Annotated in this window: 52 protein-coding genes and 1 tRNA gene (1 of these 53 running past the window's edge); 16 read left to right on the top strand and 37 right to left on the bottom strand. The window is 60.2% G+C overall.

What is annotated here, in order from left to right:
• From HMPREF2635_RS00595 to HMPREF2635_RS00565, 7 genes are all read right to left on the bottom strand, one after another.
• A protein-coding gene (locus HMPREF2635_RS00595) for a carbohydrate ABC transporter permease (RefSeq protein WP_070511918.1) crosses the window boundary here: on the bottom strand, window positions 1-700 show its 5' portion. Its footprint begins 146 nt before the window's first position; the window shows 700 of its 846 coding nt (coding positions 1-700); the start codon lies at window positions 698-700; the stop codon falls past the left edge of the window.
• Window positions 701-888: 188 nt separating this feature from the next.
• Entirely contained in the window at window positions 889-2220 is a 1332-nt protein-coding gene (locus tag HMPREF2635_RS00590; RefSeq protein WP_070511914.1) for an ABC transporter substrate-binding protein, read from the bottom strand.
• Between the two features lie 365 nt (window positions 2221-2585).
• Window positions 2586-3830, bottom strand: a complete 1245-nt coding sequence (locus HMPREF2635_RS00585; protein ID WP_070511911.1) for a DUF4032 domain-containing protein — start codon at window positions 3828-3830, stop codon at window positions 2586-2588.
• A gap of 82 nt (window positions 3831-3912) precedes the next feature.
• Complete coding sequence (locus HMPREF2635_RS00580; RefSeq protein WP_070511908.1) at window positions 3913-5043, bottom strand: ABC transporter ATP-binding protein; 1131 nt, start codon at window positions 5041-5043, stop codon at window positions 3913-3915.
• 205 nt (window positions 5044-5248) lie between these two features.
• The gene (locus HMPREF2635_RS00575) at window positions 5249-6124 is read right to left on the bottom strand and encodes a polyprenol monophosphomannose synthase (RefSeq protein WP_070511905.1); all 876 of its coding nucleotides are present in this window, start codon (window positions 6122-6124) and stop codon (window positions 5249-5251) included.
• A gap of 15 nt (window positions 6125-6139) precedes the next feature.
• Window positions 6140-7639 (bottom strand): apolipoprotein N-acyltransferase, encoded by a 1500-nt coding sequence (gene lnt / locus HMPREF2635_RS00570; RefSeq protein WP_070821082.1) that lies wholly within the window; start codon window positions 7637-7639, stop codon window positions 6140-6142.
• A complete protein-coding gene (locus tag HMPREF2635_RS00565) occupies window positions 7639-8220 on the bottom strand; it encodes an FxsA family protein (protein ID WP_070511899.1) in 582 nt (193 codons plus the stop codon). The genes lnt and HMPREF2635_RS00565 overlap by 1 nt, the downstream gene beginning before the upstream one ends.
• 70 nt (window positions 8221-8290) lie before the next feature.
• Here HMPREF2635_RS00565 and HMPREF2635_RS00560 point away from each other — a divergent pair, with 70 nt between their 5' ends.
• Entirely contained in the window at window positions 8291-9130 is an 840-nt protein-coding gene (locus HMPREF2635_RS00560; protein WP_070547439.1) for a cobalamin biosynthesis protein, read from the top strand.
• Here the strand turns inward: HMPREF2635_RS00560 and HMPREF2635_RS00555 are convergent.
• Window positions 9127-9882 (bottom strand): SDR family oxidoreductase, encoded by a 756-nt coding sequence (locus HMPREF2635_RS00555; protein WP_070511892.1) that lies wholly within the window; start codon window positions 9880-9882, stop codon window positions 9127-9129. The genes HMPREF2635_RS00560 and HMPREF2635_RS00555 overlap by 4 nt on opposite strands.
• Window positions 9882-10997, bottom strand: coding sequence for a M24 family metallopeptidase (locus HMPREF2635_RS00550; protein ID WP_070511889.1), 1116 nt, complete (start codon window positions 10995-10997; stop codon window positions 9882-9884). Before HMPREF2635_RS00550 ends, HMPREF2635_RS00555 begins: the two co-directional genes overlap by 1 nt.
• 45 nt (window positions 10998-11042) lie before the next feature.
• Here HMPREF2635_RS00550 and HMPREF2635_RS00545 point away from each other — a divergent pair, with 45 nt between their 5' ends.
• The gene (locus tag HMPREF2635_RS00545; RefSeq protein ID WP_232761031.1) at window positions 11043-11672 is read left to right on the top strand and encodes a trypsin-like peptidase domain-containing protein; all 630 of its coding nucleotides are present in this window, start codon (window positions 11043-11045) and stop codon (window positions 11670-11672) included.
• Window positions 11673-11681: 9 nt separating this feature from the next.
• Here HMPREF2635_RS00545 and HMPREF2635_RS00540 read toward each other — a convergent pair whose 3' ends face one another.
• The 11 genes from HMPREF2635_RS00540 to HMPREF2635_RS00490 all read right to left on the bottom strand — a co-directional run bounded on the left by HMPREF2635_RS00540 (window position 11682) and on the right by HMPREF2635_RS00490 (window position 25081).
• The gene (locus HMPREF2635_RS00540; protein ID WP_070821081.1) at window positions 11682-14495 is read right to left on the bottom strand and encodes a DEAD/DEAH box helicase; all 2814 of its coding nucleotides are present in this window, start codon (window positions 14493-14495) and stop codon (window positions 11682-11684) included.
• Window positions 14496-14593: 98 nt separating this feature from the next.
• Window positions 14594-15583, bottom strand: coding sequence for a twin-arginine translocase subunit TatC (gene tatC, locus HMPREF2635_RS00535; protein ID WP_070821080.1), 990 nt, complete (start codon window positions 15581-15583; stop codon window positions 14594-14596).
• A gap of 190 nt (window positions 15584-15773) precedes the next feature.
• Complete coding sequence (tatA, locus tag HMPREF2635_RS00530; RefSeq protein WP_046649155.1) at window positions 15774-16037, bottom strand: Sec-independent protein translocase subunit TatA; 264 nt, start codon at window positions 16035-16037, stop codon at window positions 15774-15776.
• 83 nt (window positions 16038-16120) lie between these two features.
• Window positions 16121-17086, bottom strand: coding sequence for a helix-turn-helix transcriptional regulator (locus HMPREF2635_RS00525; protein WP_070517792.1), 966 nt, complete (start codon window positions 17084-17086; stop codon window positions 16121-16123).
• Window positions 17079-18095, bottom strand: coding sequence for a helix-turn-helix transcriptional regulator (locus HMPREF2635_RS00520; protein WP_049157706.1), 1017 nt, complete (start codon window positions 18093-18095; stop codon window positions 17079-17081). Before HMPREF2635_RS00520 ends, HMPREF2635_RS00525 begins: the two co-directional genes overlap by 8 nt.
• A 31-nt stretch (window positions 18096-18126) precedes the next feature.
• Complete coding sequence (gene pafA, locus HMPREF2635_RS00515; RefSeq protein WP_046649152.1) at window positions 18127-19509, bottom strand: Pup--protein ligase; 1383 nt, start codon at window positions 19507-19509, stop codon at window positions 18127-18129.
• Window positions 19510-19556: 47 nt separating this feature from the next.
• Window positions 19557-19748: a ubiquitin-like protein Pup gene (locus tag HMPREF2635_RS00510; protein WP_010186632.1), complete on the bottom strand. Its 192-nt coding sequence runs from the start codon at window positions 19746-19748 to the stop codon at window positions 19557-19559.
• Window positions 19749-19784: 36 nt separating this feature from the next.
• Window positions 19785-21329 (bottom strand): depupylase/deamidase Dop, encoded by a 1545-nt coding sequence (dop, locus tag HMPREF2635_RS00505; RefSeq protein WP_070821079.1) that lies wholly within the window; start codon window positions 21327-21329, stop codon window positions 19785-19787.
• A 2-nt stretch (window positions 21330-21331) separates the two neighbouring features.
• Window positions 21332-22900 carry a proteasome ATPase gene (arc, locus tag HMPREF2635_RS00500; RefSeq protein ID WP_046649150.1) on the bottom strand — a complete coding sequence of 523 codons (1569 nt, stop codon included), beginning with the start codon at window positions 22898-22900 and terminating at the stop codon, window positions 21332-21334.
• 44 nt (window positions 22901-22944) lie between these two features.
• Window positions 22945-23781: a tRNA (adenine-N1)-methyltransferase gene (locus tag HMPREF2635_RS00495; protein WP_070511863.1), complete on the bottom strand. Its 837-nt coding sequence runs from the start codon at window positions 23779-23781 to the stop codon at window positions 22945-22947.
• 37 nt (window positions 23782-23818) lie between these two features.
• Window positions 23819-25081 (bottom strand): M18 family aminopeptidase, encoded by a 1263-nt coding sequence (locus tag HMPREF2635_RS00490; protein WP_070821078.1) that lies wholly within the window; start codon window positions 25079-25081, stop codon window positions 23819-23821.
• 75 nt (window positions 25082-25156) lie between these two features.
• Between HMPREF2635_RS00490 and HMPREF2635_RS00485 the strand changes: the two genes are divergently transcribed.
• Window positions 25157-25960: a RecB family exonuclease gene (locus tag HMPREF2635_RS00485; RefSeq protein WP_070547430.1), complete on the top strand. Its 804-nt coding sequence runs from the start codon at window positions 25157-25159 to the stop codon at window positions 25958-25960.
• Between the two features lie 27 nt (window positions 25961-25987).
• On the opposite strand, the gene HMPREF2635_RS00480 is transcribed toward HMPREF2635_RS00485, so the two are convergent.
• From HMPREF2635_RS00480 to HMPREF2635_RS00440, 9 genes are all read right to left on the bottom strand, one after another.
• A complete protein-coding gene (locus HMPREF2635_RS00480; protein WP_070821077.1) occupies window positions 25988-27655 on the bottom strand; it encodes a formate--tetrahydrofolate ligase in 1668 nt (555 codons plus the stop codon).
• Between the two features lie 62 nt (window positions 27656-27717).
• The gene (locus HMPREF2635_RS00475) at window positions 27718-29025 is read right to left on the bottom strand and encodes an anaerobic C4-dicarboxylate transporter (protein ID WP_070821076.1); all 1308 of its coding nucleotides are present in this window, start codon (window positions 29023-29025) and stop codon (window positions 27718-27720) included.
• Window positions 29026-29330: 305 nt separating this feature from the next.
• The gene (aspA, locus tag HMPREF2635_RS00470) at window positions 29331-30863 is read right to left on the bottom strand and encodes an aspartate ammonia-lyase (protein ID WP_070511847.1); all 1533 of its coding nucleotides are present in this window, start codon (window positions 30861-30863) and stop codon (window positions 29331-29333) included.
• Between the two features lie 91 nt (window positions 30864-30954).
• Window positions 30955-31800, bottom strand: a complete 846-nt coding sequence (gene hisG / locus HMPREF2635_RS00465; RefSeq protein WP_070511844.1) for an ATP phosphoribosyltransferase — start codon at window positions 31798-31800, stop codon at window positions 30955-30957.
• Window positions 31801-31873: 73 nt separating this feature from the next.
• On the bottom strand, window positions 31874-32137 hold the full coding sequence (locus HMPREF2635_RS00460) for a phosphoribosyl-ATP diphosphatase (protein ID WP_046649144.1): 264 nt from the start codon (window positions 32135-32137) through the stop codon (window positions 31874-31876).
• Between the two features lie 104 nt (window positions 32138-32241).
• Entirely contained in the window at window positions 32242-32967 is a 726-nt protein-coding gene (locus HMPREF2635_RS00455; RefSeq protein ID WP_049157690.1) for an HAD family hydrolase, read from the bottom strand.
• Complete coding sequence (locus HMPREF2635_RS00450) at window positions 32968-33351, bottom strand: hypothetical protein (protein ID WP_049157689.1); 384 nt, start codon at window positions 33349-33351, stop codon at window positions 32968-32970.
• Window positions 33352-33375: 24 nt separating this feature from the next.
• Window positions 33376-34620 (bottom strand): cysteine--1-D-myo-inosityl 2-amino-2-deoxy-alpha-D-glucopyranoside ligase, encoded by a 1245-nt coding sequence (mshC, locus tag HMPREF2635_RS00445; protein ID WP_049157688.1) that lies wholly within the window; start codon window positions 34618-34620, stop codon window positions 33376-33378.
• Window positions 34621-34667: 47 nt separating this feature from the next.
• Complete coding sequence (locus HMPREF2635_RS00440; RefSeq protein WP_210401578.1) at window positions 34668-35519, bottom strand: undecaprenyl-diphosphate phosphatase; 852 nt, start codon at window positions 35517-35519, stop codon at window positions 34668-34670.
• 75 nt (window positions 35520-35594) lie between these two features.
• On the opposite strand from HMPREF2635_RS00440, the gene HMPREF2635_RS00435 reads away from it, so the two are divergent.
• Together HMPREF2635_RS00435 and HMPREF2635_RS00430 are read left to right on the top strand one after the other, a co-directional pair.
• On the top strand, window positions 35595-36626 hold the full coding sequence (locus HMPREF2635_RS00435; protein ID WP_070821074.1) for an NHL repeat-containing protein: 1032 nt from the start codon (window positions 35595-35597) through the stop codon (window positions 36624-36626).
• Window positions 36627-36676: 50 nt separating this feature from the next.
• Window positions 36677-37789, top strand: coding sequence for a quinone-dependent dihydroorotate dehydrogenase (locus HMPREF2635_RS00430; RefSeq protein WP_070821073.1), 1113 nt, complete (start codon window positions 36677-36679; stop codon window positions 37787-37789).
• Window positions 37790-37804: 15 nt separating this feature from the next.
• Here the strand turns inward: HMPREF2635_RS00430 and HMPREF2635_RS00425 are convergent, their stop codons facing one another.
• Complete coding sequence (locus HMPREF2635_RS00425) at window positions 37805-38200, bottom strand: hypothetical protein (protein ID WP_046649137.1); 396 nt, start codon at window positions 38198-38200, stop codon at window positions 37805-37807.
• A 23-nt stretch (window positions 38201-38223) separates the two neighbouring features.
• Window positions 38224-38787: a YbhB/YbcL family Raf kinase inhibitor-like protein gene (locus tag HMPREF2635_RS00420; RefSeq protein WP_070821072.1), complete on the bottom strand. Its 564-nt coding sequence runs from the start codon at window positions 38785-38787 to the stop codon at window positions 38224-38226.
• 242 nt (window positions 38788-39029) lie between these two features.
• Here HMPREF2635_RS00420 and HMPREF2635_RS00415 point away from each other — a divergent pair.
• Window positions 39030-39115: transfer RNA gene (locus tag HMPREF2635_RS00415), tRNA-Leu, on the top strand.
• A gap of 118 nt (window positions 39116-39233) precedes the next feature.
• Here HMPREF2635_RS00415 and HMPREF2635_RS00410 read toward each other — a convergent pair.
• Complete coding sequence (locus HMPREF2635_RS00410; RefSeq protein ID WP_246824810.1) at window positions 39234-39926, bottom strand: DedA family protein; 693 nt, start codon at window positions 39924-39926, stop codon at window positions 39234-39236.
• Window positions 39927-40171: 245 nt separating this feature from the next.
• Between HMPREF2635_RS00410 and HMPREF2635_RS00405 the strand changes: the two genes are divergently transcribed.
• Window positions 40172-40912 carry a TVP38/TMEM64 family protein gene (locus tag HMPREF2635_RS00405; protein ID WP_046649135.1) on the top strand — a complete coding sequence of 247 codons (741 nt, stop codon included), beginning with the start codon at window positions 40172-40174 and terminating at the stop codon, window positions 40910-40912.
• 37 nt (window positions 40913-40949) lie between these two features.
• Complete coding sequence (locus HMPREF2635_RS00400; protein ID WP_046649134.1) at window positions 40950-41522, top strand: hypothetical protein; 573 nt, start codon at window positions 40950-40952, stop codon at window positions 41520-41522.
• On the opposite strand, the gene HMPREF2635_RS00395 is transcribed toward HMPREF2635_RS00400, so the two are convergent.
• Window positions 41519-42367 (bottom strand): DUF3097 domain-containing protein, encoded by an 849-nt coding sequence (locus tag HMPREF2635_RS00395; RefSeq protein WP_046649133.1) that lies wholly within the window; start codon window positions 42365-42367, stop codon window positions 41519-41521. The genes HMPREF2635_RS00400 and HMPREF2635_RS00395 overlap by 4 nt on opposite strands.
• A 33-nt stretch (window positions 42368-42400) precedes the next feature.
• Between HMPREF2635_RS00395 and HMPREF2635_RS00390 the strand changes: the two genes are divergently transcribed.
• Entirely contained in the window at window positions 42401-43168 is a 768-nt protein-coding gene (locus HMPREF2635_RS00390) for a hypothetical protein (protein ID WP_049157678.1), read from the top strand.
• On the opposite strand, the gene HMPREF2635_RS00385 is transcribed toward HMPREF2635_RS00390, so the two are convergent.
• The 3 genes from HMPREF2635_RS00385 to HMPREF2635_RS00375 form a co-directional block, all read right to left on the bottom strand.
• Window positions 43165-44283, bottom strand: coding sequence for a ferrochelatase (locus HMPREF2635_RS00385; RefSeq protein WP_046649131.1), 1119 nt, complete (start codon window positions 44281-44283; stop codon window positions 43165-43167). The genes HMPREF2635_RS00390 and HMPREF2635_RS00385 overlap by 4 nt on opposite strands.
• A 26-nt stretch (window positions 44284-44309) precedes the next feature.
• Entirely contained in the window at window positions 44310-46214 is a 1905-nt protein-coding gene (locus HMPREF2635_RS00380; protein WP_070821071.1) for a DIP1281 family NlpC/P60 protein, read from the bottom strand.
• Window positions 46215-47623: 1409 nt separating this feature from the next.
• Window positions 47624-48100: an Rv1476 family membrane protein gene (locus HMPREF2635_RS00375; RefSeq protein ID WP_070517797.1), complete on the bottom strand. Its 477-nt coding sequence runs from the start codon at window positions 48098-48100 to the stop codon at window positions 47624-47626.
• 303 nt (window positions 48101-48403) lie between these two features.
• On the opposite strand from HMPREF2635_RS00375, the gene can reads away from it, so the two are divergent.
• From can to HMPREF2635_RS00350, 5 genes are all read left to right on the top strand, one after another.
• Window positions 48404-51220, top strand: a complete 2817-nt coding sequence (gene can / locus HMPREF2635_RS00370; protein ID WP_204370977.1) for an aconitate hydratase — start codon at window positions 48404-48406, stop codon at window positions 51218-51220.
• 176 nt (window positions 51221-51396) lie between these two features.
• Window positions 51397-51969: a TetR/AcrR family transcriptional regulator gene (locus HMPREF2635_RS00365; RefSeq protein ID WP_049157671.1), complete on the top strand. Its 573-nt coding sequence runs from the start codon at window positions 51397-51399 to the stop codon at window positions 51967-51969.
• A 48-nt stretch (window positions 51970-52017) separates the two neighbouring features.
• Window positions 52018-52809: a hypothetical protein gene (locus tag HMPREF2635_RS00360; RefSeq protein WP_070821070.1), complete on the top strand. Its 792-nt coding sequence runs from the start codon at window positions 52018-52020 to the stop codon at window positions 52807-52809.
• A gap of 103 nt (window positions 52810-52912) precedes the next feature.
• Window positions 52913-53695 carry a hypothetical protein gene (locus HMPREF2635_RS00355; RefSeq protein ID WP_070821069.1) on the top strand — a complete coding sequence of 261 codons (783 nt, stop codon included), beginning with the start codon at window positions 52913-52915 and terminating at the stop codon, window positions 53693-53695.
• A gap of 52 nt (window positions 53696-53747) precedes the next feature.
• On the top strand, window positions 53748-54494 hold the full coding sequence (locus HMPREF2635_RS00350) for a hypothetical protein (protein ID WP_070821068.1): 747 nt from the start codon (window positions 53748-53750) through the stop codon (window positions 54492-54494).
• On the opposite strand, the gene HMPREF2635_RS00345 is transcribed toward HMPREF2635_RS00350, so the two are convergent.
• Window positions 54491-55180, bottom strand: coding sequence for an SDR family oxidoreductase (locus tag HMPREF2635_RS00345; RefSeq protein WP_070821067.1), 690 nt, complete (start codon window positions 55178-55180; stop codon window positions 54491-54493). The genes HMPREF2635_RS00350 and HMPREF2635_RS00345 overlap by 4 nt on opposite strands.
• A 79-nt stretch (window positions 55181-55259) precedes the next feature.
• Here HMPREF2635_RS00345 and HMPREF2635_RS00340 point away from each other — a divergent pair, with 79 nt between their 5' ends.
• Together HMPREF2635_RS00340 and HMPREF2635_RS00335 are read left to right on the top strand one after the other, a co-directional pair.
• Complete coding sequence (locus HMPREF2635_RS00340) at window positions 55260-55529, top strand: ACT domain-containing protein (protein WP_010186707.1); 270 nt, start codon at window positions 55260-55262, stop codon at window positions 55527-55529.
• Between the two features lie 15 nt (window positions 55530-55544).
• Window positions 55545-56501 (top strand): DUF711 family protein (locus tag HMPREF2635_RS00335; RefSeq protein ID WP_070821066.1); only part of this gene is annotated, 957 nt, incomplete at its 3' end.

Below are 56501 nucleotides of genomic sequence, written 5' to 3'. Positions count from 1 at the left end.
CCATCTCAGTTTGCCCGCCAGGAGCGCCGTTGGTCAGCGCCAAGTTCTGGTCGAAGAGCTTGAAGGAGTTCGACAAAGTCAAGAAGAGGCAGATGGTAATCGACGGCATGACCATCGGAATAGTGACGTGGCGCAGCATCTCCCACTTATTGACACCGTCGAGCTCGGCAGCCTCGATGAGCTCGGGCGGGACGTTCTGGAGGCCGGCGATATAAATGATCATCATGTAGCCGATCAGCTGCCAGTTAAGCAGCATGATGAGGCCGGCGTAGCCAAACTTCCAGTCCGCACTAATCGTTGTGGAATAGTGCGAGAGCACGGCGTTGATCATGGTCTGCCAGGTATAACCCAGCACGATGCCGCCGATGAGGTTCGGCATGAAGAAGACTGTGCGGAAAAAATTGGTACCGCGAAGTTTGCGGGTCAGCATCCACGCCAGGAGGAAGGCGAAGACATTGACGGTGATCACGGAGACGATGACCACGAGGACAGTGAAACCGAAGGCTGAAACGAAACCTTCGCGTTGGGAGAAAGCTTTGGCGTAGTTGTCGATGCCAACCCACTTGGCGTTGGTGATGGTGGTGAACTTCGTAAAGGAAAGGAAGAAACCCACGATGAACGGCACCAAGAAGGCAATCATGAATGCCAGAAGGGTGGGCAAGACAAAGACCGGGAAGTACTTCTTCAGCGTTGCTTGCATGGTGGTGAAACCTTAATTTCTGGTGGTGCCACACGTGTCCTAGCGGGAAGGCGGTGAGGAGAGGAGGCTGAGGATGCGGAGAACCAGTCGCGCACGTGCTACCGGCGTGGGCCACAATCCCCACCTACTCCCCTCCCCGCCCTCCATTGCCGGAAGACGTTTGGCGAGGGGATTGGGACTTTAAAGATTTAGCCCCAGTTGGATTCCTTCTCAGCAGCCCAGTTGTCCTTGAACTGCTTGACGACGTCCTCCCACTTCAGCGTTCCGGAGGCGTATTGCGACAAGGCCTGGCCGAAGTCATCCTTGAATTGCTGCGACGGGAAGTACTGGAAATTCCACGGGTAGGTGGTCAGATCCTCGTTAGCGATAGCTTCCGCGACCTGCTCAGCAAGGGGATCATTCGGGGTGTCTTCAGCGGTGTAGCTTTCGAACGGTGCGATGAAGCCCAGGTCCTTCACCACGTGCTCCTTGCCAGCATCAGAGGTAAACAGCCAATCCACGAAGTCCTTAGTGGCTTGCTGGTCGACCTCAGAGGCCTCAGAGTTCACGCCCAGGTAGTTCTCGGTGCCGACGTTGATGCCGTACTTTTCTTCGTCTGGCAGACCCATGTACATGGGCAAGAACTTGATCTTGTCTTCCTTGACCACGTTGCCAGAGGTCTCGGAAATCTGGGACCATGCCCAGTTACCGTTCTGAACCATGGCGGCCTTACCCTGCGCAAACTCAGCCATGGAATCAGACACCGTCTTAGAAGGTGCAAGAGACTTTTCTACGGTGGAGTTATCAAGGTAGAGGTCGAAGAGATTCTTGTACTCCTTGTTGTAGGAGAACTCGATATCGTTGGTGTCCTCGACGTTCTTGTCCTGGTACTCCTGCCAGATCGGAGCGTTAGCCAAGTGGGTCTGCCAACGCCAGTCTTCACCGGAGGTCAGTGAGGTGGAGGCGAAGGCGCCCTCGATACCGAGCTCGTCCTTCTTTGCCTGCATATCCTCGGCGACTTCCTTGAGCTTTTGGTAGCTCTTGATTTCATCCGTGGACTTGATCTTCGCGCCGGAGGTGGCGATGTACTTGTCGAAGATCTCGTCGTTGTAGATGATGCCGAAGCCTTCGACGGCGAACGGGACGCCGCGTACCTCTCCGTCCTCGGTGGTTAGCGGTGGGATGTCGTCGGTGAGCTGCTTAGCTACCTCAGTGTCCGACATATCCGCCATGTAGTCTTGCCAGGTGATGAAGCCAGCAGGTCCGTTGACCTGGAAGAGAGTCGGGGCTTCATCCTTACCGATTTCCGCCTTGAGGGTCTGCTCATAAGAGCCGGAGGCGGCGGTAACGACCTTGACCTTGACACCGGTTTCTTCAGTGTAGGCCTTTGCGATCTCCTGGTATGCCGCGTCCTGTTCAGGTTTGAAGTTCAGGAAGTAAACATCGCCTTCCTCGTCGGTGGAGCCTGAGCACGCGACGAGACTTGCGGCGGCGAGCATGGATGCCATGCTGATGGATGCGATGCGAGTAAGACGCTTCATGAGGTCCTCATCTTTCTTGATGAAAAGCGGGATGGTGGGCCAGGGATAGATACCCGGCTCGTATTCGGTTGTGTCTGGGAGACCTCCCGTAACGAAGGCTTCTTCCCAGCGCCACCAAGTGCTTCATAGCGGATCGCAGTCCGACTATGAACTGGTTAGCCTGCCCTCCATCTTAGTGAGGTATTCCACATATTCAAAAGAATTCGGACATAAAACACCCGATTGTGACCATATCCATATTCGGGCATGGAAACCCTCCCCATTTATGGGGCAATCGGGCTTAAAACTTACAAAAACATATAAAAAGCAGTTGAAAAAGTCTGGTTGGATTTGAGATTGCGGGCGTTGTTGGGACACGCGAGAGGTTATGACAAGTCTTCGTCTGCCGGGGGCGTGTTGAGGAGCCGGGCCTCAGCACGGCGGGCTGGTAGTACAGACGCCAGATAGGATGCCGTGGCCTCCGCGAGCGTGACGGCCTCTCCCCTTTCCTGGGCGAGGAACCAACGGTGATCGACTATCTCGTGGAAGATTTGTGCCGGCTCAAGCTTGTCTAGCATCTCTTCGGGCACGGCAGCGATAGTCGGCTCATACTCATGCGTCATCCACAAGTGCGCGGCCTGGGTAAGGCCGACGTGAGGCCCACATTCCACGGCCTGGTAGGCCTGGATGGAGCCTAGAAGGCGTTGGGCTTGATGCTCTTCGACGCTGAGTCCAGTTAAGCTCAACAGCTCTGCACGATAGTGACCCGGATCCACCACTACGGGCCGGATTCGTACTACCTGCCGAGAATCGTCCTTGGTTACCTTGAGCTCCCCTACATCAAAGCCCAGTTGGTTGAGGCGGTCGATTCTCTCGGAGACGCGCCAGTACTCACTGGCATCCACGGCCTCCTCAGCGGTGAGTTCTGTCCACAGCTCAAGATAGGAACTCTCGACAAGGCTGCCTAGTGCAATGACATCGATAGACCCATCCAAGCATTCACCCGCCTGTAGGTCCATGAGCTCGCCGATGATGTTGACGCGGGCAATGTCGACGTCGTACAGCCTGCGTGATTCGGAGAGGTTGGGTTGGAACTCGCCCGTCTCGGCATCGACAAGATAGGCGGAATAGGTCTCAGCATCGCGCCGAAAGAGAGTGTTGGACAGTGACACATCGCCCCAGTAGAAGTTGAGCAGATGCATCCGCACCAACAGCACGGACAGGGCGCGGATGAGCTTCTCCGCTTCCACGACCGTGAGGTGCCGAGAGAAGATCTCGCGATAGGGCAGGGAGAACTCCAAGTGCTCGGTTACCAAAGCTGCGGTGAGTTCCCCGTAGTCTTCCTCTGCCGGATGGCGGCCGGTGATCACGGCTACGGGGCGCACACTAGGGGCGCCAAGGCGCTGCAGTTCACGCAGCATCTTGTACTCGTGGTGGGCGGTACGCGCACCAATTTCCTTGACCGCGACGATGCCACGGTTGATCCCCACGAACCGCACGATATGCCGGGAAATACCCCTGGGCAATGCGGCGATGAGAGCATCGGGCCACTGCTCTAAGGGTGTGTCCCAGGGCAGCGTCAGCAGTGCCGACGCGTACGTCGACGAGGTGATGCTCATGGACTCTTTCATGGTGAATCACTCCACCTTTTCTGCTGACTATGGCTGAAACTGTCCTATTCATTACGTGCCGCGGGGCAGCGGGCACGCGGGCTTAAGGAAGGCGCTTGCCGGTCGACGCCGAGAAGTTGTGCTGGCCACCCTCCACGATGCGCGCGTGGAAAATGCTGCCCGGAGCCGGCGCGGTGTTCGGCGCAGCGCGGACGACGATTTGGCCGGACTCGGGGACGTCCTCGCTTGAGGATCCAAGGTCGCCCTCGCCCACCAACTTGCCGTAGAGGAAGGAATCAGAACCAAGTTCCTCCACGAAGTCGAGCTTGATCGGGATGGAAAGATCTGTGGACTCGCCCTCCGGAATGATCTCCAGTGCCTCCGGGCGGAAACCGATGGTGATGCGGCCATTATCCTCGGGCGTCATCGCGGCAAGGGTTTCCGGGGAAAGCTTGATGCGAGCGTGGCCAGAGGTGGCGTCGCCATCCTTGACTGAGAAGGTGCCCAAGTTCATGGCTGGGGAGCCGATGAAGCCCGCGACGAAGACGTTGGCGGGGCGGTCATAAAGCTCGCGGGGCGCGCCAACCTGCTGCAGGTAGCCATCCTTCAGCACCGCGATACGGTCACCCATGGTCAAGGCCTCCGTCTGGTCGTGGGTGACGTAGACGGTGGTAACTCCAAGCTTGCGCTGCAGGGCTGCAATCTGGGTACGCGTCTGAACACGCAGCTTGGCATCGAGGTTAGAAAGCGGCTCATCCATGAGGAAGACCTGCGGGTTACGAACAATGGCGCGGCCCATGGCCACACGCTGGCGCTGACCACCGGACAGGGCCTTCGGCTTGCGCTCCAAGAATTCGGTCAGGCCCAAGGTAGCGGCTGCTTCGTCGACGCGCTTATTGATCTCGTCTTGGGACTTGCCGGCGATCTTCAGTGCGAAGCCCATGTTCTCGCGCACGGTCATGTGTGGGTAGAGAGCATAGTTTTGGAAAACCATGGCGATGTCACGGTCACGCGGTGCAACGTGGGTGACGTCCTTGTCTCCGATGTAAATGGCACCGTCAGTAACGTTTTCCAAACCGGCCAGCATGCGCAGTGTGGTGGATTTACCACAGCCGGAAGGACCGACGAGGACGAGGAACTCGCCATCAGCGATTTCCAGGTTGAATTTCTTGACGGTGGGTTCCTTTGCTCCCGGGTAGGTCAGGGATGCATCTTTGAACGTTACGGTTGCCATAGCAAAATCTCCTCCATCGACAGGTACGTGCCGAACGATCCGTAGTGTGAGAAACAGTGAAGTAAATCACTGTGCACCAGATACAGTGCTACTTATGACATTAGCACTAGCACTGGTAACTACGGCAAAAGCCCGGAAACCATAACGGGCTTCCGGGCTGGTTCTTATTCCTTACGCGCGTGTATGAGGCGCCATGAGCATCAAATTAACGCTTGAGGGTGCCTTTCACCAGGTTGGAGACTTCGGAAACAAAGTCGGCCACGACATTCTTTGCCGTGTTGACCTTCGGGCCAAGCTCCAGGTCCTTGACCGTGCGGGAGCCGATCTTCGAAACCTCCGAGGTGAAATCGCTGATCTGCTCGGAGCGGTGAGCCACGCCCCACTTGGTTACTTCGAGCAGGGAATCCTTGACAAAAGAGCCGTCAAGCTTCGACTCACCTAGCTCTCGCTCGGTAAAGGTGATCGGTACCTCGCGGACATCGAAGCCATCCTTGATGGCGCGGAAGGCAACGTCAACCTGGAAGATGTATCCGGCGTTGGAGAGCTCTTCAAAGTCGAGGTGTTCAAGCAGCTCGCGCCGGAAAGCACGGTAGCCAGCAGTCATGTCATTGATTCCGGCACCCAGGGCAACCGAAATGTACTTGTTGCCCAAGCGGGAAAGCAGCTCGCGGTTGGCAGGCCAGTTCACTGTCTCTCCGCCCGGTACGTAGCGAGAGCCAATGACCAGATCTGCGCCCTTCTCGATTTCCTCAAGCAAGAGGTGGAGCTGCTCCGGCGCGTGGGAGCCGTCGGCGTCCATTTCGCACAGAACCTGGTAATCCTTCTCCAGGCCCCACTTGAAACCGGCGATGTACGCGCCGAGAAGTCCGCCCTTGCCCTCACGGTGGAGAACGTGCAGGTGAGAATCCTCAGCGGCCAGCTTATCCGCCGCGTCACCGGTGCCGTCCGGGGAGTTATCGTCCACAATCAGGATGTGAACCTCCGGCGTTGCCTTGCGCACGCGCCCGGTAATGAGCGGTAGGTTCTCGATCTCGTTGTAAGTAGGGATGATGACCAGGGTAGATTCGCGGGTCGAGCTCACTAGTTCCTTGCTCCTTTAGATTTCTTTCTCAGGCGCGCTGCGTCGTCCGGACAAGCGGGTGGAATAGATCGCATACAGCGCACAGACCGTTCCAATAATAGCCATGAGCCATTGCAGGAGCGAACCATAACGCACCGCAAATGTGCGCCGTTCTCGCAGCGGAAGCTCTTCTTCAAGATATGCCGGTTCAAAGATACCGCTGGCCTGGCTCACTGAGCCATCCGGGTAGACGATCGCCGAGACCCCGGACGTAGCCGCCACAACGACGGCCCGATCCGCTTCGATCGCGCGCAAGCGGCTCATGGCCAACTGCTGGTAGGTCATGTCGGAGTCACTAAAGGTGGCATTGTTCGTCGGTGTCGTGAGGATCTGCGCTCCGTTGTTGATGGCGGTTCGGAACGCCTGGTCAAAGCTGACCTCATAACACGTGGCAACGCCCATTGCGGTCCCAGCCATGGTGACCACGCCCGGACCGTCACCGGGCTTCATGTCGCCTGCCAGGTCCACCAGGTCGGTGATCTTCCTAAAGAAATCGCGCATCGGCATCGTCTCACCAAAAGGCTGCAGGTACTTCTTGTGGTGGTACTCCCCTGCCGAGCCATCCGGGTTAAACACCTGCATGGTGTTCCGTGCGCCAACCTCATCCTGGGTCAGCGTTCCGACGAGGATTGGGGCATCGATGTCGCGGGCGGCGCCGTCGATAAGCTCCCGGGCGTCCTCATTGGCAAAAGGATTGATATCGGAGGAGTTCTCCGGCCAAATGACGATATCCGGTCTGGACCCATCCTGCGCGGCCTGCTCGGTCACGCGGACGTGGTTATCCAGCACCGCGCGGCGTTGGGCGGCAAAGTCAAGGCCCAGCCGTGGCACGTTTCCTTGCACCGCGGCGACCGTCACCGTGCCTGTTGTGCGGCCCGGGCGGTCCACGCTCTGTGCCGCTAGCAAGCCAGCTAGCAGTGGCACCGCCAAAAACGCACATGCCAGGCGCGGTGAGCGGGCAAGCCCCACCAATCCTGCGCCTACGCAGACCACCGCGCAGGTAATGAGTGCCGGCCCGCCCCACGAGGCAAGGTTGGCGAGTGGGCCCTCTATTTGCCCCCAGGCGAGGCGCACCCACGCAAAACCGCCAAAGGGCACTGAGGAGCGCAGCATTTCTACCGCCACGTAGAAGAACGGGAAGAGAGCGAAACCGTAGTTTAAGCGCAGCAGCGCCGCCCCGCCGATACCAAGGAGGATGCTGTACAGAGACAGGAATAAAGCGAGCGCAATATAGGGCATGTTGCCCACTAACTCACCAATCCATGGCAGCGTGAACAAGTACAACACCGCGCTATGTACACAAGCGACGAGGGCCGCCCACCCCAGATCGAGGGGTTTTCTCCACGGTGAGAGCGCTGCCACGAGCATCGCCATGCCGATTATGCCGGCGGCCCACCAGCCGCGTGGCTCAACGGCAAGGTAGGTCACCGCGCCCGACGCAGCAGCGAGAGCGAGCCGGGCCACAAGTACCAGCACTACTTCTTTCCGTCCTCAAAGTCTTCGGGCTTGACGTGTTGGGTCCACGTGCGGATTTCATCTTCATCCAAGACCTCATGCGACTGGCCAGTTTGATCCATGCCCCCCATTCCATCACCGCTGGCGCCTGCGTCAAAGGTGCCGAAGGAACCATAGGAATCGCGGTGCTGGGCCATGGGTGAGGCTTCGTACACGCGCACGCCCATGTTTTCGATCTTCCGGAACATCGATGCCGCAAGTAGCGTGCGGATGATGGACCGCGTGGGCGCAAAGATAAGCAGTGCTCCGAAGACCGTGGAGACAAATCCGGGCAGTGACAGCAGGATTCCGCCCACCATGGTCAGGCCAACGTTGCCTGCCGTCTTGCCCGGGGTGGGATCCTCCATGACGTACACACCGTCATCGGTTTGACGGATGCGGCTGACCATCATGCGGCGGACTTCCCAGCTGGCGATAGTCATGCCGAAGAGCATGGTCAGCGCCAAGGCAAGCAGCGCCCACAGCACACCAATCCACTCGGCAACGGCCCAAAAGGCCATAGTTTCTAGGAGGATGTACGCGATGAAGAGAACAAACGGCATGTCGCCCACCATACTTGCTGGGCTTGGCGCTTCGCAGGAGACCCTCCCGGAGCGACTAGACTGTCCCACCATGTCCCTCCCTGAGTCGAAGCATCCCGAATCCGCTACCTTGCGCTTCCATCCCGCCGGCGGCGTCGTCACCCCCGAGCAGTGGCTCGCTCTGGGCCAGGCCGCCAGAGAACATGGCGATGGCAATGTGTACCTAGAGCAGCACAGCGTCATCGGCCTGCGAGGCGTCGCCAATGCGCAGGTGCTTGGCGACGTCCCCCTGCCCACCACCGCCGCTCACGTGCTGGCCTCTCCCCTCTCGCTGCGCGCCCGTCAGGTAGCGCAGCGGATCGCGGAAGCCTTAGCCGACGTCGATCAGGATGCCCCTGCGATAGCCCGTGCCGCGCTTTTTGGTGTGGATAGCGGTGCTGGTGATCTCCTCACACACGGGGTGGCGGCTGGCCTTCAGCTCTCTGGTGAGGAGGCGGAAGACGATGAAGATACCGCCACCGCGCGCCTGATCCGCGACGGTGAGCCCACCGGGCCGCTGCTGGGGCTTGCGGATGCCATTTCCCAACTCGTGGACTTTGCGGAAAAGGTCTCTGCAGATCACCTGCAGGACTTAGAACGTGTCTCGGATGCGGCAGGGTCAGCTCCCACTTCGCCTGCGCTGCCCATCGGCTGGCTGACTGAGCACACGAAGCCCGGCCGCGTCGATCTGGGCGCGGGCCTGCAGCATGGCGTGCTGCCCGGAGAATACGCTGGGCTTATCGCCCAGCTGGGCGCGTCCATCTCGGTAACCCCCTGGCGCGGATTGGTCATCCACGATCTAGCCGAGGGAGATGCTGACGTTGTGTTGCGCGTCCTTGCACCGCGCGGATTCATCTTCGATGCGAATTCTCCTGCCCTCGGGCACCGCTAGCGCGGCATGTGCCGCCAGATGGGACGCGGTACCAGCTTCATCACCCACGCTAAGAGCTGAAGAGGCCGTGGAATCCATAGCGTGCGGGAAGCCGGCCGCGAACCTGCCGAGGACTCAATGGCCTTGACCACCGCTTGGGCCACAACGTCAGGGGTAACGGACAAGGGCGCGGGTGTCATGCCTTTAGTCATCGACCCAATGACGAAGCCGGGGCGCGCGGTGATCAGCGCTAGGCCGCTGCCCTGCAATCGATCCGCTAAGCCTTGGCAGAAGGCATCCAGGCCCGCCTTGGTCGAGCCATAGACATAGTTGGCCCGGCGGGCCCGCCACCCAGCGATGGAGGAAAAGGCCACGATGTGCCCTCTCGTCATGACGTCGGCAAGCACGGTGAGCATGGATACCTGCGCTGCATAGTCCACCAGCGCTATGTCGAAGGCGTGGGCTTCGTCGTGCTCCGCGCGCTCCTGATCGCCCAGAATTCCGAAGGCGACGACGGCCGTGGTGATCTCTGCCCCTGCGAGTGCTGCGGCTTGTTCGATGACCGCGCGGTGGGAGGAAACTTCCGCAGCGTCGAAGGACAGCGTGTGAACGGACGACGCCCCGCTGCTGAGGAGTTCGGAGTGCAGCCTGTCCATACCGTGTTCGCCCCGCGCGGCGAGAACTACCGGGCGACCCTCACACAGCCGACGTGCAAGCTCCCCACCGATGTCGCTGCGCCCGCCAAGAATCAGTAGCGCGCCAGTTTCTCCCATTAGCGCAACCCCCGCGGTGCCTGGTTCAGGGACTCGTAGCCGGACTCGGTGATTACCACGATGTCCTCAAGGCGCATTCCCCACTTGCCCGGTACGTAGATACCCGGCTCGATCGAGAAGGCCATGGACTCGGAAAGTTCCAGCCCGTTTCCTTCCATGATGAAGGGCTCCTCGTGCGTCGACAAGCCAATGCCGTGTCCGGTGCGGTGCGTGAAGAACTCACCCCAACCGGCGTCTTCGATCACGCTGCGCGTCGCTCGGTCGATCTCCTGGGCGGTCGCACCCGGGCGCGCAGCAGCTCGGCCGGCAGCCTGGGCCTTCTCTAGGACCGCGTAAGCCTCGCGAAACTCTGCCGGCGCGGCAGCAGGATCGGCGCCAACGACGTAGGTGCGGGTGCAGTCGGAGTGATAGCCCGAGGGCAGCGTGCCGCCAATATCCACCACCACGGGATCGCCGGCGGCGAGTACTCGGTCCCCAAAGTCATAGTGTGGATTGGCTCCATTCGGACCGGAGCCCACGATGATGAAATCCACTTCGCGGTGCTCGCGCAAAATGAGCTCCCGCACATCTGCGGCTACGTCGGTCTCGGTGCGCCCCGGCTGCAGGAGGCGTGGCACCTCGGCGTGGACAGCGTCGATAGCCGCCGCTGCAGCGCGTAGCTCAGCCACCTCATCTGGATCCTTGCGGGTAAAAAGCTCGGCGAGGGCCTCGGTGGCCAGAACATACTTTGCGGGGTGCTGTTCCTTCGCAGTACTAGCTTCGAGGTTGCCAATTGCGGACTGAAAGCGCAGCACGTGATCGGCGGTGAGTGAGGATCCCAAGGCAACGGTGGTGGGGCGCGCACCTTCCAAGGCCAGCGCATAGGGATCCTGCCCATCGCTCCATCCCACCAGCTGGGCTGCGACGCCCTGAAGCGACTCAATGTCGGTGCTGGGGGCGACGATTACTGGTTCGGCATCGGGACGGATAACCAAGCAGGTCAGGCGCTCGTGGGAGGAGACCCACGAACCGGTGAGGTACGCGAATTCGGCACCTGTACCCACTAACAGGATGTCGATGTCCTTAGCAGCTGCGATAGCGCGGGACCGGCTTAGTCGGGACGCATAATCAGTCATGACAGTTAGCCTACCGCCCGCCTTCGTCCAGTTAAGCTGGGAGGCGTGAATTCCCATCCCGCTGCCGTCAAGCTCCGGACTCGCTCAAGCTATTGCTCGGGAGTGCTCATCGATGCGTCCTTAAGACCCCGCTCCCAACAGGCAACCCGGTTGGTTCTGACCTGCGCGCACTTCTTCCGCGACGGTCTTGATAAGGGGGATCACTACAGGGTGAGTGGCGGGTTCAACCGGCGCGTGGCCGCCGTGCGCACGATTGATGGGACCGACATGGCGCTGTGCTTGCTCGACCGGCCGGCCCCGCCCCGGGACCTTCCTGGGCTTGCAGAAAGTACCCCGCCATTCCGCGCCCCAGTCACCACCTGGGGATATGGCGGAAAAGCTCGCCGTGCCCAACAGCGCAGTGGGCTTTTTCTCCTTCCCTTCTTCCGCACCTGGTCCATTGACTTCCGCACCACCGTCTCCCCCGCCGGATTTGTCTTCAACACGATTCCGGCAGTCAAAGGTGACTCGGGCGGTCCAGCTTTAGTCGATGACGCTGTTATCGGTACGCAAGCCCTCATCCTTAACCCGTTGGGGCGCAACCTCAAGCTCGCCACCGTGGCGCTCGTTTCGCCCCACCGCCAAGTACTCGCGGCGGCAGCCACGGCGCTGCTTCGCGGTGGCACCGAAGACTAGGCGCTAAGCCTAGGCGCCGATGGCGACGACGCCGCGCTGGATCGCGTCAATGGCGCGCCGGGCATTGCGACGAATTTCGTCCTCGTAGCCCGTCTTCGCCACCTGCTGGAGCAGGTCGATGACCTGGCGGCACCAGCGGACAAAGTCACCGGGAGTCAGCTCCGCGCCGGAATCGTTGGCAGCAGCCATGCAATAGGCCAGCGGCGCGCCCGCCGTCCACTGGTGGATAGCTAGCGCGAAAGAAGGCTCCGGCTCCCTCGTTTGCGGCAGGTTATGGCGTTTCTCATCGGCGACGAGCTCGCTATAAATGCGCCACGTAGCGTCCATGGCGTTAGCCATCGCGTCAGTGGCCGCACCGGGTTCTCCGCGAGTGGTCTTGCGGTTTTCAAAGACACAGAGGGAGGCCACACCAGCCAGCTCCGCCGGGTCGAGGTCGTTCCAGATACCGCGCTTGAGGCATTGCGCCACCAGTAGGTCCGATTCGGAGTGGATTTTGGCCAGACGCTCGCCCTCATCCGTGATGACCGGCTCGCGGTTTTCGCCGTAACCATCAAACTCCACGTAGTCCATCTCCGCCAGAAGATCCACGATCCGCTCGAAAGTGCGGCCAAGAGTATCCGTGGCGCGCTCGACCTTATCCTCAAGCCTGGCTAGCTCGCGTTCGCGGCGCGCCAGCTTCTGCGCCACCCCGGCCAGCTGTTCGCGGTCGGTCGCGGGCCAATGGTGCACCGGATGTTCGCGGAGGGCATCGCGCAACTGCGCGATCTTCTTGTTGGGGCGATTCCGCGGCTCAGTGCGCATCTTCTTCGGACGCTTGTAGTAGTCGCGCTTGAAGGCCTCCTGGACAAATCGGGTATGGCGGCGCGGGTTCTTCTGCGCTGCGCGCGGGAGCTTCATGTGCCCAACGACGATTGGTGGATTATCGATGCCGGCGGAATCGATGCGTCCAGACCATCCCGTTTCAGTGGTTACCCAGGGGCGTGGATCAGCAGTCTGGTTGGCCGGAGTAATAACGACAGCCAACGTTGGCCGTGTCTTGGTTGCGATGGCGATGACTTCACCCACCTGCAAGCGAGCCAGTACTGCGGCAACTTCCTTGTTTCTCTCCTCCTTCTTGAAGGCCCGCGCTGACTTCTCCTCCTCGGTCAGCGCTCGGCGCAGCCGCATATAGTCCATGAGAATCTCAGCGGGGTCTTCGCCATCGGCGGCAGGCGGAGCCAAGTTATCTACGGCCTGCTCCAACTGTGCGCGTAGTTCGCGGACGCGGTGCTCAGCGCGCTCAATCTCTCGGGTTTCCTCCACAACGGATCCATCCGCCTGGAACTGGGCGAAAGACTTCTCCAGCAATCGGAGCGAGTCATCAAAGCCAAGCATGCCCAGCAGGTTGATAGCCATGTTGTAGCCGGGCTCGAAAGTGGAAATGAGCGGATAGGTACGAGTTGACGCAAGCCCCGCCACCGCGGTGGGATCCATAGCGGGTGCCCACTGAACGACGGCATTGCCCAAGGTATCGATGCCTCGCCTACCGGCGCGGCCGGTGAGCTGTGTGTACTGGCCCGGTGTCAGGTCCACGTGTGCCTCGCCGTTAAATTTCACCAGCTTTTCCAGCACCACGGTGCGCGCCGGCATGTTGATTCCTAGGGCCAACGTTTCGGTGGCGAAGACTGCCCGCACGAGGCCCTTGACGAACAGTTCCTCTACGATGTGCCTAAAGGCCGGCAGCATTCCTGCGTGGTGAGCGGCGAAGCCACGCGAGAGTGCTTCGCGCCAACGTTTGAAATCAAGGACCTTGAGGTCTTCTTCCGGAATGCCTTCCACGCCGTTATCGACGATGGCCTTGATCTCAACAGCCTCCTCCTGGGAGGTCAGCACCATGCGGGAGCGCAAGCACTGATACAGAGCACCGTCGCAGCCCGCGCGGGAGAAGATGAAGGTAATTGCCGGCAGCATCTCCATTGATTGCAGCTCTTTGAGAACCTCCGGGCGGCCAAGCGGACGGTAACGGTCCTGCGCACGAGGCGCGCCGCTGCGCCGATCACTGTGCCGGTCGCTGCGCCCGCCGCCTTTGTGACGGGCGCGGGCGCGGAAGCTCGCACGGTTCTGGGCATAGTCTGCGCGGCCATTATCGGTATCGCCGGCCTCCAGACGTTGGATACGCCGTGCGAGCTCAGTGTTTACCTGGCCGCCTGAGTCGGGTTCAAAGAGCGGATAGATTTTGCGGCCGACCATCATCCACTGGTCCAGCGGTACGGGGCGCTTATCGGTAACGATGACCTTGGTATCTCCGCGCACGGTGGTTAGCCACCGGCCGAACTCCTCGGAGTTGGACACCGTTGCGGACAAACCGATAATGGAGACATGTTCCTCCAGGTTGAGGATGACCTCTTCCCACACTGCGCCGCGCGAAGCATCCGCAAGAAAGTGGATCTCATCCATGACCACATGGGTCAAGCGATCCAATGCACCTGAGCCCGCGTAAATCATGTTGCGCAGGACCTCAGTGGTCATCACGAGGATGTCCGCGGAGGAGTTAATGGAGACATCACCGGTCAGCAGCCCGACCGCATCCTCACCATGCGCGTCAACTAGGTCGTGGTACTTCTGGTTACTCAGCGCCTTGATGGGTGTGGTGTAGAAACAGCGGGTCCCTTGGCGCAGCGCCAAGGACACGGCGAACTCACCCACCACGGTTTTACCCGCGCCGGTGGGCGCACAGACCAGAACACCGTGGCCAGCTTCGACGGCTTGGCATCCTTGGATCTGGAATTCATCCAGTGAGTACGGAAGCGCTTGGGTGAACTCGTCCAGATGCGTCAGTGTCATAAGTCTCCAGGGTACCTGTCAAGGGCGGCCTGCTAGCGCGCCGGTCCCCGGCGCCAAGCGGGATAGTTTGAACAAGTCCCCTAAGAAGGCTGACGAGCTTAGAGAACGTCGTCGAAAAAGCCGCTCTGCGGGGGCTGAGTATTCGTCTGCTGAGGCTGCGGTACCCGAGCGTCAGCAGACGAAGCCGAGGCCACCGGCCTGGAAGATACCGGCCGTGAAGACGCAGAAACGCTCGTGGATGCAGACACCGGAGTTGGTGCGCCAATGGCACCCGGACCTTCATCCAGCGACGAGGCAGTTTCATCGTCCAAGTCCATCCAGTCTGGACGTTGGCGCTTTTGGCGCTTGTCGTTGATGCGGCAGAACTGGAAAGCTATCTCCACAAGAATCACGAGAGCACCGGCCAAAACCAACATTGAGAAGGGTTCTTGGCCCGGTGTAACAACCGCGGCGAAGATCATGATGACGACAATGATGATGCGGCGCTTATCTTTGACGTGGTCATATTCCAAGACACCGATCAGGTTGAGGCAAACCACGAGTAGTGGGATCTCAAAGCTGACGCCAAAGATGAGGAGCAACGCCAGCAGGAAGTAGAAGTAACGTTCACCTGTCAGTGCTGCGGTCTGGTACTCCGAGCCCATGCCCATGAGGAACTCCAGACCCACGGAAAGGATGACGTAGGCGAGAACCGCGCCGAGTACGAAGAGCAGGACCGCAGTCGAGACGAACAAGAAGGTAAAGCGGCGTTCGTTCTTGTGCAGGCCGGGCACGATGAAGGCCCATATCTGGTAGAGCCAGACCGGTGAGGACAATACGGTGCCGGCTAACGCGCCAACCTTGAGTCGGAGCATCAGCATTTCGAAGGGGCTGGTTGCGAGCAGACGGCATTCGCCGTCCGCGGAGAAGGAAACACGGCTCTCTTCAGGGAGTGAGCAATAGGGACCGCGCAAAATCTCACCTAGCGGTGACATGCCAAACGGGGCGTGTTGGTACCAGATGAATCCGATGATGGCACCCACAGCGAGGGCGAGAAGGGAAATGACGATGCGTCGGCGCAGCTCCTGGAGGTGCTGAACTAAGGTCATCTCCCCCGTTGGGTTCTTGGGCTTGCGGCGTAGCTTTGAGCTCCATTTTTGCTTCGGCGCGTTAGAAGCAGGATTCGACGGTGTACTCGCGGTACTCAAAGCAAGACCTCCACAGAAAAGCCCACGACGGCAGGCGAGGCCTCAGCACGCCGAGGGACTCGGAGTGTGGTCTGCCTGCCGGGAAAGATTATTAGTTCTGGTTTCCGTCAGCCGGCTTGGAAGTGCGCGGCTGCATCTCCGGGCTGTTCCAGAAGTCCTCGTCGGACTGCTTGGAGCCCGCGATCTGGCCCTGCTGCTCAGAGGTGTTGTTCTCCTCTTTCATCTCCTTGACTTCGGACTTGAAGATGCGCATAGACCGGCCCATGGAGCGAGCCAGCTCCGGCAGCTTCTTAGCGCCGAACAACAGCACGATCACGAGAACAACAAGGCCGATTTCCAAAGGTCCCACGGTCATTGAGGGTGCCCCTTCTTTCTTGGTCGATGAAGCGTGTTTGTTCACACAGCGCGACGCTGAGCGACGTGCACGCGGGAGAGCTCTTAGTCTGGCAGTTGAGTATAACGCTCCAGTGCTCGTTTTCTATGCTCCGAAATGGCGTCAACGAGCTTCTGCGGCCCCACAACCCGCATGCGATCAGCTTGGCCGAGCGCGAAACGGCTAAACCACGCCTCCGAGCCGACCGGCATCGTTGCAGCTATGAGGCCATTTTCTAGGGTCTCGCCAAGGGTGATGTCGTAGTGTTCCGCTAGCCAGGTGAATTCTTGGTGAATCTCCAGCTCGGCGGTGAGAGTGTGATCTAGACCAAACGGGGAGTCCGGGTCGAAATCCAGCTCCCGCACATGTGGTGTCGCGGAAGCGTCGAGCACTTCGACATCACTCATCCGGTCAAGGCGGAACGTGCGGTGCTCCCCCACCGACTCGTCCCAGGCCACCAAATAGGGTTCGCCGTCCACGATAAAGATGCGGGCCGGATGCACGGTACGCTCACTCGTCCGGTTGGAGGACATACTCCAGTAGGTAAAACGCACTTGCCGGCGCTTGTCGACGGCCCCCGCCAACGCCGCTTGCACCTCAGACTCTTCGGGATCGGTCGTGGCCAGGGAGTCATAGATGGCGGCTGTCTTTTCATCCATGATCTCGCGCAGCTTCGCGGCGGCAGAGTGGACCGCGGAGACGTCGACAAGCCCCGGCATTGCCTCAAGGGACTCGAGCGTCAGCAACAATGCGCCGGCCTCAGTTGGGGTCAGGCGCAATGCCTGGGTCAGGCCCTGGTCGTTGTAGATCTCGATGCCATCGCGGTAGCTAAAGCTTAAGTCGATAAGGTCCTCGGTATTGCGGCCCACACCGGAGCAGAAGAGACGGTCGATAGCATCCTTAAGCTCAGCAGGGGTCATCCCTAAATCCTCGGCAGCCTCCATCGGAGTCAGCCCCGGGTGGTTACGCAGGTAAGGGATGAGGTTGAGGGAGCGAACAAGGGACTGCAGCTTGCGGGGTTGATCAACCATGGCGGGCCTCCTCGCCAGACGCTGATGATGGGTCATCACCGACACTTAGGAGTGCGATGATGTCGGCACGAACCTCGGGTGGCTCGATAACCACGACATCTGGTGCATAGCCAGCAGCGGTGCGCACCAACCAATCGTGGTGTACGTTGGTGAGTTCTAGAAGTCCATCCTCGCGCCTGCGTCCGGCGTCGACAAGCTCGGCGGCCTGCCCCTCGGGAACCTCGAGGACTGCATTTACCGTTTCGCCCCGCTCCAGCGCCTCTACAACGAGATCCTGCAGTGGTGCAGTGGGCTCGAGGTGCGTGGCCGCAGCGCGCGAGCGCCTGACGTTGTCCACGCGGGTAGCGCGAAAAGTTCGGGGAGCCTCGCGGTCCACATCCCAACCGACGAGATAAACACGATCCCGGTGGTTGACCAGCCCCCAGGGATCCATATGGCGGCGAACCGCCTCGGCAGAGGGCGTGGCGTAGTAATCGAAGGAAATGCGCAGCCCAGCACGCACTGCGGTGATGACTCCAGTGACGAGCTCTGGGCTCAACCTGGTCATGTCGTTGACTGCGGTGTACACCGGCGCTCCGCTCAAGTCGCGGGAGGCGCCTGAGGCTGCGATCTTGGTCCACGCGGAGAGACTGAAATCGCTTAAGCCTCCCGGAGTGCCGATGCCGCCGGCTACGCCGAGAACCATGGCCTCCTCCGGCGTGAAATCGACGGGAGGTAGCTGGTAGTTTTCGGGATCGAGCCGGTACAGCGAACCTTCCGCGCCGCTGCTGTGTACTACTGGCACACCGGCGCGCTGCAGGGTCACGATGTCGCGGGAAAGCTGCTTGTGAAAGGCTTCATCGCTGCGTGACTGGTAGCCCTCGACGTGGCTGCGGATCCACGCCGCGCTGCGGTCCGGAACCCCGCCTTGGTGCGCTGCCCCATGCAGGGCAAAGGTGAGGTTGGTGAGCCTTTCGATAGCGCGGTCTCTGACCGGCGTCCGGGCTGCAGTGCGATCTACTGAAGGCATAGTGGCAGGTTCCTTGATCAGCTCTACGGCTCTACGAGCCTGGGTGCGAACGCATGTAGTCTAACAACCCATCTAGGCGCGGGTCCTCGGACACAAAGGGGTCGGAGAACTCCTCGGTCATCGGTTCAGGCCGGTTGACCTTCATCCGCGTCCAATCCACCGTTACCGCGGCATCGAGCTCGCGGGCAACAGCGAGAAACTCCCCGCGCAGCTTGGCACGGGTGGTCTGCGGGGCGGTGTCGACTGCGGCGTTGATTGCAGCATCGTCGATCCAGCGTTTCACCATGCCGCGCTGCTCCAATACGCTGTAGAGGCCGCGACCTGGACGGATGTCATGGTAGGTCAGGTCAATCTGTGCCAGCTTGGGGTGCGACCAATCCCCGCCCAGGCGCTCGCGGTAGCGGTTCAGCAGGCTGCGCTTGATGACCCAATCGATCTCGCGGTCAACGCCGGAGAAATCCTGAGTGTCAATGGCCTGGAGGGTGCGCTTCCACAAGTCCACGACCCGGGCCAACTCAACCGTCGGAGTGCCTGCGTCCTCGCGGTGATCCAGCCAGCGCTCGGCAGCGGTACAGAGCTCCTGCTGCACGGCGAGCGCGGTGGTGCTGCCGCCTCCCTCAAGCGGAAGCTCGGTGCGGCCGGTGGGGTCGAGCGCGATGGCCCTAATGTGTTTAATTGGCTCGAGTACCGAGAATGCCGGCACCTCAAAACCGGCTTCCAGCATCTCCAGCATGAGCAGCGTGGAGCCAACTTTGAGGGCCATCGTGGGTTCGGCCATGTTGGAGTCGCCAACGATAACGTGCATGCGGCGGAAACGCTTGGAATCACCATGCGGTTCGTCGCGAGTATTGATGATGGGGCGCGAGCGAGTCGTCGCAGAGGACACACCTTCCCAGACTTGATCGGCGCGCTGGGAGAGCACGAAACGCGCCGGTTCCTCTCCCCTGGCAGGCCTAATCATTCCTGCTCCACAGATGAGCTGGCGGGTGATCATGAATGGCAGCAGAGCTTTGCCAAGGTCCTTGAGCACCACGTGGCGGCCGATGAGGTAGTTCTCGTGGCAGCCGTAGGAATTGCCCGCAGAGTCCACATTGTTCTTGAACAAGTAGACAGCGCGCTTCTCCCCCTCGTCCGCCAAAGCTTCCTCTGCCTGGACGGCCATGCGGTTGACCATGGCATCGCCGGCGCGCTCATAGGCAATGAGCTGGCTTAAGCTATCGCACTCCGCGGTAGCGATCTCCGGGTGGGAACCCACGTCGAGGTAGAGGCGGGAGGCGTTGGGGCTGAAGATATTGGAGGAGGAGTACTTCGACACGATGGGCCGGAAAAGCACGCGGGCGATCTCATCCGGGGACATCACCCGCTGTCCATCGCTTGTGCTCGCAGTAATGCCGTACTCGGTTTCGATGCCCATAATCCGCCGTGCATAAACGGGGGCGCTATCGGAGGGCTGCTCCACCTTTATTCGCCGCCCTTTTGGACGTAGGAGCGCACGAACTCCTCGGCATTGGACTCCAAAAGGCCGTCAATCTCATCGAGGAGGTCATCGGTACCCGCGCTGTTGATGCTGACTTGTCCGGCGTCGAACTCCGGAGTGTCGCCTCCTTGACCGTTGCCGCCACCGGCGTTGATCTGAGACTGCTGTCCGCTCATTCTTAAGAGCTCCTTTCGCGAGTGGAAAATGCTGCGCTAATACAGTGTAGGGTACTCGATTCGCACCCCGAGCTGGCGCAAACTATTAACGAAGTCGGCGGCGCTGTCCGCAGATTCCAGCAGAGCGCCCACCTCGTCCTGCCCGAGCCTTTTTGTGTCGTCGAGTGCCACGCAGGCAGTACCAGAGTTGGCGCCCTCGGCCTCACCGATGCGGAAGGTCAGCGATTGCCAGGACGCCGCCAAGACATCCTCCCCGAACTTCCGAGTGGCATGGCCCCGCAGGTAGGCGCGGGTATCCGCGGGCGGCGTTTCCGCTGCAGCAGCAATCTCTTCCTCGCTGACCAAGGTACGCATCTGCCCCTTGCGCACGAGCGCATGGTAGAGGGACTTTGCCGGATCGATGTCGGTGTACTGCAGATCGATGAGTGCCAGTTTCGGATCATCGGCCGCCACGCCGCGGTCCAGGTAGCCCTTAATCAAGCGGTATTTTGCTACCCAATCCAGCAGGTGGGCGGCCTTGAGCGGGTTGTCGGCCAGAAGCGCGACAACCTCGTCCCAGGCGGTGAGTACCTTTTCATCCGCTGCGGAGGTGGCGGTAACCCTTTCGCGGTAGACGGCGAGGATGTCGAGGGCGGTGAGGCGGCGGCCGTCGCGAAGCACCAGCTGATGAGTCAAGGTAAGGTCGCGGCTCACCCGCTGCACCTCCGCCACCGGCTCTGCTAGGCGCAGATCACTAAAATCCACGCCGCTCTCGATGGCATCGAGTACTAGCGAGGTCATGCCTAGCTTGAGCAGCGTCGAGGTGTGGGACATCGTGGCCTCACCGATGATGACGTGCAGGCGGCCGAAGTCTTCGGCGACCGCGTGCGGCTCGTCGCGGGTGTTGATGATACCGCGGTTAAGGGTGGTTTCTAGGGAGATTTCCTGCTCGATGTAGTCCGCGCGCTGCGAAATTTGGAAACCTGGCTCCTCTCCATCGACGCCCACACCCATGCGGCCGGCACCGGTGACCACTTGGCGGGCAACGAAGAAAGGAATCAGCCCCTGGGCAATATCATCGAAGTCGGTGTCCCGAGAGTACTGGTAATTCTCGTGGCTGCCATACGAAGCACCCTTGCCGTCCACATTGTTCTTGTAAAACTTCAGCGGCGGGCAGGGATCGTGTGTGGCCAACACGGACGTGCCCTGCGCGGTCAGCGATGCTACGGCCTCCCCTGCACGGCGCAGGATGAGGTCACCGGCGGCGTCGTAAAGCATCGCATCCCAGGCATTCGTGCACTCCGGTGAGGAGTATTCGGGGTGGGCGTGGTCGACGTAGAAACGCGCGCCATTGGCGGTCACCACGTTGGCCACACCCAGCGCGTTCGGGTCCACCACCGGCACGGTGTGGTAGCGCTTGAGATCGAAGCCGCGGCTATCGCGCAGCGGGTGCTCTTCCCGAAAATCCCAGCGGGAGCGCGCACCGGTATGCAGGGCGGCATAAGCCACAACTGCATGGGTGGAGGTCACGATCGGTGACAGCGCCGGGTTGGACGGCGTGGAGATTCCATATTCAGTTTCGGTTCCTAGAACACGGCTCATGGCTACACTCCCATCAATTCGACCTGGGTGACATATGCGCCAGCGGAGGTACCAGCGACGATCTTTGCCCACTCTTCCGGGTTGGCGGAGGTGGGGACGTATTCCGATTCAGCCTGTTCCGCGGCTATAGCCTCGTGGAGGTGCGCTGCGGTTATGCCGGCGGACTTCGCCCCATCGGTGGCAGTGGCTGCGTCCAACGCTTCCTTGATCGCCAGCTTCTTGGCACGGGAGACGATGTTGGCGATCATTGCGCCGGACACGAAGTCCCGGTAGTGCAGCACACGCGGATCCGCGTTAGCGAAGTGGAGTTTGACGAACGGCCGCTCGGCGTAGAGATCGTCGACCGCGGTATCGATGAGCTGGGAAAGGTCGCCCTCGTGCGGGACTGATTCCGGAAAATGGCGCGCAAAGATTTCCCGCGCGCCCTGCTTGGTCGGGCGGTTGACGCGAATCTTGATGTCGAGGCGCCCCGGGCGCATGATGGCGGGGTCGATGAGTTCCTCGCGGTTGGTGGCGCCGATGACGATGACGTTGCTGAGCTTCTCCACACCGTCCAGCTCCGTCAGCAGCTGCGGGACGACGGTGGTCTCCATATCGGAGGACACGCCGGAGCCACGCGTGCGGAAGATAGATTCCATCTCATCGAAAAAGATGATGACCGGGCGCTGGCTGCCATCCTCGGTGGGCTCGGAAGCAAGCTCGCGGGCGCGTTCGAAGATGAGGCGAATGCGGCGTTCAGTCTCGCCTACGAATTTATTGAGCAGTTCTGGGCCCTTCACGTTGAGGAAGTAGCTGGGGGCAGTAGCGCCGAGCGACGCCGACAGAGAATGCGCCACCGCCTTGGCGATGAGCGTCTTACCGCACCCAGGCGGACCATAGAGCAGCACGCCCTTCGGCGGCTGGAGATCGTATTGGCGGTAGAGCTCTGGGTGGAGGAAAGGCAGCTCGACGGAATCGCGGATGAGGGAGATCTGCTCGTCCAAACCACCGATGTCCTCGTAGGATACGTCAGGAACCTCCTCCAGCGTGAGCTGCGCTACCTCAGTCTTGTGCACGCGTTCGGTGGCTACACCTGATTTGGGCTCGACCAAGAGGGTATCGCCGGCGCGCACGGTATCCCGCAACGCTGCAGCGAGGAGAACAACCTGCTCTTCACCAGAGGAATTAATGACCACCGCGCGGTCGGTGCCGAGACGCTCCTGTAGCGTCGCCAGCGCGCCGGTATTGACCGGGGCGCAGGCCTCCACGACGACGAAGCCCTCGCCCAAGCGCACCTGCTGCCCTACTTTCAGGGAGCCGGGCTCGAGGTTGGGAGAAATCTTGACCCGCATGGCTCGGCCATTGGTATAAACCTCAGCATCGCGGCGTGAATCATGCGCGCGCCCGGAATAGCCCAGAAAGACACCGTACGTGGAGGCGGGCTCCGCAAGAGCGTCAACCTCCGCGAGCATCTGCTGAAGCTTCGTGCGCGCATCCTTCAACAGGGCAGCAAGCTTGGCATTGCGCTCAGCCAGTTGCTCTATCTGGCGGCGCTGCTGGCCAAGTTCCTGGGAATGAGTGGCATCGTTCATAGAGTCCACCCTAGCGCGCGGTGCGCCACGTTTAACGTGAGGGCTTATTTTCGGGCGCGGCGCTGCGGGCGGGGCGGGGTGACGCCGTCGGCAAGCCGGCGCGTCCAGATCAGAAAAGCGGTGTGGGCGTTCATGCGGTGCTCAGGGCGGGTAGCTAGGCCTTCCACCTTCCATTCACGCACGAGGGACTCCCAGGCACGCGGCTCCGTAAAGCATTTGAGTTCGCGGATTCCCTCCATCACCTTCATCAGCTGCGGCACGGTGGCCACATAAGTCATGAAGACGCCGCCCGGGATGAGGATATCGCGCACCTTCTCGAGGTGCTCCCAGGGGTCGAGCATGTCCAGGATGACGCGGTCCACCGGGCCACCCAGATCCTCGACGGTGACATCGGCCAAGTCCCCCAGACGCGGGCTCCACCATTCGGGCTGCTTACCGAAGTATTCGGTGACGTTGTCCACGGCGTATTCCAGGTGATCATCGCGGACCTCATAGGAGAAAACGTGGCCTTCGGGCCCTACGGCGCGCAACAGCGTCATCGAGAGAGCGCCGGAACCGGCGCCGGCCTCGAGCACGCGTGCGCCCATGAAGATATCGCCTTCGACCAGAATCTGCGCGGAGTCTTTGGGATAAATCACCGCGGCACCTCGCGGCATCGACAGGACATGGTCCACCATGAGGTGGCGGAACAAGAGGAAGGAGCTGCCTAGTGTCGAGTCGATGACGGAGCCCTCATCCATGCCGACGACATCATCGTGGTTGATGATTCCCTTGTGCGAATGGAACTGGCCTCCCTCCTCGAGGACGATGGTGTAGTGACGCCGCTTGGCATCGGTGAGCTGCACGCGGTCGCCGTAGCGGAAGGGGCCAGAATAAGCCATGGCGTGGGAACCTTTCACATAGTTTGGGTGGCTAGGATTAACCCACCAAGTATGCCTCAAGGGCGTTACCAAGCCATAGTTGGTCGCGCTCGCCTACCAGCTCGCGGATCGAGTGCATCGAGAGCATCGGCACTCCCACGTCGACGGTGGGAATACCCAAGCGGGTGGCGGAAATCGGCCCGATAGTGGAGCCGCAGGGCACGTCGTTATTGCCTACGAAGCGCTGGTAGGGCACCTCGGCGCGGCGGCAGGCAGATTCCCACAGGGCCACGGTGTTGGCGTCGGAAGCGTAGCGCTGGTTGCCGTTGATCTTGGTCACCGGCCCCTGGCCGATGATCGGGTGGTGGGTGGGATCGTGCTTTTCCGCGTAGTTCGGGTGCACGGAGTGGGCGGCATCGGCCGACACACAGCTGGAGCGCGCGAACATTTGGAAGCGCTGCTCCTCATTGGCGCCAAGCGCCCGAGCGGTGCGGGTAAGGATATCCCCCAGAATCGGCCCACCCGCGCCATAGCGCGAAGAGGAGCCAACTTCTTCATGGTCGAAGGCCGCCATGACGAGGATGTCCTTGTGCTCAATCGAGTCGGCGTTGCGGGCAGCGGCGAGAAGGGCACGCAGGGAGGCGTGGACGGAAGAGAGGTTATCCATGCGTCCAGCAGCGATGAGCTTTTCGCCGGCGCCAAAGACTTCACCGCGCTGGGCATCGGCGGTAATGAGGTTGAAGGAAGCGATGTCTTCTGGGGCAACGCCGAGTTGCTTGCCGACGACCCCCATCACCGACGTCTCCGGTGTACCTACGGAGAGCACCGGCTGCATGTGGCGCTGGCGATCCGGCTTGAACTCATCCTTGCGGTAGAGGTGGATAGCCAGCGAAGGCAAGCGCAGCAAAGGCCCGGTATTGACCAAGTGGCGTGTGCCATCCTTCGTGATGACCTGGCCGCCCACGGTGAGCTCGCGGTCGAACCAGCTGTGGAGAAGGACTCCGCCATAAACCTCGACGGCGACCTGCTGCCAACCGGCAGAATCGAAGTCCGGGGTCGGTTTGAGAGCCAGCCCGGGCGAATCCGTGTGGGAACCGATAATCCGGAAGCCGGAGTCCGGGCTCGCGCCCTCGGGGACAAACCATGCCATGACCGCACCACCCCGGACCATGACGTGGCCGCCCGGTTCGGCTGACCACTCGGCGGACTCATCCTGGCGGCTAAAACCCGCCTCAACGAGTCTGCGCGCTACCTCCTCAGCCGCGTGGTAGGAGGACGGGCTGGCGGCGATGAAATCGAGAAAATCTTGCGTAGTGCTCATGCTTCCAGCTTGCCACGGACTGCCGGGTGATGCCGGAAGGACTGTGGGTGCCTATGCGCTAGGCTGAGAAACATTATGCCGAAACGACTAGCCCTCTCCCCTTCCCGCGCCTCCGATTACAAGCAATGCCCGCTGCTCTATCGCTTCCGGGCCATCGACAAGCTCCCCGAGCCCAAGACGAAGGCACAGGTCAAGGGAACGCTGGTCCACGCCGTCCTGGAAAAGATGCACCAGCTACCCCGCGAGGAGCGGGAGTACCCGGTGGCGGTGAAGATGATTAAGCCCGTATGGGCAGTGATGCTTGAATCCGATCCCGAGCTACGCGATTTGGTTCCCGAGGGCGAAGAACTCGACTTCTTCGTCGAAGCACGTCAGCTCATCAAGGGCTATTTCCAGATGGAAAACCCCCAGGGCTTCGACGCCCACGAGTGCGAGATGTACGTCGATACCGTGCTGCCCAACGGTGTGCCGGTGCGCGGGTTCATTGACCGCGTAGACGTTGCTCCCACTGGCGAGGTGCGCGTGGTGGACTATAAGACCGGAAAGAAGCCGCTCCCCCGTTATTCCCAGGACGCGCAGTTCCAGATGAATTTCTACGCATTGGTCTACTGGCGGCTGCTTGGCACGATCCCCACGCAGTTGCGGCTGATGTACCTCAAGGTACTGGACTCTATGTTCCTCACGCCGGGACCGGAGGAACTGGAATACTTCGAGCGCGACCTAGGCGAGCTCTGGGCCAAAATCGAAGGCGATGGCAAGGCCGGAGACTTTAGGCCGAAGACTTCAAAGCTGTGCGGTTGGTGCTCGTTCCAAGACCTCTGCCCGGCTTTTGGTGGAACGCCACCCGAGTATCCCGGGTGGCCCGACCAGACGGCGTAAACTGCGCTGAGTAGACCGTACGGCGGCTTAGAACAAGCCGGAGATCGATCCGTCAGCGGCAACGTCGATGTTGTTTGCCGCGGGCTTCTTCGGCAGGCCCGGCATGGTCATGACGTCACCGGTTAGGGCAACGATGAAACCAGCGCCGGTGCGCGGCTGCAGCTCGCGGACGTGGAGGACGTGGCCTTCCGGAGCGCCGAGCTGGCTGGGATCATCGGAGAAGGAGTACTGGGTCTTAGAGATAACGACGGGGAACTTCTCCCAGCCGTTGTCCTTGATGTACTTGAGATCCTTGAGCGCCTTGGAGGAATACTCGACGCGTTCTGCGCGGTAAATTTCCGTGGCGATGGTCTCGATGGATGCCTCGATACCATCGGCGGGATCGTAAAGCTGGTGAGAGGAGCCTTCGGAGAGGCTGTCCAAAAGGCGCTCAGCTAGCGCTGTGGCGCCGGCGCCTCCCTTGGCCCACACCTCTGCTTCCTCGAGCGCGACGTCAAAGTCTGCCGCCCACTGGCGCATGAACTCGCGCTCGGCATCGGTATCGCTGCCGAAGAGGTTGAGGGCCACCACTGGGGTCAGACCAAACTTGCGGAGGTTCTCCACGTGGCGCTCGAGGTTGACCACGCCCTTCTTCAACGCTTCCAGGTTTTCCGTAGTCAGTTCCTCACGTGGCTGGCCACCGTTGTACTTCTGGGAACGGATAGTCGCCACGACGACGGCGCCGGCGACATCGAGGTTACCGAAGCGGGACTTGACGTCGAGGAATTTTTCACCGCCGAGATCCGCGCCGAACCCTGCCTCCGTAAGAACGATATCGCCGAAGCGCATCGCGGTTTGGGTAGCGAGGAGCGTGTTGCAGCCGTGAGCGATGTTGGCAAATGGTCCGCCGTGGACGAAGGCCGGGGTTCCGCCGAGAGTTTGCACCAAGTTGGGGTTGAGTGCATCGCGCATCAGTGCCGTCAGCGCGCCTTCTGCCCCCAACTCGCGCGCAGTGACCGGCTTCTGGTCATAGGTGTAGCCCACGGTGATGTCGCCAAGGCGCTTCTTCAGGTCTGCCAAGTCAGTGGCGAGTCCCAGGATGGCCATGATTTCGGATGCCGCGGTAATGGTGAAACCGGTCTCCCCCGGTACACCGTGGGCCGGGCCGCCAAGACCGGTGACGACATTGCGCAGCGCGCGGTCGTTGACGTCGATACAGCGCTGCCAGGTGATGCGACGCGGATCGATGTTGAGAGCGTTGCCTTGGTGGATGTGGTTATCGATGATGGCGGCCAAGGTATTGGTCGCCGCAGAGATGGCGTGGAAGTCACCCGTGAAGTGGAGGTTGATGTCCTCCATGGGAACAACCTGGGAGTAGCCGCCTCCCGCGGCACCTCCCTTAATGCCCATGACGGGGCCCTGGGAGGGCTCGCGCAGTGCCACGATAGCCTTCTTCCCCAGCTGGGTGAGGGCATCGGTCAAACCGATAAGGACAGTGGATTTGCCCTCACCTGCTGGAGTCGGCGAGACACCAGTAACGAGGACGAGTTTGCCGTTGGCGGGTGTATCCCCAACTTGGGTGATATCTACTTTGGCTTTGTTCTGCCCATAAGGGATAAGGGCGGGCGCTGGGATACCGGCGCGGGCGGCAATATCAGTGATGGGTTCGAGCTGGTGGGCTTGAGCGATCTCAACATCAGAAGGTTGCTTAGTCATGCCCACCAGCTTAGCGCGCTAAAGAAGTGTCTTGAGCAAAATCAAATAATTTTTTGATAATGCTAGAGAACGACTGCGCCGATGGCGTAGCACAGGAGGACCGACAAGGCGATGCTCACAGTGCCAGGAATGATGAACGGGTGGTTGAAGACAGCCTTTCCGATGCGGGTCGAGCCAGTGTCATCCATTTCAACGGCCGCCAACAGGGTCGGGTACGTCGGCAGAATGAACAGAGCGGATACCGCGGGGAAGGCAGCGACTGCGGTCAGCGGGTTGACGCCAAGGGCCAGGGCCGCAGGCATGAGAGCCTTGGTGGTGGCTGCCTGGGAGTACAACAGCGCCGCAGCAAAGAAGAGCACGATGGCCAGCAACCATGGGGCGGACTCGATGATGGACCCGGAGATAGCCTGGATGTCCTCCATGTAGTGGTTAATCAGCGTGGTGCCCAACCAGGCCACACCAAGCACACAGATACAGGCAGACATGCCAGACTTGAACACTGGGGTGTTGAGAACATCGCCAGCGGAGATTTTGGTGATCATGACGATGAGGGTTGCAGCGGTGAGCATCACCGTCATGATGGCTTCGTTACGGGGCAGAGTCGGCTCTTCAATGAGTCCTACCTGGGAGGAGGTCAGGGTGGCCCACAGCATAACGATGACGATGGCAACCAGGAAGATGATCACGGAGGTCTTGGCGCCCTGCACCGGGCTGTAGTTGTGGGAGCCCTGTGGCACCTTCACCAGGCCTTGGGCCTTGCGCTCTTGGTAAACGGGATCATCTTCAAGCTCAGCACCTGCTCGGTTGGCTATCCAGGCGGCAGGGAAAATGGAGAGGAACGTCGCAGGAATGAGCACGGCGAGGATCTGCAAATAGCCCACGCCCATGGGCTCCAACAGGGAGGCGAGCAAGACTACGGCCGCAGAGATGGGTGAGGCGCAGATGGCCATCTGCGAGGCAACAACCGCGATGGACAACGGGCGTGAGGGGCGGACCTTGCCTTCCTTGGCTACCTCGACGATAACCGGGAGCGTGGAAAAAGCGGTGTGTCCAGTGCCTGCCAGAACGGTCATCAGCCACGTGACGACCGGGGCGTAGAACGTGATCCTCTTCGGGTTTTTACGAAGGAATTTCTCTGCCAGGTAGACCAGATAGTCCATGCCGCCAGCGCGCTGCATGGCAGCGATGGCCGCGATAACGGTCATGATGATGCCGATGACATCGAAGGGGATATCTTCGCGGGTGACGGGGACGCCGGTGAGGCCTAAAAGTAGAACGCCCAAGCCGCCGGCCATACCAATGCCGATTGAACCGATTCGGGCACCGAGATAGATCGCCGCAAGGACGATGAGGATGTGCACTACAACCATTGTGTAACTCCAATATGTGCAGTTGAACTGCAGTATGGGTGGTAATTCGCGCGGCGGTCAGAACACGACCATGGCGCGAGAACTGACAGTTTTTATTCTTCCCTATTAGTGTGGCTTTAGCGAGTATTCAGGCCCGATTGTGTCCGTTTCCACAAAAGTGCGCACCGACGGCTCGGTCTCGAGAGAGGGCGTGATACCTGGTGTGGTTGAAAACGGGCACACGCCCGCGCGGCCATCATTGAGGCAGCGCGGGCGTGTGTCGTACAGCATGAGCGATTCGCTCTCGCTAGTGCTGGGACGACGATTTATTCGTCGATGTACAGCTGGCCGCGGAACTCCGGGTGCATGAGGTTTTCCACGGACAGAACCTTGTTGAGGGTTTCTTCGTCGAGCAGGCCCTTCTCCAGAACCAGTTCCTTGACTCCCTTGCCGGTCTTCAGGGACTCCTTGGCAATGAGGTCACCGTTGTGGTGGCCGATGAACGGGTTCAGGTAGGTGACGATACCGATGGAGTTCTCCACATAAGCACGGCAGACGTCAGCGTTGGCAGTGATGCCCACGACACACTTCTCACGCAGGGTGTCGACGGCGTTGCCCATGATGCGGATGGACTGGAACAGTGCCTCACCGATGACCGGCTCCATAACGTTGAGCTGCAGCTGGCCTGCCTCAGCGGCCATGGTAACGACGTGGTCATTACCAAAGATCTTGAAGCAGACCTGGTTAACAACCTCCGGGATAACCGGGTTGACCTTACCCGGCATGATGGAGGAACCAGCCTGACGCGGCGGCAGATTAATTTCTGCCAGGCCAGCACGCGGACCAGAGGACAGCAGGCGCAGGTCGTTACAGATCTTGGCCAGCTTCATTGCTGCACGCTTGATGGTGGAGTGCAGCAGTACGTAAGCGCCACAGTCAGAGGTTGCCTCAATGAGATCGCGGGCGGTCTTAATCTCCAGACCAGTGACCTCGGACAGTGCGGCGGTGACCTGGTGGCGGTAGCCGGCCGGGGTATTCACGCCGGTACCGATAGCGGTTGCGCCGAGGTTGATCTCCAGCAGACGCTTCTGGGCGTCACGCAGGATGGCCTGCTCTTCCGCCAGGTTGTGCGCGAAGGCCTTGAATTCATCGCCAAGGGTCATCGGAACGGCATCCTGCAGCTGGGTGCGGCCCATCTTTAGGATGTCAACGAACTCATTGCCCTTGGCGTGGAATGCTGCCTGCAGGGTATCGATGCGCTCGATGAGGTCTTCCATGGCGTAGTAGATGCCCAAGCGGAAGCCGGTGGGGTATGCGTCGTTGGTCGACTGGGACATGTTGACATCATCGTTCGGGTTGATGATGTCGTAGGCACCCTTTTCCTCACCGAGGTGCTCGAGCGCCAAGTTGGCCACAACCTCGTTGGTGTTCATGTTGAGCGAGGTGCCAGCGCCACCCTGGAAGACATCCAGCGGGAACTGGTCCATGCAGCGGCCCTCTTCGAGGATCTGGTCACAAGCCCAGATGATTGCCTCTGCCTTCTTCTTAGGAAGGACGTGCAGACGGCGGTTAGCCATCGCGGTGGCCTTCTTGACCTGCACCATACCGCGGATGAAATCCGGGATGGTGTTGATGGTCACGTAGGAAATCTGGAAGTTCTCGATAGCGCGCAGCGTATGAACGCCGTAGTACGCATCGCTCGGAACCTCCATGGAGCCGAGAAGATCAGTCTCAGTACGCGTCTTTTTGCTGGACGGGGACTTCGGAGCCTTGTTGGTGGCTTTTTCCTCGACCTGGGACTTCACGTCCTTGGTCTCCTTGGCCTCCGGCTGAGCATCCTTCTTAGTTGTCTTTGCCATCGGGGCTGACTCCTTGCATAAAAATCGAAGAACGATGATGGTCAGCCCCCATCGTAGCTAGGAGCGCGAATAAAATGCTTGGATTCTCCCCCTAAAAGCGGGCAATTCGCAGATCTGAGGCCAAGATTGCCTCGGCGCCGAGCCCTTCCAGCGCGTCCATCACCTGATTAGCCTGCTTGCGGGGCACCATGACGCGCACGGCCACCCACCCTTCGCGTGCCAATGGAGAGATGGTGGGACCAGTCAAGCCGGGGGTCACAGCTTCGACGTCTGGGAGCTTCTCTTCCGCCACGTTGTAATCGAGCATGACATAGTGGCGGGCGTTGAGGATTCCGCGAATGCGGCTGAGCACAACGTTCTCTTCGGCCGTGACGTCTTCGCCCTCGCGCTTGATCACGACCGCCTCGGAAGAAACGATGGGCTCGCCAAAGGGCTTAAGCCCTTGCTGACGCAGGGTAGTTCCCGTTGAGACAACATCTGCGATCACGTCTGCGACACCGAGGTGAATCGAAATCTCTACCGCTCCGTCGAGGCGAATGACGTCAGCCTCAATTCCATTCGCGCTGAGGTGATTGCGCACAACGTTGGGGTAAGAGGTAGCGATGCGCTTGCCCTGCAGCTTCGGAACATCCCACTGCTCCCCCGCTGGTGCTGCATAGCGGAACGTCGAGGCGCCAAAACCAAGATCCAAGACTTCGTTGAATTTCGCGCGCGAATCGAGAGCCAAGTCGCGGCCAGTAATCCCGAGATCTAGGACACCCTGCGCGACATAAATGGCGATATCTTTCGGACGCAGGAAAAAGAATTCGACGCCGTTGTCCTCATCCACTACGTTCAACGATTTATTGTGACCACGGCCCTTATATCCTGCTTCCTTGAAGATCTCCAGAGCGGCCTCAGACAGAGAGCCTTTGTTAGGGACGGCGATTTTGATCATGAGTGTGCGGTGCTTTCTACGGTGATTGCGCTGGTTATTGAAACTGCTGGAAGCCCTCGTACTGGGCGGCCGATTAGAGGTAGGTGTAAATATCCTCGAGCTTCAGGCCACGCTTGTGGGCCATGACTTGGAGCCAGTACAGCAGCTGCGACATCTCCTCGGCGAGCTCTTCATCGGACTGATATTCTGCGGCAATCCACACTTCGCCAGCCTCTTCGATGATTTTCTTGCCCAGGTGGTGGATCCCTTTGTCAAAAGCTTCCACGGTGCCGGAGCCTTCAGGGCGCTCGGCGATTTTCTGGGACAATTCCTCAAACAGGCTCTCAAAATTCTTCACAATGGCTTATTCTTCCACACTGCTGCATAAAATGCTTCCTCCCTAGCCGAAATCCCGACGGAAGGAGTCAACCGCTCCACCGCCCCGCAGCGAATCCGCGGCGGCTAGAGTGCGCGTAGGCGGTTGTACCAGTCGTGCACGTCGGAAGCTGAAGCGCCGTCGAGATGGCGGTGCTGGGTTCCGCGCAACTCAGTGATGACGGTCGCCTCCTCCGGTACTGCAACGTGGTCGCCCTCAGGCAACGCGATAACGGTGCAGCCGGCGTCGACAGCCGCGCGCATGCCGGCTGCAGAATCTTCAAAGACCAGGCAATCCTGCGGTAAGGCGCCTACCCGGCGGGCAGCTTCGGCATACATGTCCGGAGCGGGCTTGCCCCGCGGGACTTCGTCACCGCAAATCGTGTCCACGAAGTAGTGTCGGCCTAAAGACGCGATCGCGGAGTCCGCCACGTAACGTTCGGTATTCGTGGTCACCATCATGGGCACACCCAACTCCTTGAGCTCACCAAGCAGCTCCGGAATACCCGGGAAAATCTCGAGGTGTTCGGCGAAAAGGGACTTGACATAGTCGAACATGAGCCGGCGGTACTTTTCGGTATCTCCCGGCTGAAGCACGACGCCCGCCTTATCGGCGCAGATGGCTAAGGTGTCCTCGAACGTGGCACCTACCGTGGCTAACCGCTCCGTCGGCGTTAGCCGGCGTCCCAGCGTTTCGGAGAGGTGGAAGGTGGCTTGCTCCCAAAGGGGCTCGGAATTAGTAAGGGTGCCATCCATATCCCAGAAGATCGCTGCGGGACGGGTAGCACCTGCAGCCTGCTCGCTATCAGTCAATTAAAAATCCAGTTCCGGTAGCTGTCCCAAGGCATCGTCATCCGCGCCGGTGGCCGCCGAGGCAGAGTGGATAAGCTCCGTGAGCTCCTCCTTTTCCTCCGGCTCCAGCACTGCGTCAGCATTCTTTCGGTTGAAGGCGGCGAGTTTCTCCACGGAGGGGCGCACCGCTGCACTCAACAGCCCACCTTCTGGATCATCGGGCAGCTTATCCAGATCATCGAGGAAGGACTCGAGGATGTTGCGAAGATCCGGGAGCACCGTTGCATCGAACGGTGCCTCCCAGAACTCCTTTTCCTCTTCCTTGAGATAATCCCCGGTGGCAAAGGACTCGAGGTTGGACATGAACTCATCTACGGTGGGCTGGAATTCGGCGCGAATCGTCATGAGCTAAATCATGCCTGAAGTTGTCTAGAGGCGCACGCCCAGCAGAGAATTAAGTGCAGTGCGCAGCAAGCCGGACGCCTCCTCATCCGAAGCACCAGCCTGCAGTGCCTTATCTGCCCATTGATCGATGACCTCAAGGGCACGTGGCGTATCGAGGTCGTCGGCCAAGGCACGACGTACGTGGTGCACGACCGCCTTGACTTCCTCCACGTTGCCTGCCGTGCGGGAAGCCGCCCGCCAGCGCTCCAGCCGCTCCTGCGCGGTGTTCAAGACCGCATCGGACCAGTCACGGTCGGCTCGATAGTGGCCGGCGAAGACACCGAGACGGATGGCCGAAGGGTCGACGCCCGCCTCGACGAGCTTGTGGACGAACACCAGGTTGCCCAATGACTTCGACATCTTGGTGCCGTCCAAACCGATCATGCCGGTATGCACATAGGACTGGGCCATCCGCTCCACACCCAACGCCGCTTCCGCATGGGCCGCGGAGAATTCGTGGTGCGGGAACTTCAGATCCGATCCGCCGCCCTGGATATCAAAGCTGGACCCGAGCCGGTTGGTCGCGATGGCGGAACACTCGATGTGCCAGCCCGGACGCCCCGGGCCAAACGGAGATTCCCAGGCGGGCTCGCCCTCGCGGTGGGCGCGCCAAATGAGCGCATCCAAAGGATCCCGCTTGCCGGGACGGTCCGGGTCACCGCCGCGCTCGGCAAAGAAGGTCTCCATCTGCTCGCGGGAATAATTCGACTCGTAGCCGAAGTTCTTCGTGGCCTCAATGGAAGCGTAGATATCCGGGAACTCAGGATCGTCGACAACGTAGGCTGCATCGGCGTCGAGAAGCGCCTGCACCATGACCGTAATCTCGTCGATGGCCTCCATCGCTCCGACGAAGTGCTGAGGCGGAAACACGGAGAGCAGCTCCATGTCCGAGCGGAAAAGATTGATCTGCGAGGTGCCCAGTTCGCGCCAATCCACACCGTCGCGCTCAGCGCGCTCGAAGAGCGGATCATCCACGTCGGTGATGTTCTGGGCGTAATTCACGGTGTAGCCGTTATCCAGCAATTGGCGGTAAATCAGATCAAAGGTGAGATAGGTCGCTGCATGGCCCAGGTGAGTGGAATCATAAGGGGTAATGCCACAGACATACATCGTGGCGGTCTCCCCCTTGATGTTGAGCTTCTTTACCTCTTCATCAGCGGAATCATAGAGGTGAAGCGGCGACGGGGCGCCAGGGACGGAATCGATGTGCGGGACAGGCCAAGATTGCATGGGCACCATCCTAACGTGTGACCCCACCGCCGCGGACGCATGGCCGGTTAGGGGGCAAGAACCCCGAGGCCCAGCAACAGCATGACGAGAAGCCCGACAGGAATGCGGTAGGCCGCAAACCATTCGAAGGAGTGGCTGCCCACGAACTTCAGCAGCCACGCAATAGACGCATAGCCGACGACGAACGCGATGAGCGTGCCGACGAGCAGCTGGGCGCCGGTGGCAGACTGCCCCACGGTGGGGCCGAAGGCGTCGCCAAGCGAAAACAGCCCCGAAGCCATGACTGCAGGAATGGCCAAGAGGAAGCTAAAGCGCGTCGCCACCTCGCGATCCAAGCCCAAAAAGAGGCCGCCCGAAATCGTTCCTCCCGAGCGCGAGACACCTGGGATAAGTGCCAAGCACTGGCACAGGCCCATGACGATGGCATCGCGCATCGTCAGTTCCTCGAAGCTGCGTTCCTTCTTTCCTACCCTCTCGGCGATGATGAAAACGAAAGAGAAGAGCACGAGCATGGAGGCGGTAATCCACAGGTTGCGCAGGTTATCCCTAATCAGGTCCTTGCCCAGCACACCCAGGATGCCGATGGGAATAGAGCCAACGATGACCATCCATCCCATGCGGTAATCCTGGCCACGCTGGTCCTTGCGCACGAGACCTATGAACCAGCTTTTGAGGATCTGCCAAATCATTCCCGCGAAGTACACGATCACTGCCAACTCGGTGCCGAGCTGGATAACCGCAGTGAAGGAGGCGCCTGCGTCTTGGCCCCAAAACAGGGTGGACACGATGCGCAGGTGTCCGGAAGAGCTCACGGGCAGAAATTCGGTGAGGCCTTGGACGAGGGAGAGGATGATGACCTGCATCCATGTCATGGCTTCAGTTGTCGCTGTTGTAGTCACCCGCGACAGCCTACTAGCGCGGTCCATGGCTTCCGGTTTCCACCACGCTGACTGCTAGGATGAGGGATCGTGAAAATGCGTCGTGTTCTGCTTTCTTCTGCCCTTCTCACCAGCGCCTGCGCTCTTGCCGCCTGCAATCCCACGGTGGGTGTTGGCGCAGATCCCAATTCCGCGGTCTATGGCAAGGCCGAACCCGCCTCCTCCCCGGCGGCCACCAAGCCGGTGGGCAACGTCGTCCCCTTCGCTGCCGTGTCGGATCTCGCCGCAGTCGGTGACGTCCTTGCAGTTCGCACCGATGAGTCACTCGCCGTAGGCACCGCCGATGACTTCACCGAGGAGAAGGCCACCACAGTATCCGTCGATGCGAAATGTGGCGACCTGACTGCCTCCGACCAGCACTTCCTTCTCGCCTGTGGGGATAAGGTACTGCTCTTTGATCCCCAGAAGCCGGATTCCCCCCAGGAGTTGGCAGTGGATGAGGAGACGCCGGTGACGGTGGCCGCAGAGGCCTCCAGCGGCGAGGTTTTTGTGGGCTCTCGGGAGTCCACGACTATCGGGGTCTACGTGGACGGCGAACGTAGCAGCGATATCACGGTGGAAGCAGGCTCGGATCAGCTCATCTCCGTGCCTAATCCGGATGGCGCCGACGGCATCGTCCGCATCTTCAGGGAGGACTCCACTATTCAGTCGTTGGACTGGGAGAAGGATCGCGCGGGTGGACGCCTTCGCTCTGGCCAGGGCGTGGGACAGATCGCGGGCGGTGAGGGCGCCGTGGTCGTAGCTTCAGACACCGTGGGCAAACGCGTGGCCATTTACACCGCCAGCGACGTCATCCGCCTGCATCAGTACGGAAACACCGACGGCACGCCGTGGGGCGTGGCCTGGGACGCTGAACGTTCCTTAGCTTGGGTGACTACCACTGACAACAACCTGTTGCACGCCTTCACCGTCGCTGCGGGTGTTCCGGAGTCCGTCGGCAGCATGGCCACGGTGGCGGACGCTCAGAACGTTGCCGTGCTTGGCGACGGCACCCTCGTCACCGCCTCAGCTAGCGGTGACGGCCTCCAGTTCATCAGCGATCCGCAACTCGACGAGACACCCCGCTAAATTTCACCATCCCGCCCCTTTTCATTTTCACTTCTTTTTAAGGACACCGCATGCAGTACTCAGCTCTCGACCGTGCCCGCCACGCGGCCTACCAGGCCGCGTTAAAGGGAATGTTCAAACTCAGCCCGGAACGCATCCATGGCATCATCAATAGCGGTCTCGCCGCGCTCCAGGTCGCCTCGCCGCTTAACCGTGCGCTGGGCAAGGTCATACCGGTCACTGATCCGGTCCTGGCACAAGAGGTCTTTGGCGTGCGCTTCCCGCGCCCGCTGGGGCTGGCCGCAGGTTTTGATAAGAATGCGGCGGCTGCCGACGTCTGGTCCCCCATCGGCTTCGGATACGCCGAGCTCGGCACCATCACCCCGAAGGCGCAGCCGGGCAATCCAGCTCCCCGACTTTTCCGGCTCAAGGCTGACAAGGCCATCTTGAACCGCATGGGCTTTAACAACGAGGGCGCGCTGGCAGCTGCCCGAAATCTACGCAAGCGCCGCTATAACGATGTCGTGGGCATCAACATCGGCAAGAACAAAGTCACTGAAGCTGAGCATGCGGTGGATGACTACCGCCAATGCGCGTCAGTGTTAGGGGATCTGGCCGATTATGTCGTGGTCAACGTCTCCTCCCCTAATACCCCGGGCCTACGCGACCTGCAGGCGGTGGAATCCCTGCGCCCCATTATGGAGGCCGTGGTGGAATCGACGTCCTCGCCGGTCTTGGTGAAGATTGCACCGGACCTCAGCGATGAAGATATTGATGCCGTAGCTGATATGGCCGTAGAGGTTGGACTAGCAGGCATTGTGGCCACAAATACCACCATCTCACGCGAGGGGTTGGTAACCCCGGCTGAGGAGGTCGCGGCGATGGGAGCCGGCGGCGTGTCCGGCCCTCCGGTGGCTGCGCGCTCGGTGGAGGTCCTGCAGCGCCTCCACTCCCGCGTGGGCGATAAGTTGGGTCTGGTCTCGGCCGGTGGTATCTCCACCCCGGAGCAGGCGTGGGAGCGTATCACTGCAGGAGCCTCGCTGCTGCAGGGCTACACCGGCCTGATCTACGGCGGCCCGGATTGGATCCGCGACATCCACCGTGGCATTGCCCAGCAGATTCACGCTCACGGCTTGAGCAACATCTCGGAGGCTGTAGGTTCCGGCCTGGGATGGGCGGACTAGCCCGCCATCGCGGTTCTAGCGCAAGGTGCGGCGGATAATGACCGCACACAACCCTGCTGCGACGGCGTACAGGAAGACCACGTACTGGCCCATCGTGGTGAGAACCGTATTGGGAAGCGCCCGGCTGGCGATGATGAGGACGAGCGCCAGGACCAGGGCGATGATCTGCTCGCGGCTGCCCCGCTGATCGCGGCGTTGGGTGCTGAATGCGCCGACGAGAAGCGCCGCACCCACAATGGCCAGGCGGCGCCATGTCCATTCGAAGGTGGCTCCCCAGCCGTCGGTAAATATGGATACGAGCCCGAATAGCGCGAGCACGGCGGCCAGCAGCATGAAGGCGCCGCCCACGCGCAGGGCGGCGGGGATATCTACTCCGTCAGTGGTGGGGTTGGTCTCCGGATTCTTACTCATTGTGATGAGTGTAATTGGCCACTTTAGTGGGCTTCGTACCAACCCCAGGTAACCGCACGGCCAAGCGTGTGGAAGAAGAGGTTGAAACCGAGGACCGTCGGGGTGGCGTCTGGATCAATATCCAACGTCTCTACGTCAACGGCGTGTACGGCGAACAAGTAGCGGTGCGGGGCATGCCCGGCTGGCGGCTGGGGTCCGTAGTAGACGCGTTGGCCGCTATCGCCTCGCAGGCTGATGACACCCTCGTGGCCGAGGTCTTCAGCAGAGCCGGCACCAGTAGGTAGCTCGCGGACATCGGCAGGAATGTTGAAAGCCGCCCAGTGCCAGAAACCTGAGCCCGTTGGTGCGTCAGGATCAAAGCAGGTGACGGCGAAGGACTTAGTTCCCTCCGGTACGTCGGACCACGACAGCTGCGGGGACACATTCTCAGGCGCGCGGAAACGCTCCGCGATCTCTGAGCCTTCCTCGATGTCAGAGGACGTCACGGTGAAGCTGGGGACATCTCCCAACGGTGCGTAAGGGTCCGGGCCCGGGAAACGAGAGTCAGTGGCGTAGTTCACGGTGGTATCTGAAGTGTTGCTAGTCATAGATCCCTTTGTACCGGAAAGCTATATTCAGCGCGCCGATTTAGGGTGCAGACGCCATATACAGGGCTTGCGGGTGCACCGTCCGGCACGCGCAAGCGCTAACGAACAACGTACTTTCACCGGTGTGTTTTCAACCCTTAAAAGTAGCGTGAAAACATGGCGTGTAGTGCTGATTTGTGAAGTGGCACCGGTTCGGGATACAGTATTCGAGTGCCCAGCCGAGAGGCTGAACAAACACCCTAGCCCGGGTGGCGGAATGGCAGACGCGCTAGCTTGAGGTGCTAGTGTCCTATTAACGGACGTGGGGGTTCAAGTCCCCCCTCGGGCACAACCGAAACCCCGTGTCTCGCACCATCGGAAAAGATGATGTGAGACACGGGGTTCCTGCTTTCGTTGGTCCGGCCGGCGGCCGCGGGCGCCCCGACTCGGAGGCCCCGCACAATCCCCTATCCCGCTGTAGTAATAGTGGGTTCCCGCTCTTCGACCACCGTGGCTTTCTTCTTCGACGTGACGTAGCTGTGTACTGCCTTGATCGCAATGGGAGCTACTGACAGCGCAATAATGAGCAGCATGATCTTCTCAATCGAGTTGGCGATGCCCGGAATATTGCCCAGAAAGACGCCGACGAGGTTCATAGAAAGCACCCAAGCCACTGCCCCGCTGACATTCCAGCCAATGAACTTCTTATAGCGCATCCCGGCCGTCCCGGCAGCCACCGGGATGAAGGTACGTACGATCGGAACGAACCGTCCCAGCACCAAAGCAAGAGGGCCGTGCTTGCGGAAAAAATTCTCCGCGGTGTTAAGGTACTCCAACTTGAGGAGCCGTGCATCCTGCTGAAACAAGCCGCGCCCGAAGCGGTGGCCAATCCAATAGCCCACTTGATCACCTGCAATAGCAGCCACGATACCCACGGTGATAAGCAGCCACAGTGAGACATGAAGATCGTGGCGCAGAATCGCGGCGGTCACCAAAAGGGAGTCTCCCGGAAGAAACGGAAAGAGCACGCCTGATTCGATGAATACAACGAGCGCAATTCCGCCAATCACCCACGGCCCGAACGCTTCGAGTAAGGTGGCCGCGTCCATATAGGACGTGAGGTTATGAAGAAAGTCCAAGATCCACTCCAAAAAGATCATCGGTGTCAGGACAGACACGAAAAGAAAGCAGTGCGGATGCGCACCGCTCTTCAGTATCCTCCGCGAAGTCCATATCGTATGCACTGGATTGGGGCTTGCCAGCAAGTTGGGGCGAAACTGCCAGCCCCTCCCTAGACGGCGTTGATATCTGCTTTTATTTCCTCCCCGCTAGAGCTGGGCGCGAGTATTCTTCATGCAGCCTGAATGAGGGATCAGCAGCCTTGTAGCGCTAGGCTTGAAGCCCTATGAAAACTGGTTGGGTGCGCAGCGTCGGTGACTTCTTCGTGTCACTGGGACGATCGGCATGGCAGAGCTTTCGTCGCTGGAGCTGGAAGCGGTGGGCAGCAGTAATCGTTGCCGGCGCGGCGTTGATTGTAGGTGCCGTGCTTGTCGACGTCCCCTCGCTCGCCGTGCTGCGCTCGTGGTCGGAGCACCTTGGGCCTTGGTTCGTTGTGGCCTTTACAGGGGCCTATGTTTTCTTTACGCAGTTTCCCATCCCGCGAACTGTATGGACGCTCGCCGCTGGCCTGCTTTTCGGTCCGTGGCTGGGGTTGGCCATCTCTCTCGTGGCGCTGACCATCTCCGCTACCGTTTCCTTGCTCATTGTGCGCAGCTTGCTCGGTGAGTGGATTCGTCCGCACCTCACGCACCCAGCGGTGTACGCAATCAACGCTCGACTCGACCGGCGCGGCTGGCTGGCTGTAGCGTCACTGCGGATGGTGGCGGGAGTTCCTTTTTCCTTACTCAACTATGTCGCCGCGCTGACTCCCATTTCGGTCATGCACTTCTCCGTAGCCACGCTCATCGGCTCTATCCCCACGACCGCCATCGGCGTCTTCTTCGGGGATGCGCTCACCGGCTCCACGAGCCCCTACACCATTGTCGCCTTCCTGTTAGCGGCCGCGCTCGGGGCCGCGGGGCTCATTCTTGACACGCGTTTGCCTCTTGCCCCCGGAACGCGCGGCTCGGTCAAGCGCAAGGGGTAGACTGGGCCTTGTTTCTCTCTGGAAGGAGTCCCGCACTGTGCTAGCAGTCCACGCCCGTTACCGCGGCCGCTCGGTACGCCGAGCTGATTTGGTTCAACGCTCCGCCGCTGCCTTGTCCACCCTGGAAGGCATTGGTGAATTCGAGGTTCTCGGTGTCGAGGATATCTGCGCCGTGGCCTATTCTTCTTCCGCAGTCTGCGATGTTGTGATGGCGCTGCTCGCGGACGGTGATTGGGCCATCGGCATCGGAGTTATCCCCGGCCAAGGGGCCGGTGACGCCGAAACTCGGGCGGTGGCTACCGCCGCGGTCAAAGGCTCCGCTCGTGCGGGGCACGTCTACGCCAAGGTGGATCGTCGCGGGCGGGCACAGCAAGCGCAGGATATTGCGGCGGCCTTCGCCCTTTTAGGCTTTGTCTTGAACAAGCGCACGATGGAGGGCCGCGAGGCCACCTCGCTGGTACGCGGCGGGCTGAACCAAAATGAGGCCGCTGAAGAACTGGGCATATCCAAACAGGCGATGTCCCAACGCCTGCAAGCTGCGGGCTGGGCGGCAGAGACCGCCGGCTGCCAGCTGGCGGTCAACCTCATCGACCGAGCAAATGCGGATTAGAGTAAATCCTCTTTGCTCAGCTCCGGTGTGGTGACGAAGTCCACGAGCCGCTCTACCGCACCGATCAGCGTGGAATCCAGATCCCGGAATGACGTCACGGCGTTGTAGACGCGGCTCCAGCCTTCCTTAGGGTCAGACCATCCAACACGGCGGCAGATGCCAGTCTTCCAGTCCTCTCCAAAGGGCACGTCCGGCCAGGCTCGCAGCCCGAGGCGCTCAGGTTTGACTGCTGCCCAGATATCAATGAAGGGATGCCCGGTAACGAGCACGTGCTCGCCGACCGTCTGCGTCAACCGCGTCTCCTTCGATCCTTCGACAAGGTGATCCGCCAAAACCCCTACGCGGCGTGCAGGGCCCGGCTGAAATTCGGCGAGACGTTCCTCGAGGTTGTCCAGACCTTCGAGGTATTCGACGACCACACCTTCCACGCGCAGGTCGTGGCCCCACACCTTTTCCACGATGGCGGCATCGTGGATGCCCTCGACCCAAATGCGTGATGGCGCGGCTACCTTCGCTTCCACATTTTCCACGCGGCGTGATCCTGAATTGGACTTGCGGGGTGCTTGCTTTTCGACGTAGCGGGTCAGCGTAACCGGCTGTCCCTCCAATAAAAATCCACCTTTGACGAGTTTGAAGACACGTGCGTTTCCGTGCCGATCCTCGAGCCGCACTACTGGGCCCCACACGGTCTTGTCAACGCCTAAGACCGCTCCCACAAAATCATCACCGCGAACCTCGACCACCATGCCTGGTTCTGCGGGTACCTCGGGGTACTCCGTCTTCTTGTTGCGTGCATGTCCGGCAAAAATATCGCCGCCATAGGGGTCCCGGGAATTCAAGCTCATAGCGGTCTACCCTATCGTCTACACTGTCCAGCCATGGATATGCGCGCCGAAGTTTGGTCCCCTCTACAAAACGTTGCCGTGTGGCTTGGAGCGTGGTTGTGGGGCCAGGAATCTACCGATGACTTCCTCGACGCTCTCACTGAGCTTGGCGGCGAGCAAGTAGCCGCTGACGGTAAGCCTTTCGTTAATGTTATGTCACTTCTAAGGCGCGAGTCGGCCGCGATCATCGAGCGCGGTGAACGCGAGCCATTGCTGCGGCTGGTCCTTTCTGGGCCCGGCGAAGCGCCGGCTCTTCCGGCGGGATCCGAGTCCGCTCAAGCTGCGGTCGAAAACCCGGCCGGCGCCATCGTTGTGCGCACCAACGATCCTGATAGGAATTTAGTGCTTATCCCCACCTACATCGCAGGTGTGACGCGGTGGACGGTGATTGAGGAAACGGACCCGTTGCCCTCGCCCGCGTGGCTGAGCCCAGGAGAAGCGGATGCGCTGCTGAGCACTGCAACGAATGAATCGGCCTCTCTCATCGAAGCAACGGGGTATCGCAGCGATGCTCTCCCCAACCCGCGGCTGACCGTAGGTACGCTGAGCGACTTCTACGACACCCCGGGCTTGCCCTCAGCGGTGCCGGGGCGTGCGGCAAAGCTCTTTGCTCGGGCTGACCGGGTTGCTGCCATTATCGAGACGGTGACTGATCGAGTCCAAGACCACAGCCTCGATCCGCAGCTTCTGCGCCTGTGGCGCCACATCCGCCAAGCGCGCATGGCGGGAGTGGCCTACGCGTTAAGCGAATTCGCACGCTAGTGAGGCTTGCGCAGCGACCAAATATCGCAGCAACCATCGGCGCAGGGCTCGCCGTTGACCGTGCACCCCTGCACTGTGACCTCGCCGAGGGACGCGGGCACACTGCCCTGCTCTAGTTCCTCGATCAGATCCACGATCAGCGATGCAAAGCGCTCAGACGGCCCGGCGGTGCGGGTGCGGTAGACACTGACGCCCATCGCATCGGCGGCCTGCTTGAGCTCGGAATCGAGATCCCAGATCACCTCCATGTGATCAGAGATGAATCCGATGGGACAGACGACGACGCCGTCGACGCCTTCCTCTTCGTGGATCCGTGTGGTGTGGTCTACGATGTCTGGTTCCAGCCACGGTGTGGCCGGGTTACCAGAGCGCGATTGCCACACGAGGTCATAGTCCTTAACGCCGGCGGCCTCGGCGACGAGGCGAGAGGCCTCCGCCACCTGGCGGGAGTAAATATGTTTATCCCCTTCGTCACCTCCAACCGCATCGTGTGCCGTGGGCACTGAGTGCGCGGTGAAGAGCATGCGAGTGCTAGCCAGCTTGTCGTCCGGAACCTGCGTGTAGGCCTCCCGGACAGCGGCAGCCATTTCCTCTACAAACTTCGGGTGATCGAAGAACTGGCGCAGCTTGGTGAAGGTTATGTCTGGAAGGTTCTTATCCTCAACGTGCTGACGCAGGGCAACGATGTCTTCGTTGTATTGCCGGCAGGCGCTGTAGCCGCCCCAGGCCGAGGTGGCAAACACGGCGACGCTGCGCACTCCGTCCGCTGCCATCTGGTCAACGGCCTCTGTCCCAAAGGGATGCCAGTTACGGTTGCCAAAATAGACCGGCAGATTATGTCCGCGATCCGAAAGCTCTGCCGAGATATTGTCGATGATCTCTCGATTCAGTGCATTGAGCGGGCTCACGCCGCCGAAATGAAAGTAGTGCTCCCCTACCTCTTCGAGGCGCTCACGGGGAATGCCACGGCCGCGGGTTACATTCTCCAAAAATGGAACAACCTCCTCGTTTCCTTCCGGGCCACCGAAAGAAAGAACGAGGAGGGCGTCAAATGAGGAGGGCACCGAATCGGTGCTGTGGGCGTTGCCCTGGGCAGTACGCAGTGTGTCAGTCATACAGCCCAGTCTAGCAACGCGCCTTGTTAGATCAGGCGCACGGCATAGGGGGCCATGCCGCCTTGGCGTACTGGGGTGATACTGACGTTTTGGCCAGACTGGGGAGCTTCAACCATGGTGCCATCACCAAGGTAGATCGCCACGTGCTGGTTGCCGTTCGGGCCATAGAAGATAAGGTCGCCGCGCTCCATTTCGCTCGGAGAAATCTTCGTTCCCTTCTGGTACTGGTAACCGGTGTAGTGCGGCAAGGAGATACCCACACCCGCGAAGGCATACAGAACCAGACCCGAGCAGTCGAAACCAACCTTGTTGTAGTCACCGTGGGAGTCTGCAACGCCTCCATCACGGATGCCCTTGGTAGGGCCATTTGCGTCACCGCCGCCCCACGCATACGGAACTCCGACCTGGGAGGTGGCGCGCTCAATCACGGTCTCGATCTTTGCTTCGCGGGAGGCGTCGCCCAGCGTTGCCGATGCCTCCTTGGTCACGCTGTCGGTGGTATCAAGCTCTTCTAGGACGCCGGACACATCGGAGGCAAGAGAATCCTCGTCCTCAGTGGCCGTGGTTGTGGATGCCGATTCGCTCGTCGACGTCTCGGTGGATCCCGCTGCCGTGGACCCCGTGCTCTCGCCTTCGCCCTGAAGAGCAAACAGCTTCGAAGAGCCCTGCACAAGCGCGTCGATCTCGTCCTGGGTCAAGCTGTTGTTGTGGTTAGGCTGGGACGCCGCCACCATCGAGGCGACGGTTCCAACTACGCCGATGCCGAGGGCAACAGTCTCAGGATCGATGTCACCCGGATCAAAAGAGCTGCCGCCTCGGGGCTGCCCTGTCTCCTTCTTCTCAGAGCCCGTTGCGCGAGTAGAAGACAGCTCCTGCACGTTTGGATCCGAAGCAACCGCGTTTGCAGCGCTTGAAAGTTCCTTCATCTCCTCCGCAGAGGCCGCAGGGGTCGAGCGCTGTGCTTGGAGCGTAGGAGTCTTGGCATCAGAGGCCGAAGGGCCAGCCGGTGCGTTGGTCGTGGACTCGGCGGCAGTCGTTGTGTTGGCGGGCTCGGACGGGACTACCGTGGGCTCATCGGCGTCGTCGGTGGCCTCGGTGGCGTCCTGCGTATCGCTCTGCACCTCCGAAGTCAACGCTCCATCGTTGACCTCTGTTCCAGCCTCAGGGGTTGACACTTCATTTTCGTCAACCCCCTTAGCTTGATTGAGGGCCTTATGGAGAGCGGAGAGTTGTGAGAGAAGATCATCGCGCTCGGATGCCGAATCCTTGATGGAGGCTTCGGAGGCGGTGAGCTGATCGCGTGCCGCGGTCTCGGCATCGGCGGCCCGGTCTGCGCGCTCCTCAGCAAGCTGCTGGGTCTTACGCAGCTGAGATTCCTTATTGGCCTTTTCCGTCCGCTGCTTTTCCAAGTCACGCAACACGGCCTGTTGCTTATCGGATTGTGAACGTAGATAGGACTGACGCTCAAGCATATCCGAGCGGGCATCCTTACCTGCTGCATGCGCAACGGTGTCGGAGGTATTGGCGCGGCGGTAGGCCGAACGTGAGACCTCGTCCAACTTTGCTTGCGCATCCGCGACATCCGCCTGCGCGGCGTCGAGTTGCTCGCGCGCCGTCGTGGTCCCCTGGCGTGCCTGGGCCGCCTTGGTCCGAGCGTCGTTGAGATCGACGAGCGCCCGGTTCACAGATTCGCGTTGGATACCGATGGCCGCTTCAGCTTGAGCGATACGTTCCTCGATCTGCGCGATAGCGCCGGCGAGGTCAGCGATGGACGGATTATCGGAGGATAGCAGGGAGTCAATGTTGAGCTGCTCAGGTTCCGCCGCCACTGCAGGAGTGAGCGAGGAGGCAGTAGATAAGGCTGCAGTGGTCGCAATAGCAGCGAAGGCTGCTTTGAAGCGCCGGAAGCCGAAGGATGATGTGGTGGCCACGAGAGTTATCTCCTAGACACCTACCCATGTAGTTGTGCATCCCTACAGTATTTCCTCATGGCTGGGCGAAGCCGGATGCGGCAGCAGAAAACGTCGCTGGGACTTGAGGTTGCTTCTTCGCCAATATCGAGTAGGTACTGCGGGGTGCGTCGCCTCCCCCACCACTTCGAAGCTGAAAGGTTGCATGCGTGCCTAAGGAAAGCCGTACGCTTCCTAGAGTTACGCCTTCGAGGCTGATGAAGCGGTGATGGATACGCGAACAAGAGTGGTCGAACGAGGCATGTACGTCCTGGCGCAGGCAGGAGTATTCCTGCGTTCGTGCCCCTAAAGGGCACTGTGTCCTGCCAACAACGGAGACACTAAAGGTACTGCGCGGGCGCTGTGTATGCACCAACGTCTCATCAGACCGCCGACCCAATCTTCCAGTTGCAGAGCGTCCCTCGCTCGATAGCGAGTACGCCTAGGACTAGCCGCGATCCGACGACGAAGGGGCACACCTCTGGCTGAGGGCCACGTCTCTCACGGTTCCTCCTCGCTGGACGCCGCGCTCGTGAAAGCAGCAACTCGCGCCCACATGGCACAAGTGCCCGCCTCCATGGCTGGCACCCAACCGGAAACCGGAAGAGCATACGGCCGCTTCTTGCCCGCTACAAAGACGCGCACAATGAAGTGTGTGAAGCCTCTTCCACTCGGAAGGTAGGTGTTTCGATTTTTAAAAGTTGAACACTGGTACCGACTGCCTCGAGCAAACTGTTCTGCTACTCGCGTCAGCAGCGACACGACGTTCATCCACCAGGCGGTGAACCCCAACTGTTCCCTTCGCTCGTGGCGTGCTTCCCCACATACCCGTGCGACAAATCAATTGAGAGTCAAGGCTTGGTCCATGAACGTATGGAGCAATAGTCAACCCGTGAGTCGATACGTGAACCATACGTCACCGACACGCCATCTCGCACACTTTCCTCAACTTTCACATCAGCCACGTGCGGCCACAGGGCATGACAGGAGCACCTAACCTGCAATGACTTTGTTACCAAGGTGTGATTGTGATGTTTGTCACTTTTAGGTAACGCCCGCTCCCAAGGTCTGTTTCCAAGTCGGCCTGTCAGTGCGTGTGTGGCGTCACGCCTTGAGGCTTGTCTCACCGACCGCTCTCGTGATTGCCCCAGATTGCTACATCCGTCCTTCATGTCGGACTGGGGCACGATGCTCTAGCGGGCCATTTGACCCTCGGTGAAATTTCACGGCCTGGCAAGCCCCGCAATCACGGATAACTTGCCGTTCGGCGCGCGACGCAAACCACTCCCCCGCTTCGAAAGTAAAGGGATAGTGGTTGACTTTTGCCACTTCCCCACTCCCCTGCCGTCAGGCCCCAACGAGTAGCGAAGTGCGCGCCGTAGTTATTCCGCCTATTTTTCGGCGATCAAATTGTGCCGAGCAGACGCGCGGAAGGCTATCCATCCGACGGCCGAAGCGAGGCAGAAAAGGAGCCCCAGAATGATTCCCCATGGTGCTGAAAAATGGTCAGCGGTGGCATAGAAATCATTGAGCAGCGTGACCTGATCGAGACCGGTTGGCAACGCATCTTCGGCCGCCTCCAAGGTTGCGCGGTCATAAGAATTGCTCACCGCGGAGACCTTCATGGGCGCCTGCAGGATGACGGTGTCTAGCCCTGTCTGTTGCTGGAGGGTTGTCGCTAAGTCGCGGAGATCCGGAATCTTCTCCGGGAAGACGTCAACCACTGCGATACCGTGTCCGGGTTGCAATGAGGCTGAGATGTGGGCCTGGAGGCCGTCGTCAAGCGCCAGCTCCGGATTAGAGAAGGCAACGCCGTCGGCTGACAGCTGTGCGGCAATATCGTCTACATTTACGTCCGCCGGGATCATCTGCCACTCCTCGTTGTCTTGTAGCGCTTCGGTTCCCCAGATTCGTGGTCGAGCCTAAACCGCCGGACCCGGGCAAGCTTCGCGACGCGCCGCTACCCCCGAAATGGATGAAACAGAACGCGCGTACTGTTATAGTGGTGTCGACCGAGGGTTCTTACATCTACAATGTATTAGAGAACATGCGCGTTCAAAGATCGTCGACACGCTTGGCCTCCTGAAAGGTCAGTGCTAGTCGGATAGTTCGACGAACCCTCGACAAGTGTTCGATAACCCACAAGCGAAAAGCAAGGAATGGAGCTCCTTATGACTGAAAGCCTGAACTCCTTCGGCGCCAAGAAGACTCTTGAGGTCAACGGTAAGTCTTATGACTACTTTGACATCAACGCAGTCGAGGGCCTGGAGAAGCTTCCGTACTCCCTCAAGGTTCTGGCTGAGAACCAGCTGCGCTACGAGGACGGTAAGAACGTAACCAAGGATCACATCAACGCTTTGGCCAATTGGGATCCGTCCGCTGAGCCGGATACTGAGATTCAGTTCACCCCGGCCCGCGTTCTCATGCAGGACTTCACTGGCGTCCCTTGCGTGGTGGACCTCGCAACCATGCGTGAGGCTATCACCGCACTCGGTGGCAAGCCGGACCAGGTGAACCCGCTCAACCCGGCCGAGATGGTTATTGACCACTCCGTCATCGTCGAAGCCTTCGGCTCCACCGAGGCCCTTGAGAAGAACGTGGAGATCGAGTACGAGCGCAACCAGGAGCGCTACCAGTTCCTGCGCTGGGGTGCTGAGAACTTCTCCAACTTCCGCGTTGTCCCCCCGGGAACCGGTATTGTCCACCAGGTCAACATTGAGTACCTCTCCCGCGTGGTCTTCGACAACGACGGTCTCGCATACCCGGATACCTGTATTGGTACCGACTCCCACACCACCATGGAGAACGGCCTGGGTATCCTAGGCTGGGGCGTTGGCGGCATCGAGGCAGAGGCCGCAATGCTGGGCCAGCCGGTGTCCATGCTGATCCCGCGCGTTGTGGGCTTCAAGCTCACCGGCGAGATTCCGACCGGCGTGACCGCTACCGACGTGGTTCTGACCATCACCGAGATGCTGCGTCAGCACGGCGTGGTTCAGAAGTTTGTTGAGTTCTACGGCAACGGCGTGAAGGCTGTGCCGCTGGCCAACCGCGCCACCATCGGTAACATGTCCCCCGAGTTCGGCTCCACCGCTGCAATCTTCCCGATCGACGAGGAGACCATCAAATACCTCGAGCTCACCGGCCGCCCGCAGGAGCAGATCGACCGCGTCGAGGCATACGCCAAGGCTCAGGGTATGTGGCTGGAGCAGGATGCTCCGGAGGCAGAGTACTCCGAGTACCTCGAGCTGGACCTGTCTACCGTGAAGCCGTCCATCGCTGGCCCGAAGCGCCCGCAGGACCGCATCCTCCTCTCCGAGGCCAAGGAGCAGTTCCGTAAGGACCTGCCAACCTACGCTTCCGGTGACGTCGTCGTCGACGAATCCACCGTTGAGGCCAAGCGCATGACCGCCGAGGGCGGCGACGAGAACTCCCTCGTTGACGTGACCGGTGGCCTGAACAAATCCCGCGCAGGCGAGGGTGAGTCCGCTGCTAAGGGCAGCTCCGGCCGCCAGTCCAACCCGGTGACCGTCACCTCCCCGAACGGCGGCGAGTACACGCTGGACCACGGTATGGTTGCCATCGCTTCCATCACCTCCTGCACCAACACCTCCAACCCGTCCGTCATGGTCGGCGCTGGTCTTATCGCACGTAAGGCTGCTGAAAAGGGCCTGAAGTCCAAGCCGTGGGTTAAGACCATTTGTGCTCCGGGTTCCCAGGTTGTCGATGGCTACTTCCAGCGCGCAGACCTGTGGAAGGATCTGGAGGCCCTGGGCTTCTACCTCTCCGGCTTCGGCTGCACCACCTGTATCGGTAACTCCGGCCCGCTGCCGGAGGAGATCTCCAACGCCATCAACGAGCATGATCTGGCTGCTACCGCGGTGCTTTCCGGTAACCGTAACTTCGAGGGCCGTATTTCCCCGGACGTCAAGATGAACTACTTGGCTTCCCCCATCATGGTCATTGCCTACGCTATTGCCGGCACCATGGACTTCGATTTCGAGACCCAGCCGCTGGGCCAGGATCAGGATGGCAACGATGTCTTCCTCAAGGACATCTGGCCTTCCCCGCAGGAGATCGAGGACACCATCCAGCAGGCCATCTCCCGCGAGCTCTACGAGGCTGACTACGCCGACGTGTTCAAGGGTGACGACGCATGGCGCAGCCTGGACGTTCCGGAGGGCGAGACCTTCAAGTGGAACGAGGACTCCACCTACATCCGCAAGGCACCGTATTTCGACGGCATGCCGACTGAGCCGGAACCGGTTCAGGACATCAAGGGCGCTCGCGTTCTTGCTAAGCTCGGTGACTCCGTGACCACCGACCACATTTCCCCGGCCTCTTCCATCAAGCCGGGTACCCCGGCCGCTCAGTACCTCGATGCCAACGGTGTGGAGCGCCAGGACTACAACTCCCTGGGTTCCCGTCGTGGTAACCACGAGGTCATGATGCGCGGTACCTTCGCTAACATCCGCCTCCAGAACCAGCTGGTCGACGTCGCTGGTGGCTACACCCGCGACTTCACCCAGGAAGGCGCACCGCAGGCCTTCATCTTCGACGCCTGCGAGAACTACAAGGCAGCCGATATCCCGCTGGTTGTCCTGGCAGGTAAGGAGTACGGCACCGGTTCCTCCCGTGACTGGGCTGCTAAGGGCACCAACCTACTTGGCGTGAAGGCTGTCATCACTGAGTCCTTCGAGCGCATCCACCGCTCGAACCTCATTGGTATGGGCGTTATTCCGCTGCAGTTCCCGGAGGGCGAGTCCCACGAGTCCCTCGGCTTGGACGGCACCGAAACCTTTGACATCGAAGGTATTGAGGCTCTCAACGAGGGCGGCATTCCGAAGTCGGTTCACGTAACCGCCACCAAGGAATCCGGCGAGACCGTTGAGTTTGATGCCAAGGTTCGCATCGACACGCCTGGTGAGGCCGACTACTACCGCCACGGCGGCATCCTGCAGTTCGTTCTGCGCCAGATGGTCAAGGCCTAAACCACCCTTGCCCACCATGCAGGTTCCCCGGATACGGTGCGGCCTGCATAGTTAGGCGGATAGGCCAGCTAGCAACATCGAGTGCTGGCTGGCCTTTCTGCTTCTCTCCCCCTCATCCCCTCATACTTCTGTCACCTGTCTACCCCCAGCCGTGCTTTAAGGAGCTTTCCCCAACCATGCCGATTATGAGCGACTCCGAACTGAACCGCCGCCGCCATGACATTCTGGTCGGTGCACGCAGATGCTTCGCTGAGCACGGCTATGAAGGTGCCACGGTTCGACGCCTCGAAGAAGCCACGGGCAAATCGCGCGGGGCTATCTTTCACCACTTCGGCGATAAAGAGTCTCTCTTTTTGGCCCTGGCCCGGGAAGACGCGGCCCGCGAAGCCGAGGTTGTAGCAAACAACGGTCTCGTTGAGGTAATGAGCGAGATGTTGCGTCACCCAGAGCGCCACGATTGGCTCGCCACCAGACTCGCGGTGACCTCGATGTTGCGCACCGATCCCTCCTTCGCTGCTCGGTGGCATGAAGAGCAGCAGGTTTTGGATAAGGCGGTTCGCGCGCGCTTGGAATCAAACGCTGAGAAGGGCCGGCTGCGCGACGACGTCTCCATCGATACCCTCGTAACTTATCTGGAGACCTTCATGGACGGTTTTATCAACCGCCTGGCCCTCGGGGACACGAAGAATCTAGAACAGGTGTTGTCCTTAGTAGAGCAATCGATTCGTGGCCCACACGCCGATCACTAAGCGCTTAACACTCAGTGCCGGAGTGTGGTTGACGCTACACTGTGGCGCATGGACCATACTCCCCTACAGCTTCCGCGGACGCAGTGTGGAATTAGTCTGAACGCCACACCCCGGCTTGCCCCGAAAGAACAGCGTGCCCACGATGCTCAGCCGAACCCCCGAATGGATAATTCAGGGATCCGCGAGGTCATCGAGGAGGCTGGGCCCCAGCCTGGGCGCCTGAAGCTCAGCGACCTGGCAGTCTGGGTCATCATAGGTCTAGTTGGACTATTTATGTGCAAGATGTCGATCTCTTTCTTCGCTGGTGATTTTGGTCCTCCGCGATTCAGCTTCTCTGACATCGGCATATTTTCGTTAATCCCTATCATTTTGTGTTTCCTCAGCGCGACCTTTCTCGCTGTGAGCCTGTGGAACATCCTCAAGGAGATCGGTCAAGCTCGGCGTTTGCGCACCGCGTGGCGCAATGGCTGGGTAGAATACCGTCCCGCTCTCATCGGTGAGTTGGTTTACCTGCGCAGCAAAACCGAAGGTCCCGACGATCGTGAACGGACCTATTTCTATTACTCCGCGCCGCTCATGATCCTTCAACCAGACGGCACACTGGCGAAGGCCATGTCCGGTGAGTTCCGCGCAAACAACCCGAACTGGTTGAGATCACGTGGCGCTGCACTGGCAGAGGGCTCCCGAATCGCCACCGTGGATACTGCGAACAATAATGGCTGGACCGTCGCTGCTTACCGCACCGACGGAACGAGCTCAGAGGCGGAACTCTCCAATGGACTCACCGGCCGCCAAGTTGATGCCGTTCTCCACTTCGCCGAACAGCATTGGGCGCGCTAAGCCGCTGTTCGATTGGTTGGCCCGCCGCCCAACACGGGTCCTACTCCCCATTAGGTGTTGAACCGACGAGAAAGGCAGCTCTAACCCCTTTACACTGTGATCCATGACGCAATCTTCTATTCAATTGCCTCGGTCACCGCTGAAATTTGATGCAGTCAGCGCAGGCTCCCTCGCGCCTAAGGAGTTAAAGGAGCATGATCAGCAGCCGAACCCTAACGTGGACCGCAGCGGTATACGCGAAGCTATCAATAGTGTCGGGCGACCGATCGGCCAAGCCAATCTCGGCGCGATCATCTTTGGATTCATCTTCATCTCCATGGGTGTCATGTCCCTATTCTTCACAGTGTTCCATGTGCTATTCCTCTTTGTCCTATTTCCGGGCGCAGACGGAACGAACGGCGGGATACCAATAGCCAGCATTATCAACGGGCTTGCCGCACTGGTATTCATCTTTGTCGGAGTCATGCTCGTGCGGGGTCGCTGGGGAAGGAGAACTAGGTTGCGGACCGCCTGGGCGAATGGGTGGGTTGAGTACCGTCCTGCGTTAATCGGGGAGCTCGTCTACAAGCGCCGCGTCGACTACAACGACAACACCGACTACTATTACACCGCCCCGATACTCATCTTGCAGCCAGACGGCTCGTTGACAAAGGGCATGACTGCGGAGTTCATCGCTCCGAACCCGAATTGGCTGAAGCTTCGCGGCCGGCTGCTCGCCGATGGCCCCCTTGTCGCCACCGTTGACTTCAACCACAATAACGGCTGGAGTGTGGTGGGATACCGCGCCGACTCGGACAAACCGCAACTAGAACTCCAGCATGGTCTGCGCAAGAAGAACATCGAGGCGGCGCTGTCTTTTGCTGAGCAGAACTGGGTAAAAGGTTAACGCTCAACAGCGTGCCATCGTGACGCCCCACCTTCTTCAGGAGCCCACCACAATGTCTCAGCAAGCGATAGCCCCCTTCGACTTTCCGGATCATGAATACTCCGAAAGGCTCATTCCTCGTAGCTTAAGGGAAGTATCTTCGCCAAACCCTTCTCCTACAACAGCTGCCGTCGGTCGCGCCATTGCCGCAGCTGGGCCACTGCCGGGTGGATCCACATCTGGATGGAAGAACCTGCGGACCAAGCTCATCGTGGCGGTAGTGCTACTCGCTATCGCGATATCAGCCATTATCGGCGAAGATACGTCCATCAGCTCGGGGTGGCAGGGATTGGCCGTCGCAGTCTTTGTCCTCGTGCTCGTGGTAGCGGCAGGGAGACAGATTCGGTCCATTCGCAGTTCAACGTGGGGCGCACGCCGGCTGGGCACCGCCTCAGAAAAAGGCTGGATTGAGTACTATCCCGCTCTGCTCAGCGAGATCTGGCAGACCGGTCGGCACGTGCCGCATGCCGATCCCACCGAGTACTACTACAAAGCCAAGGTGCGCCTCTTCCTCCCCGACGGCACGGTTCAAGAAATCATCAGCGACGAGTTTGAATCCCACACGTCTCCCCGGGCCTTCCGCGAGCAAGGTATTGCCGTGGTGCGCTTCCAAAGCCAAGCTACCTTCGAGCACACCACGGGGTGGTACATCGCCGCCCACCTCGCTACTAAACCTTTTCGCCAGGCGAGCTTGCACAACGGTCTGACCCGCGAGCAAGTAAGTGCTGGCCTTAACGCCGCGGCGTCTCCTGCATCCTAGATGTCCTTAACGCTGCCTTCACCATCGATGAACTCCAGAGGCGAGGCCGGGAAGCTATCGCGGCGAGCAACCTCAGCGACAACCTCGGCGACAAGCTCCCGGGAAGTCGTCATATCGCTGGTGCGCTCGGCATCGCTATCGAGCACAGTGATGCCCTGGGAAGGCTCTTCCGTGAGCGCTGCAGGACCCAGAATGAGGTAGTTGAGATCCGTCGAATTCAGCTTATTGTCTACGGCCTTCTTGGACTCCACGTAGGCGTACCACGACTCATCGGAAGGATCGGTCGTGTTCTCCGTAGCTCCCATATAGGAAATCATCACGTAGGCCGGGGTGTGCTTTCCCTCCTCCGCTAGCTTCTCCAAGCCAGCGATGGAAGCGAGTGCCGCATCGCGGTCGACTGCCCACGTCACCTCTGCGCCGGCGCGGCCGCCGTTGCCGGCGCCCCAGACGACGACGTCATAGTCAGCCAAAAGCTCTGCCCAGTCCTCAACAGAAAGCTCGGTGAGATCGCGCACCACTGCGGTGGCGCCAAGGGCCTCAATGTCGGCAACCTGGTCGGGGTTACGGATAAGGGAATGGACGGTGAGGTTGGCGTCGACAAGCTTTGGCGCCGCCAAAAGCCCAACCTTTCCGTGGCCGCCGATGTACAGAACCTTCTTGCGTGCAGTTGTTGTCGCATCAGTCATGTGCGCCACCGTACGCGCCCGCCATCTTCTCTGCATGACCCCAGGGCAGATGGAAAAACCCACAGGCTACAATCAAACCATGATCGCCATCATGACTGTTACCGGTGTCGATAACACCGGCATTATCTCCGCCGTGTCCACCGCCCTCGCAGAACTTAACGTCAATATCGTTGACGTCTCCCAGACGCTCATGTCTGAGTACTTCACCATGATCTTGCGCGTCGAATTCGATGAGAACGAGGTCAGCATCCAGCAGCTCCAGGAGCGGATGAACACCGTCGGTGAGTCCATCAAGCAATCCATTCGCGTGCAGTCGGAAGCGCTGTTCACCGCAATGAACGAGATTTAGGGACGATAACCAGTCATGCTTAACCGCTTCAATACCGCCAGCATTCTCGACACCATCGAGATGATCGAGAAGTACCGTCTCGATATCCGCACCGTCACTATGGGCATTTCGCTGCTCGGCTGCACCCGCTCCACTATGGAAGCCACCGCCGAGGCCGTGTACGACCTCGTGACATCCCGCGCCGCACACCTGGTTGAGGTGTGCGAGGGAATCGAGGCCGAGCTCGGCATCCCGATTGTCAACAAGCGCATCTCTGTCACCCCCATCGCGCTCATCGTGGCCGGTATCGAAGGAAACCCCGTGGACGTTGCCCGCGCGCTGGATCGCGCTGCCGCAGCGACCGGTGTTGACTTCGTCGGTGGCTACTCCGCGCTCGTCGAAAAGGGCGCAACGACCGCCGAAAAGGCGCTTATCCGTTCCATCCCGGAAGCCCTGGCAGAGACAAACCTGGTCTGCTCCTCGGTGAATATCGCTTCCTCCCGCGCCGGCATCAACATGAATGCTGCGGCACAGATGGGACGCATCATCAAGGAAGCTGCCGAGCTCACCAAGGAGCGCAGCGCCATCGGCTGCGCCAAGCTCGTGATCTTCTCCAACTCCGTGGGCGATAACCCCTTCATGGCCGGTGCCTTCCACGGCATTGAGGAACCGGACTGCGTCGTTTCCGTAGGTGTATCGGGCCCGGGCGTGGTCGATCGCGCGCTCGGCTCCCTTGAGGGCGCCACCCTCAACGAGGTCGCCGAAGAGGTCAAGAAGGCGGCCTTCAAGGTCACCCGCGCCGGCCAGCTCGTGGGTGAAATGGCTTCGGAGCGCCTCGGTGTCCCGTTCGGCATCATTGACCTCTCCCTTGCTCCCACCGCAGAGCTGGGTGACTCCGTCGCGCACATCCTGGAGCACATGGGCCTCGACCAAGTGGGCACGCACGGCACCACGGCAGCGCTCGCGCTGCTTAACGACGCCGTCAAGAAGGGC

It is taken from the genome of Corynebacterium sp. HMSC035E02, from assembly GCF_001836065.1.
In the GTDB taxonomy this organism is placed as follows: domain Bacteria; phylum Actinomycetota; class Actinomycetes; order Mycobacteriales; family Mycobacteriaceae; genus Corynebacterium; species Corynebacterium hiratae.
Note: the sequence above shows the minus strand (reverse complement) of the source record. Positions and strands in the feature narration are given on the sequence as shown.

Bases quoted from the DNA above. Each gene is read 5' to 3' on its own strand.
- HMPREF2635_RS00480 (WP_070821077.1), bottom strand. From the start codon at position 27,655: ATGACTAAGCAACCTTCTGATGTTGAGATCGCTCAAGCCCACCAGCTC.
- tatC (WP_070821080.1), bottom strand. From the start codon at position 15,583: ATGACCTTAGTTCAGCACCTCCAGGAGCTGCGCCGACGCATCGTCATT.
- mshC (WP_049157688.1), bottom strand. From the start codon at position 34,620: ATGCAATCTTGGCCTGTCCCGCACATCGATTCCGTCCCTGGCGCCCCG.
- HMPREF2635_RS00485 (WP_070547430.1), top strand. From the start codon at position 25,157: ATGCCGAAACGACTAGCCCTCTCCCCTTCCCGCGCCTCCGATTACAAG.
- arc (WP_046649150.1), bottom strand. From the start codon at position 22,900: ATGAACGATGCCACTCATTCCCAGGAACTTGGCCAGCAGCGCCGCCAG.
- HMPREF2635_RS00495 (WP_070511863.1), bottom strand. From the start codon at position 23,781: ATGGCTTATTCTGGCCCCTTCCGCTACGGCGACCGCGTGCAGCTCACC.
- HMPREF2635_RS00550 (WP_070511889.1), bottom strand. From the start codon at position 10,997: ATGACTGATTATGCGTCCCGACTAAGCCGGTCCCGCGCTATCGCAGCT.
- HMPREF2635_RS00540 (WP_070821081.1), bottom strand. From the start codon at position 14,495: ATGACACTGACGCATCTGGACGAGTTCACCCAAGCGCTTCCGTACTCA.
- hisG (WP_070511844.1), bottom strand. From the start codon at position 31,800: ATGATCAAAATCGCCGTCCCTAACAAAGGCTCTCTGTCTGAGGCCGCT.
- HMPREF2635_RS00385 (WP_046649131.1), bottom strand. From the start codon at position 44,283: ATGACTGACACACTGCGTACTGCCCAGGGCAACGCCCACAGCACCGAT.
- HMPREF2635_RS00580 (WP_070511908.1), bottom strand. From the start codon at position 5,043: ATGGCAACCGTAACGTTCAAAGATGCATCCCTGACCTACCCGGGAGCA.
- HMPREF2635_RS00390 (WP_049157678.1), top strand. From the start codon at position 42,401: ATGGATATGCGCGCCGAAGTTTGGTCCCCTCTACAAAACGTTGCCGTG.
- HMPREF2635_RS00560 (WP_070547439.1), top strand. From the start codon at position 8,291: ATGTCCCTCCCTGAGTCGAAGCATCCCGAATCCGCTACCTTGCGCTTC.
- HMPREF2635_RS00395 (WP_046649133.1), bottom strand. From the start codon at position 42,367: ATGAGCTTGAATTCCCGGGACCCCTATGGCGGCGATATTTTTGCCGGA.
- can (WP_204370977.1), top strand. From the start codon at position 48,404: ATGACTGAAAGCCTGAACTCCTTCGGCGCCAAGAAGACTCTTGAGGTC.
- HMPREF2635_RS00365 (WP_049157671.1), top strand. From the start codon at position 51,397: ATGCCGATTATGAGCGACTCCGAACTGAACCGCCGCCGCCATGACATT.
- pafA (WP_046649152.1), bottom strand. From the start codon at position 19,509: ATGGGCATCGAAACCGAGTACGGCATTACTGCGAGCACAAGCGATGGA.
- HMPREF2635_RS00425 (WP_046649137.1), bottom strand. From the start codon at position 38,200: ATGAGTAAGAATCCGGAGACCAACCCCACCACTGACGGAGTAGATATC.
- HMPREF2635_RS00375 (WP_070517797.1), bottom strand. From the start codon at position 48,100: ATGATCCCGGCGGACGTAAATGTAGACGATATTGCCGCACAGCTGTCA.
- HMPREF2635_RS00555 (WP_070511892.1), bottom strand. From the start codon at position 9,882: ATGGGAGAAACTGGCGCGCTACTGATTCTTGGCGGGCGCAGCGACATC.
- aspA (WP_070511847.1), bottom strand. From the start codon at position 30,863: ATGGCAAAGACAACTAAGAAGGATGCTCAGCCGGAGGCCAAGGAGACC.
- HMPREF2635_RS00525 (WP_070517792.1), bottom strand. From the start codon at position 17,086: ATGGTTGATCAACCCCGCAAGCTGCAGTCCCTTGTTCGCTCCCTCAAC.
- HMPREF2635_RS00350 (WP_070821068.1), top strand. From the start codon at position 53,748: ATGTCTCAGCAAGCGATAGCCCCCTTCGACTTTCCGGATCATGAATAC.
- HMPREF2635_RS00405 (WP_046649135.1), top strand. From the start codon at position 40,172: ATGAAAACTGGTTGGGTGCGCAGCGTCGGTGACTTCTTCGTGTCACTG.
- HMPREF2635_RS00355 (WP_070821069.1), top strand. From the start codon at position 52,913: ATGACGCAATCTTCTATTCAATTGCCTCGGTCACCGCTGAAATTTGAT.
- HMPREF2635_RS00490 (WP_070821078.1), bottom strand. From the start codon at position 25,081: ATGAGCACTACGCAAGATTTTCTCGATTTCATCGCCGCCAGCCCGTCC.
- HMPREF2635_RS00475 (WP_070821076.1), bottom strand. From the start codon at position 29,025: ATGGTTGTAGTGCACATCCTCATCGTCCTTGCGGCGATCTATCTCGGT.
- HMPREF2635_RS00345 (WP_070821067.1), bottom strand. From the start codon at position 55,180: ATGACTGATGCGACAACAACTGCACGCAAGAAGGTTCTGTACATCGGC.
- HMPREF2635_RS00420 (WP_070821072.1), bottom strand. From the start codon at position 38,787: ATGACTAGCAACACTTCAGATACCACCGTGAACTACGCCACTGACTCT.
- HMPREF2635_RS00585 (WP_070511911.1), bottom strand. From the start codon at position 3,830: ATGAAAGAGTCCATGAGCATCACCTCGTCGACGTACGCGTCGGCACTG.
- HMPREF2635_RS00565 (WP_070511899.1), bottom strand. From the start codon at position 8,220: ATGCCGTTTGTTCTCTTCATCGCGTACATCCTCCTAGAAACTATGGCC.
- HMPREF2635_RS00340 (WP_010186707.1), top strand. From the start codon at position 55,260: ATGATCGCCATCATGACTGTTACCGGTGTCGATAACACCGGCATTATC.
- HMPREF2635_RS00450 (WP_049157689.1), bottom strand. From the start codon at position 33,351: ATGACGATTCGCGCCGAATTCCAGCCCACCGTAGATGAGTTCATGTCC.
- HMPREF2635_RS00430 (WP_070821073.1), top strand. From the start codon at position 36,677: ATGCAGTACTCAGCTCTCGACCGTGCCCGCCACGCGGCCTACCAGGCC.
- tatA (WP_046649155.1), bottom strand. From the start codon at position 16,037: ATGACCGTGGGACCTTTGGAAATCGGCCTTGTTGTTCTCGTGATCGTG.
- HMPREF2635_RS00590 (WP_070511914.1), bottom strand. From the start codon at position 2,220: ATGAAGCGTCTTACTCGCATCGCATCCATCAGCATGGCATCCATGCTC.
- HMPREF2635_RS00510 (WP_010186632.1), bottom strand. From the start codon at position 19,748: ATGAGCGGACAGCAGTCTCAGATCAACGCCGGTGGCGGCAACGGTCAA.
- HMPREF2635_RS00410 (WP_246824810.1), bottom strand. From the start codon at position 39,926: ATGATCTTTTTGGAGTGGATCTTGGACTTTCTTCATAACCTCACGTCC.
- HMPREF2635_RS00360 (WP_070821070.1), top strand. From the start codon at position 52,018: ATGGACCATACTCCCCTACAGCTTCCGCGGACGCAGTGTGGAATTAGT.
- HMPREF2635_RS00435 (WP_070821074.1), top strand. From the start codon at position 35,595: ATGCGTCGTGTTCTGCTTTCTTCTGCCCTTCTCACCAGCGCCTGCGCT.
- HMPREF2635_RS00520 (WP_049157706.1), bottom strand. From the start codon at position 18,095: ATGCCTTCAGTAGATCGCACTGCAGCCCGGACGCCGGTCAGAGACCGC.
- dop (WP_070821079.1), bottom strand. From the start codon at position 21,329: ATGAGCCGTGTTCTAGGAACCGAAACTGAATATGGAATCTCCACGCCG.